This is a genomic window from Pelagivirga sediminicola (assembly GCF_003072125.1).
Taxonomy (GTDB): domain Bacteria; phylum Pseudomonadota; class Alphaproteobacteria; order Rhodobacterales; family Rhodobacteraceae; genus Roseovarius; species Roseovarius sediminicola.
In genome coordinates this window covers 1-57,671 of sequence record NZ_QCYH01000007.1, presented here as the reverse complement: position 1 = coordinate 57,671, position 57,671 = coordinate 1, and the positions used below count along the sequence as shown (strand labels likewise).

Here is a 57,671-nt window from a genome sequence, read left to right as displayed (position 1 = left end):
GGCCTGGCGGCCGCCGGCGGCACGTCAGCCAATCCCGGCGTGCGCCGCCTGGCCACTGTTGGCGGCAATATATGCGCAACAGGCTTCGCCGCCGCCGATGTCGTTCCTGCGCTGCTGGCGCAGGATGCAAAACTGGAGATCATCAGCGCCGAGGGGCGCAGCGCGATCGCGCTTGAGACCTATCTGAGCACCAGAACGGCGCGCCCCGACGGCGAGCTGGTGATAAAGGCCGTCCTTCCCAGAACGCAGGCCATCAGCGCCCATGCACGCCTGACGATGCGCGCCGCGGGCGATTATCCCGTCGCGATCGTCAGCGTTTGCGGGACGCTGGACGACCTCGGCAAGCTGGCGGCGCTTCGCATTGCCGTGGGATCGGTCGAGTCGGCGGCGCGGCGCTGGACCGCGTTGGAGCAGGCATTGACTGGGCAGGACCTGTCCCCCGATCTGGCCGAGACGACAGCCCGCGCCCATCTTGGAGAATTCACCGGCCGCGATGCTGTCGATGCGAAGGGCAGCTATCGCGTGCGGGTCTTGCCGCATCTTGTGCGGCTGGCCTTCGCCGACCTTCGGGCGCAGCGTGAAAGGAACGCGACATGACGATCCGGCTGACCATAAACGGACAGATTCGTACATATGACGGCGATCCGCGCGACAGCCTCCTTGATGCGCTGAGGCGGACTTATCGGCTGACCGGGGCCAAGGACGTCTGCCGCGAGGGGTTTTGCGGCGCCTGCACCGTCCATATCGACGGTCAGGCCGTTCCGTCCTGCCTGCGGCCGATGGGCTTGCTGGAAGGTGCGGACGTCACCACGATCGAAGGGATTTCCTCGCCCGAGGGGTTTTCGCCGGTGCAGGCCGCCTTTGTCGAACATGATGTCGTTCAGTGCGGGATGTGTTTTCCAGGGATGGTGATGAGCATGACCGATTTTCTGAAACGAAACCCCTCGCCCAGCCGGGCCGAGGTCAAGACGGCGATGGCCGGAAACCTGTGCCGTTGCACCGGATACGAGAAAATCGTCGATGCCGTGATGTCCGTTCAGGCAGATGAGAGGGCAAATCGATGACACAGAAGCTGGAGCCATCGGGCGCCGTGATGGACTACCCGCGCCGCGATGCGGGCGATAAGGTGCGCGGGCGCACGAAATACACCGTCGATCAGGCCGGGTCTGACACGTTGCACGCCGTTCTGGTCAGGTCGGACGTGGCGGCCGGCAGGATCGCCGCGCTGCAGGTGGACGCCGCGCTTGCGATGCCAGGGGTGCGCGCAATAGCCACCGGCGAGGATGCGCCGGACCGGCACGGCCTGGGCATAGCCGACCACCCGATCTTTGCCTCGACCGACATCCGCTATCATGGCGAGCCGATCCTCGCGATTGCGGCCGACACCCTCGATCAGGCCAAGGCGGCGGCCGCCAAGGTTGTGCTCCGGATTGACCCTGTCGAGCCGGTTCTCACGATGGCAGAGGCGCTGCAAGCGGGGGCGCGGCTGATCCACCCCGACTGGAAAGATTACGAGATATTGTTCAGCGGCGCCGCGCGGGGCGGCAATATCGCGTGGACGGCCACGGTGGAGCGCGGCGACACGGATGCCGCGTTCGCGCGCGACGACGTCACGATCGTCGAGGGGTGCTACCGCGTGGGCCGGCAGAACCATGTCTCGTTCGAGCCGCGCGCGGTCGTCGCCAGTTTTGAGGACGGCAGATACCACATCGTAACCTCGACGCAGGCCCCTTGGACGGTCAAGAACGTCACCGCGATGGCGCTGGGAATTTCGCCCTCGCAGGTGCGCGTGACCGTGCCCCCCGTCGGCGGCGGATTCGGCCTGAAGTTCGATTGCTCGCTGGAGCCATACGCCGCGATCCTCGCGCGCAAGACCGGGCAGAAGGTATCCCTGATCAACTCGCGCGAAGAGGAGATGCTGACGTGCCTGTCACGCGAGAATGCCGAAATACGACTGCGCTCGGCGGTCACGCCAGAGGGCGAGATTGCCGCGCGCGAAGGCACCGTGCTGATGGATTGCGGCGCCTATGGGGGCGAGCAGGTGTTCCTGACCACCATGACCGCGCATACCTTGGGCGGGAATTACCGGCTTGGGGCAACCAAGATCGCGTCGCATGCGGTTTACACCAACACGGCCCCGAACGGGGCGTTCCGGGCCTGCAATGGCGTCTATAATACCTTCGCGCTCGAACGGCATACGGATGAGATTTGCGCGGCCATCGGAATGGATCCGATGGAATTCCGCAAAAGGAATGTCGTGGGCGACGGATCGCTGGGGGCGACGGGGCAGGTGTTTCAGGGCGATGTCCTCAAACCCATGCTTGAGCGCATGGAGCGCCTGATCGGGGCTGATCCGCAGCCGGAAATCGATCCCGATCGCTATCTTTATGGTCAGGCGACGACGGTTGGCACATGGTTCATCTTCGTCGGCCCGTCCGCGGCGTCGGTCATCCTCAACGCAGATGGCAGCGCGACACTGGTCACCTCCGGGGTCGAGATCGGATCCGGCACGATGATGCAATCCCTGCCCCAGATGGTCGCGGCGGAACTTGGCATTCATCCCGACAAGGTGATCGTCAAGACGGCCGATACAGATGCATCAGGGCGCGATCTTGGCGTCGGCGGCGGGCGCACGACCGTCTCGATCGGCGCGGCGAGCACGGCCGCGTGCGCCGAGGTGCGCCAGAAGCTGTTGTCGGTGGCCAGCGAAATGCTGCAAACGCCGGTGTCAAAGCTGGTTCTGGGCAATGGGCGGATCGAAATCGCCGGCCGTGCGGGGTCAGGAATGACAATCCAGACCGTCATCGCCGAAGCGGAGGTGCGGCATGGTCCCATTTCCGGCAGCGGCGCGTTTACTGCTCCGGGAACACCGTCAATGCCCGGTTGCGCCGCCGGCCATTTCATCGATGCGATCGATATCCCGGTCTTCGCCGTCCACAACTGCGACATCGCGATCGAAAAGGCCACGGGACGCATCAGCGTGCTGAACTATCGCGTGGTGCAGGATGTCGGGCGTGCAATCAATCCACGGGCCATCAAAAGCCAGGTTCAGGGCGGTGTCGTGCAAGGGCTGGGATATGCCCTGCATGAAGAAATGACGATCAATGGCGACGGCTGCATCGATCAAAGCGGTTTTGAAACCTACAAGATCCCCGGTGTGGGGGACGCAATACCGATCACCCTGGAGATGTTCGAGGGCGCGCCATCCATCGGACCTTTGGGCACCAAGGGAGCGGGCGAGGTTCCCATTCTGAACGTCGGAGCGACGATCGCCTGCGCAGTGGCCAATGCCACCGGCAAGCAGGTGAACGAATTGCCGCTGGTGCCGCCAAGGGTGCTCGACATCATCGAGAATGAAACCAGCGGGCTTGATCTGGTGCATATCCACTCGGACTGGCGGAGAAATGTCTGAGCTGCGGGCTTGAGATTGCGGCCGAAGCTTCCATGCATCGCGTCTTTGGCGCGAAGATCGAGATTTTCCAGCAAGCCCTGAACGGGCTGCATGTCGTTTGACATATCCGGCGGGATGTCCCACCAAGACTTGGATTAAAGCGTCTCGCCTTTGACCTGCGCATCAACAAGAGGCGAAACGTGCGCCACGCTGATATGTCGCGGGCGTTTCGCGAAAATCTGTGTTCCAAGTTATTCGCGAAACGCCTTAACTGGCGAAACGCATTTTGCAGTGTCGCGGCTTGTCATGGGCGCGCGCGACTTTGACCGGGGAATTGGGAATGTCGAAATCGAATATCAGAAAATTTGCCCCTGTGATCGTTCTGGTCGCGCTGGTTGTCGGATATCTTGGATGGACGCAATTGCAGGCGCCCGATCTGCCGGAGGGCTTTGCCGCCGCGAATGGCCGGATCGAGGCGACCGAGATCGACATCGCCGCGCTGACCGGTGGCCGCATCGCCGAGATCACCGCAGCCGAGGGTGATTTCGTCAGCCAGGGCGATGTGCTGGTGCAGATGGATGTCGTTCAGCTCAATGCCCAGCGCCGTCAGGCAGAGGCGCAGCTGAGGCGCGCCAAGATCGGTGTCGAGACGGCGAACGCATTGGTCGCGCAGGCAGAAGCGCAGGAGCGCGCATCCGTCGCCGGTGTCGAACAGGCGCAGGCAGTGGCGGACGCCGCCGCGCAGCGCTATGCCCGCTCGGCCCAGCTGGCCGAGTCGAGCACCATCTCGCAGCAGGTGCTGGACGATGATCAGGCCCGCGACCGTCAGGCCAAGGCCGGAGTGGCCTCCGCCGAGGCCTCCAAAGCCGCCGCAGAGGCCGGCATCAGCAGCGCCAAGGCGCAGGTGGTCGATGCCGAGGCCGCGATCGAGGCGGCCAAGGCGTCCATCGACGTGATCAGCGCCACCATCGACGACGCCACGCTCACCGCGCCCCGCGACGGGCGCATCCAGTACCTGATCGCGCAGGAGGGTGAAATCGTCGGCTCCGGCGGGCGCATCCTCAGCCTTGTGGATCTGGGCGATGTCTACATGACGGTATTCCTGCCGACCTCGCAGGCGGGCCGGGTGCAGGCCGGCGCCGAGGTGCGTCTGGTGATGGACGCGGCGCAGGAATTCGTGATTCCCGCCACCGTGTCCTATGTCGCGGATGTGGCGCAATTCACCCCAAAGACGGTCGAGACCGCCGATGAGCGCGAAAAACTGATGTTCCGCGTCCGCGCCCGGATCGAACCGGAACTGCTGATGCGGTATATCGAGCACGTGAAGACGGGCCTGCCCGGCATGGCCTATATCCGGCTGGACGCGGATGCCGAATGGCCGGAATCGCTCGCCAATGTAGTGAAATGACCGGGGATCGCGCGCCGGTCGCCGGTGTTCGCAACCTCACCCTGCGTTATGGCAACGTCACGGCGCTTGATGATGTGACGCTGGACATTCCCGCCGGGCGCATGGTCGGGCTGATCGGTCCCGATGGTGTGGGCAAATCCAGCCTCTTGTCGCTGCTGGCCGGGGCGCGGGTGATCCAAGAGGGCGAGGTGCATGCGCTGGGCGGCGATATGCGCGACGCGGCGCATCGCCGCCATGTTGGCCCGCGCATCGCCTATATGCCGCAGGGTCTGGGCAAGAACCTCTATCCGACGCTGTCGGTGCAGGAGAACCTCGATTTCTTCGGCAGCCTGTTCGGCCATGACAAGGCCGAGCGCGCGCGGCGCAGCACGGACCTTCTGGGCGCGACCGGCATGCTGCCCTTCCGCGACCGCCCCGCCGCCAAGCTGTCGGGCGGCATGAAGCAGAAGCTGGGCCTCTGCTGCGCGCTGATCCATGACCCCGATTTCCTGATCCTGGACGAGCCGACAACCGGCGTCGACCCGCTGGCGCGGCGCCAGTTCTGGGATCTGATCGCACGCATCAGCGGCGAGCGCCCGCAGATGAGCGTGATCACCGCCACCGCCTATATGGAGGAGGCGGCGGATTTCGATTGGTTGGTGGCGATGAATGCGGGCCGCGTACTGGCCGCGGATACGCCGGGGGCGCTGCTGGCGCAGACCGGGGCAAAGACGCTGGACGATGCCTTCATCGCGCTGCTGCCCGAGGAGGATCGCGGCGAGGACGCGACCCTTGTGATCCCGCCCTATCAGGGCGGCAATGACGAGATCGCCATCGAGGCCGAGGGCCTGACCAGACGGTTCGGCGACTTCACCGCCGTTGACAACGTCTCCTTCCGCATCCGGCGCGGCGAGATTTTCGGGTTTCTCGGCTCGAACGGCTGCGGCAAGACCGTGACCATGAAGATGCTGACCGGCCTGCTGGAGCCCAGCGAAGGCCATGCCAAGCTGTTCGGCCACGAGGTTGACGCACGCAACCTTGCCGTGCGCCGGCGCGTGGGGTTCATGTCGCAGGCGTTCTCGCTCTATTCCGAGCTGACGGTTTTGCAGAACCTTGAGTTGCATGCGCGCCTCTTCTCGATGGAGGAGGCCGCGATCCCCGCCCGCGTGCAGGCGATGATCGACCGTTTTGGCCTTGGAGACGTGATCCACAGCATGCCCGAGGCGCTGCCTCTGGGCATTCGCCAGCGCCTGTCGCTGGCGGTTGCAATGATCCATGGGCCGGAAATCCTGATCCTGGACGAGCCGACATCGGGCGTCGATCCGGTGGCGCGCAACGGATTCTGGCGCAGTCTGGCGGAATTGTCGCGCAATGACGGGGTGACGATCTTCGTCTCGACCCATTTCATGAACGAGGCCGAATGGTGCGACCGGATCAGCCTGATGCATGCGGGACGTGTCATGGTTACCGGCACGGCCAGGGAGATCGCCGCATCCAAAGGGCATGATACGCTGGAAGCGGCCTTTATCGAATATCTGGAAGAGGCCATCAGCGAGGACGAGGCCGCCCCCGCGCCGGAGGCCGCTGCGCAGGCCCTGCCCGAGACCGTCGCAGATGCCACGCCCGGCGCGCCCTCGCGCTTCAGCCTGCGCCGCCTGCTCAGCTATTCGCAGCTGGAGGCGCTGCAACTGCGGCGCGATCCCATCCGGCTTGCAATGGCGCTGATCGGCAGCCTGCTGCTGATGATCGTGATCTGCTTCGGCATCAACATGGATGTCGAGGATCTGTCCTTTGCCGCGATTGACCGCGACCAGACCACCACCAGCCGCGATTATATCGAGAATATCGCCGGATCGCGCTATTTCACCGAACGGCCGCCGCTGACTGATTACGACGATCTGGACGCGCAGATGCGTGCGGGCAAGATCAGCCTCGCCATCGAGATCCCGCCCGGTTTTGCCGCCGATATCGCGCGGGGCCGCGATGTGGAGGTCGGCGCGTGGTATGACGGCGCCGCGCCGCAGCGCGCCACCACCGTTCAGGGATATGTCCAAGGGATGCATGCCGACTGGATCCGGCGCCACATCCGCGAGACCTTTGGCCCGGCCGCACTGATCGGCGATTTCGAACTGGTCACGCGCTATCGCTATAACCCCGACGTGCGCTCGATCATTGCCATCGTGCCGGCGGTGATCCCGATCCTGCTGCTGATCATTCCGGCGATGTTGACGACGCTTTCGGTCGCGCGGGAACGCGAACTGGGCTCGATCATCAATTTCTATGTCACGCCGGTGACGCGGTTCGAATTCCTGATCGGCAAGCAGCTGCCCTATATCGCCATCGGAATGCTGAACTTCTTTCTGATGATGGCCATGGCGCGGATATTGTTCGGCGTGCCCTTCAGTGGCAGTTTGGCGGCCTTTACCCTCGCCGCGCTGATCTATGTCATCGCCACGACCGCGCTCGGCTTTCTGGTGTCGGTGTTCATCGCCAGCCAGGTCGCGGCGCTTTTTGCCACCGCGCTGCTGACGCTGATCCCGGCGATCTCCTACGCCGGTTTGATTGACCCGGTGGCGTCGCTGGCCGGTTTCGGTCGGCTCATCGGGACGGTTTATCCGACGACATGGTTCATCACAGTGGCGCGCGGCGCCTTTTCCAAGGCTTTCGGTCTGGCCGAGATGATCCAGCCGATGCTGGCCATGGGCCTTGCGGTGCCGGTGATCCTGGGCGTCGCCATGCTCTTTCTCAAGAAACAGGCGAGGTAGCGCCCGTGAATTTCAAGAATATCTGGAATCTCGGCCTCAAGGAGTTGCGCGGCCTGCTGCGTGATCCGGTCATGCTGATCCTGATCGTCTATTCTTTCAGCCTGTCGATCTGGACCTCCTCCAACGCCGCGCCCGAGGCGCTGGCCAAGGCCACGATCTCGATCGTGGACGAGGACCAGTCGCACCTGTCCTCGCGCATCAAATCGGCCTTCTACCTGCCCTACTTCCTGCCGCCGAACATGATCACCACGGACGAGATGGACGCGCGCATGGATGCGGGGATTGATACATTCGCGCTGAACATTCCGCCCGATTTCGAACGTGACGTTCTGGCAGGCAAGGCACCCGCGATGCAGTTGAACGTCGATGCGACGCGGATGAGCCAGGCGTTCACCGGCAACGGCTATATCGAGCAGATCGTCAATGCCGAGGTGTCGGAATATGTCGCCGGGCGAAGGGCGCCTCCCGCGCTCCCCGTGGGGCTGGCCCTGCGGGCGCGCTATAACCCGTCGCTGGATCCGGTCTGGTTCGGCGCGATCACCAGTGTGATGCAGTCGATCACCATGCTGTCGCTGGTCCTGACCGGTGCCGCGCTGATCCGCGAAAAGGAGCATGGCACGGTCGAGCATCTTCTGGTCATGCCGGTGACGGCGGGTGAAATCATGCTGTCCAAGATCTGGTCGATGGGCGGGGTCGTGCTGCTGGCCTCGGCGTTTTCGCTGGCGGTGGTGGTGCAAGGGGTGATGGCGGTGCCGATCGCCGGATCGCTGCCGCTGTTTCTGGCCGGTTCGGTGCTGATGCTGTTCGCGATGACGGCGATGGGCGTCTATCTGGCAACCGTGGCGGGCACCATGCCGCAATTCGCGCTGCTGATGATGCTGGTCCTGCTGCCGCTGCAAGTGCTGTCCGGGGCGCTGACCCCGCGCGAATCCATGCCCGAGATCATCCAGACCCTGATGCTGGCCGCGCCGAACACGCATTTCGTGATGATGTCGCAAAGCATCCTGTTTCGCGGTGCCGGAATCGCAACGGTCTGGCCGCAATTCCTGGCGCTGGCGATCATCGGAACGGTGCTGTTCATGCTGGCGTTGCGACGCTTCCGGGGCTTCCTGCGGTAAGGCCGCGCGTGCCGTAGCGCATGGCATGTGGACCGCCGCGATGCGCCTCCGCTGCAGCGAGGTGGAGGCACGGCCGGGATGGCCGATGACGGCGCGGGCATGGATGACGCAATTGGTTACGAGTCCATAGCCTCGTCAAAACGCGCCGATACTCAGCCCTGCACCCATCGCCGCGCCAAGGTCGCGACAAAGGGCAAGCTGTTCTTCGGGGATCGTCTTCTCGGCCAGAATCTCGTCGGGTGTCTGCGCGTGGGTGCAAATGATCAATGGCGGCTGAACGTCCTTCAGCCGCCAACCCTGGGCGATGCGCGCGGTCTGGCGGGCCGCGCTCTCTCCGTCCGAGCCGGCACATACCATCTGTGCGTATGGGCGCCCCTCGATACGTCCAAGGGCCGGATAATAGCTCCGGTCATAGAAATCCTTCATCACGCCCGCAATCGCGGCGAGGTTCTCCGGTGCGCAAAAGATGTAACCGTCTGCCCCCAGCAAATCTTCGGGACCGGCCTCTTGCGCGGTCTTTAAGACTGTCGTCACTTCTTCGCATGCCGCCGAACAGGCCGCTTCGGCCATCTGACGACTGCCACCCGTCTTGGAATGATAAACGATCAAAAGCTGCACCATCGCGTAATAGTCTAGGCCATCGATCGGGATACGCCAAATGAGTTCTATCTCGCAGCTTTTGGCCAAAGCGCCGCTGGCGTGGTGCGGGCATCGAAGCGCTTTCCACTTCAAAAAAGTAAGATTCTTAAAGTCTTGAACAGCGGCAGCTAGCATTCCACACATGAATAACCGGCGCGAATATCAAACAGTGCACCATCTATTTACTTTTCGAGACCATACGTTAGCGTGGAATTTCCCGCTCTGTACAAATTACCGACAGGCTTGAACGTCGGTGAGCAGCCGGGATGGAAAAAGGATGAAGGCCAATATGAGTATTGTGCTCGAGGCGCGCGGGCTTACCAAAGAGTTCAAAGGGTTCGTCGCGGTCAATGACGTCGATCTCAAGGTCGAAAAAGGCACGATTCACGCTTTGATCGGCCCCAACGGCGCTGGCAAGACTACCTTTTTCAACCTGTTGACCAAGTTTCTGCAACCGACTCGTGGAACAATCCACTACGAGGGTCGCGATATCACCCGCCTGCCCCCTGCGCAGATTGCCCGGCTGGGCATGGTGCGTTCGTTCCAGATATCGGCGGTGTTCCCTGACTTGACCGTGCTTCAGAATGTGCGCGTCGCGCTTCAACGCAAACGCGGCGAGAGCTTTGATTTCTGGCGCTCTGAGAAATCGCTGACGCGCTTTGACGATGCGGCCCGCGAACGTATCGAGGAGGTCGGCCTGTCCGAATTCGTCCATCATCGCGCCGCCGAATTATCCTATGGCCGCAAGCGCGCGCTGGAAATCGCGGCGACGCTGGCGCTTGAGCCTGAAATGCTGCTGCTGGACGAGCCGATGGCCGGCATGGCGCAGGAAGATATTGAGCGTATTTCGGCGCTGATCAAGCGCGTGGCGAAAAACCGCACGATCCTGATGGTCGAGCATAACCTGTCGGTCGTCGCCAACCTGTCAGACCGGATCACTGTCCTCGCGCGCGGCGAGGTTCTGGCCGAGGGCGATTATGATGAGGTATCCAAATCGCCCGAGGTGATCGAGGCCTATATCGGAGCGGGCTATGACTGAAACCGCAACCAAATCCGCGCTTTTGCGCGTCGAGCGTCTGCATGGCTGGTACGGGGAAAGCCATGTGCTGCACGGTGTCGATTTCGAAGTGAACACCGGCGAGGTCGTCACGCTTCTGGGCCGAAACGGCGCGGGCAAGACATCGACCCTGCTGGCGATCATGGGGATGTTGCCGCGGCGCGAGGGGTCGGTCCGGTTTGGCGAGACCGAAACCATCGCGATGCAGTCGCGCCATATCGCAAGGCTCGGCATCGCGATCTGTCCCGAAGAACGCGGCATTTTCTCGTCCCTCAATGTCGATGAAAACCTGATGCTGCCGCCGCGCATCGCCGATGGCGGTCTGAGCGTCGAGCGGATTTTCGATCTTTTCCCCAACCTCAAGGAACGTCGGCGCAGCCAGGGAACAAAACTGTCGGGCGGCGAGCAGCAGATGCTGGCCATCGCGCGGATCCTGCGCACCGGCTCCAGGCTTTTGCTGCTGGACGAGCCGACAGAGGGTCTCGCCCCCGTCATCGTCCAGCATATCGGCCGCACCATCCAGAAACTCAAGAAAGAAGGGTTCACCATCGTGCTGGTCGAGCAGAATTTCCGCTTTGCCGCATCGGTGGCCGACCGGCACTATGTGGTCGAGCAGGGCCGCGTCATCGACATGATCCAGAATGCGGATCTGGACGCGAACACGGGCAAGTTGCAGGCTTATCTAGGTGTGTGAAGATCGACCAACCGGCGCAACATGCGTCACATCAAGGAGGAGAATGTCATGATGAAGAAGCTGGCACTGACAACGGCGCTCGGCGCGCTGGTCGCGGGGGCGGGATACGCCCAGGGGATCGACGTCAAGCTGGGCGTGCTGAACGACCGTTCGGGCGTCTACGCGGACCTTTCCGGCGAAGGCTCGGTCGTGGCCGCGCGTATGGCGGTCGAGGATTTCAAAGCCGCTGACAAGGGCCTGAATGTCGAGATCATCTCGGCCGACCACCAGAACAAGCCCGATATCGGGTCGAGCATCGCAAACCGGTGGTATGACGAAGAGGGCGTGAACGCGATCCTCGACGTGCCGACCTCGTCCGTGGCGCTGGCAGTGGCCGACATCACCGCCGAAAAGAACGGCGTCCTGATCGATTCCGGCGCCGGGTCGACCGCCCTCACCCGCGAGCAGTGCCGTCCGACGACGATCCACTGGACATATGACACCGCCGCGCTGGCCAACGGCACGGGCGCCGCGATGACAAATGCGGGCGGCAAGAAGTGGTTCTTTCTGACCGCTGACTATGCCTTTGGCCATTCGCTTCAGGAAAACACCGCGGCCGTCGTCGAAGAGAATGGCGGCGAAGTCCTGGGCACAGTCGACGTGCCCTTCCCGGCGAATGATTTCTCGTCCTTCCTGCTTCAGGCGCAGGGCAGCGGCGCGGATGTGATCGGGCTGGCCAATGCGGGCGGCGACACGGTCAACGCCATCAAGCAGGCGTCGGAATTCGGCATCACGCAGGCCGGGCAGAAGCTGGCGGCGCTCCTGTTCTTCGTCACCGACGTCCACGCGCTGGGGGCGCAGACGGCGCAGGGCCTGTCACTGACCGAGGCATTCTACTGGGACCAGAACGACACAACGCGCGCGTGGTCCAAGCGCTTCATGGACACGCATGGCGCGCAGCCGACGATGGTGCAGGCCGGGGTCTATTCCGGCACGATGGCCTATCTGGCTGCGGTCGAGGCCGTGGGCAGCACCGACGGCAAGGCCGTTGCGGCCAAGATGAAGGAGACCGAGATCGACGATCCGCTCTTTGGCAAGGTCACGGTGCGCGGTGACGGCCGCGCGATCCACGACATGTACCTGTTCGAAGTGAAGTCACCGGACCAGTCGACAGGCGAGTGGGATCTGTACAATCAGATCTCCACAATCAGTGGCGAGGATGCGTTCCTGCCGATGCTGGATGAGTGCGACTTTACCAAGCAGTAAAAACAAGACCTGCCGCCTGCCGGGACATCCCCGGTGGGCGGCGCATAACGACACACGACAACGCATCGGAACTTTGCCATGTTCGAGCTCTTGGGAATATCGCCGCAGGTTCTTCTGGGCCAGCTGTTGCTGGGGCTGATCAACGGGTCGTTCTATGCGGTTCTGTCGCTGGGGCTGGCGGTGATCTTCGGTCTGCTCAACATCATCAATTTCGCGCATGGCGCGCTTTATATGGCGGGTGCATTCGTCGCGTGGATGCTGCTGCATTATCTGGGCATCGGATACTGGCCGTCCCTGATCCTGGCGCCGCTGATTGTCGGCGCCTTCGGGATCGTGCTGGAACGCACGATGCTGTCGCGTCTCTATCACCTCGATCACCTTTACGGGCTGCTGCTGACCTTCGGGCTTGCGCTGATCATCCAGGGGCTGTTTCGCCATTACTACGGCGTGTCGGGCCTGCCCTACCGGATACCGGATATTTTGTCGGGCGGGCACAATCTGGGCTTTATGTTCTTGCCGAATTATCGCGCCTGGGTGGTCGTGGCATCGGTTCTGGTCTGCTTTGGCACTTGGTTCACGATTGAAAAAACGCGGCTTGGCGCCTATTTGCGCGCCGCCACGGAAAACCCTGCGCTGGTCAGCGCCTTCGGGATCAACGTCCCGCTTCTGATCATGCTGACATACGGATTTGGCGTCGCGCTGGCGGGCTTTGCCGGCGTGCTGGCGGCGCCAATCTATTCGGTGAACCCCAACATGGGCGCCGACCTGATCATCGTTGTCTTTGCGGTGGTCGTGATCGGCGGCATGGGCTCGATCCTGGGCGCGATCGTGACCGGCTACATGCTGGGCATCATCGAGGGGCTGACGCGGGTGTTCTACCCGGAAGGGTCGGCTGTGGTGATCTTTGTCATCATGGCGATCGTGCTATTGATAAAGCCCGAAGGGCTGTTCGGGAGGACCGCATGATGGCTGCGCAAGATACCGATACCGACACCATTGCCGCAGCGCCCGTTCCGCAGGCCGCAGGGATGCCCATGCTGCACAAGGTGATCTTTATCGTACTTCTGATCTTCTTGGCCGGGCTGCCTTTCATGGTCTATCCGATCTTCGCGATGAAGGTGATGTGTTTTGCCCTCTTCGCTGCGGCGTTCAACCTGCTGCTTGGCTTCGGCGGGCTGCTGTCATTCGGGCATGCCGCCTATTTCGGCGGGGCCAGCTATGTTGCCGCCCATGCCGCCAAGGTCTGGGGCCTGACGCCCGAACTGTCAGTGCTGTGCGGCACGGCGGCGGCGGCCTTTCTGGGGCTGGTGATCGGCGGGCTGTCGATCCGCAGGCAGGGTATCTACTTTGCCATGGTGACGCTGGCCTTTGCGCAGATGGTCTATTTCTTTGCCCTGCAAGTCCCCTTTACGGGCGGCGAGGACGGTATCCAGTCGGTGCCGCGCGGCGATCTGTTTGGGCTTATTTCGCTGGAAAACAACATTGCACTCTATTTCTTCGTGCTTGCCGTGACCTTTGGGGGCATCCTCTTTCTCTATCGCATCGTCCATTCGCCCTTTGGCCAGGTACTGAAGGCGATCCGCGAGAACGAGCCGCGCGCGATTTCGCTGGGCTACAACGTCAATCGTTACAAGCTGATGGTGTTCGTGCTATCGGCCACCTTCGCCGGGCTGGCCGGGGCCACGAAAAGCCAGGTATTCCAGCTGGCCTCGCTGACGGACGTGCACTGGATGATGTCGGGCGAGGTGGTGCTGATGACGCTGCTGGGCGGAATGGGCACGATCTTTGGCCCGCTGGTGGGCGGCGCGCTGATCGTGACGATGCAGAACTACCTTGCGACGTTCGGCGCATGGGTGACAGTGATCCAAGGGGTGATTTTTGTGATCGGCGTCCTGCTATTCCGTGAAGGTATTGTCGGCGTCATTTCGCGTTGGCTCAAGCGTCCGCTTTGAATTCGGAATGGAGAATCGATGGTGCAGGGTGATTTTCTCATCCAACCGTTTCGTGAGTGTCGAATCACGTAATTTGGTCACCCCCAAGGGGCCTGTGAGTGCTGGGCTACCACCCTGTAGACACCGTTTTTGCATGAGGCTTTGCGCTTTGGGAGCAGGCCCGCCCGCCATTTTCACTTTTCTCTAGGTATCGCGACCTCCATACCGCTGCCGAAGGGTGGCGAGCAGGCGCGGCAAGATCAGCGGCGTGAGATACATGGGCACCTGATAACATCCCACGAAAAGCAGCAGCTGCGTCACCATCTCGGGCGGCAACGCGGCCAGAAAGATCGCGAGGTTGCGATTGCCGGCGGCGATTGCCAGGGCACTCGCCTCCGGCGCAGGAAGCGCGAGGCGTGAGCTGTGCCAGACTGCAATGGCCGGGCCGAGGTTGAGCGCGAAAGCCAGCGCCACGAGTGTCGGCAGCGCCATGTCCAGCGCCAGGATGGCCGGCCCCACTGCCGCCATCAGGCCGATCACGACAAGCGCCATGGATAGCGCCAGCGCGCCGTCGATCGCGGTGACCGCGGCCTGTCGGCGAAGCTGCGGCATTGCTGCATGCAGCGCAAACGCCGATCCGCCCGCCAGCGCAATCACGACCAGCAGGCGCGCGGCGCCGAGGGCGACGGCCCCCATGTCGGGGAAAATCGGCAGAAGCGCAAACACCGGGACGGCCGTCAGTGGCAGCAGCGCGGTGCCGAGGACCAGTTGCCGCAATGCCGCTGCGGGATCTGCGCCGCTCATCAGCGCGAGGCCGGGCGCTCCGGTGATCGGCGCGCCCGCCAGCACCAGCACGGTGCCGAGCCCGCCCGCCGTGTGCAGCAGGCCCGCCCAGGTCAGCAGACCTGCGGCGACCAACGGGGCGACCAGTTGCAAGATCAGCGTCAGCCCCAGCGCGCGAGGCAGCGCAGCGCGGCGCGGAATGGCCGCGCGGGGACCGATCCGCAGCGCTGCAAAGAACAGCAAAAGCGCGATCAACGGCACGATCGCGCCCGCCATGGCGCGGGCCAGTCCGGGCAATGCGATGCCGATGACCAGACCGGCGATCAGCAGCCAGCGACCGTGGCGCGCGCACCAGCGCAGCGCGCGGATCACAGCGCCGCGGCTGCTCGTGCCGCCTGATCGTAGCTGCCCGAAAGCGTGCGCAGCAGCGCCGAGAGCCTTGAGATCTCGACCGGGTCGATCCCGGCGGCCTTGGCGCCGCGCACCAGCAGCGCCTCGCGTATTTCCGCGTAGCGGGCACATAGTCCGGCGCCTTCGTCGGTGATGGCGACGGTCTTTTCCTTGGCCTTGCGCCCTGTTTCGACCAATCCGCGTTCGGCTAGCTTGCGCAGCGCATAATTGACCAGATGCGTGTCTTCGATGTTCAGCATCAGGCAGATATCGGCCAGGGTTTTTGGGCGGCCCCGATGACGGACCAGATGCAGGATGAGCACCTCAAGCGGTGACATGCCCGAGGCGCCTGCCGCGGTCATGCAGCGGGTGATCCAGCGTTGAAAGGCGTGGTTCGCCATGGTCACGGCGAATTCCAGTTCGGACAGCTCCGGCAGGCCCGATGCAGCCAGATGCGCCGAACTGACGACGGGGCCGATGGGCGAAATATCGCGGCGTTCTTCGCTCATCGGTTCAGCATCGTTCCCGGCAGCCAAAGGGCGATCTGCGGGAAGACCGACAGGATCGCCAGGGCCAGAACCAGAAGGCCGAAGAAGGGCGCCGCATAGCGCGCGATGGTAAAGATATCGCGCCCCGTGATCGTTTGCAGCACGAAGAGGTTGAAGCCGACGGGCGGGGTGATCTGGCTCATCTCGACCACGAGCACGAGGAAGATGCCGAACCATATCGGATCGATCCCCGCCGCCATGACCATCGGCAGGATGATCGACACGGTCAGCACCACGATCGAGATCCCGTCCAGGAACATGCCCATGATGATGAAAAACACCGTCAGCGCCGCCAGCAGCGCATAGGGCGACAGATCCATCGCGCCGATCCACGCCGCCAACTGCCGCGGGATGCCGGTATAGCCCATGGCCACGGTCAGAAATGCCGCCCCGGCAAGGATGAAGGAGATCATGCAGGTCGTGATCGTGGCCGCACGCAGCGAATCCCAGACGCCGCGCAGGCTCAGCGCGCGCGTCGTCCATGCCAGCAGCAGCGCGCCCGCCACGCCGATGACCGCCGCCTCGGTCGGGCTGGCGATGCCGGCATAGATCGAGCCGATGACCGCCACGATCAGCACCAGCACCGGCAGAAGCTTCGTGGCCGCGCGGAAGGCTGCGCCAAGCGACGTGGCCGGTTCCGGTGCGGGCATCCGGCCGCGGTTCAGCAGCGCCCAGAGCATGATGTATCCCGAAAAGAGCGCCGCCAGCATCAGCCCCGGCACCACCCCGGCCAGAAAGAGGCGGGCGATGGATTGCTCGGTCGCGGCACCATAGACGATCAGGATGATCGACGGCGGGATGAGAAACCCGAAGGTGCCCGACCCGGCCAGCGTGCCGATGATCATGCGGTCGTCATAGCCGCGCGCGCCCAGTTCGGGGACGGACATGCGCCCCACCGTCGCGGTCGTCGCCGCCGACGATCCCGAGACGGCGGCGAAAAGCGCACAGGCCATCACGTTGACATGCAAAAGCCCCCCCGGAAGCCGCGTCGTAAAGGGCGACAGCCCCGAGAACATGTCGGATGACAGCCGCGAGCGGACAAGGATCTCGCCCATCCAGATGAACATCGGCAGCGCGGTCAGATCCCAGACGGTCAGCCCGCCCCAGACCTTGGTGGCAAAGACCAGCGACGCGGGCGCCGGCGCCGACGTCACCATGGCCAGAAGCCCGACCGCGATCAGCGCGAACCCGACCCAGAGTCCGGCGGCGAGGGTCGCGAACAAGGCAAGGACAAGCAGCGGGGCGAGGATGGCAATCTCCATCAGCGGGGCTCCTCGCGCCCGGTCTCGGCCATCTCGGTCTCGGCGAGATCGAAATCGGGTTGGTGCCCCATGATCAGCTGCCACGTGGCCTGCACGAGCGCCAGCGCCAGCAGGCCCAGCCCCAGCGTCATTGCCCCCTGCGGCCACCAGAGCGGCACCTTGACCATGCCGAAGCTGACAGTGCCGAAGGCGTAGCTGTCCCATGTCTGAAGCAAACTGGACCACGTGGCGAAGGCGGCAAGCGCGGTCCCCCCGGCAGCCACCAGCGCGCCCAGCCAGCGCGCGGGGCCGGGCGGCATGGCGCCGATCAGCAACGTGACGCGCACATGCCCGCCTGCGCGCAAGGTGCCCGCCATGCCCAGAAACACGGCGGAGATAAAGAGGAATCCGCCGATCTCGGCGAGCGAGGGGATGGTCAGTCCCGGCGGCGCCATGTCCAGCGCCCGCGCGGCCCGGTCGATAAGCCGCCCGGCGATCTGCACCAGCACCAGAACGGCAATGGCGGCGAAGAAGGCGGCGGCCAGCGCCAGCGCGCCATCATGCACGCGGTTTATGAAACGGCGCATCACGCTTCCCCTCAGGATATGCTACATGCCTCGGGCGGGCGCAGGGCGGAGTGCCGCCCGGCGCCGCCGCGGATCACTTCAGCGACGCGCGATAATCCTCGACGACCTGCGCCCCCTCGTCGCCGGCCTCGGCGAGCCATTCATCGGTCATGGTCTGGCCGATATCGGACAATTGCTGCGCGAGTTCGTCACTGGGTTCGGAAACGGTCATGCCGTTTTCCTTGAGCGTCGCGATCTTCTCGTCGGTCTCGGCACGGCTCATTTCCCAGCCGCGCGTCTCGGCGGCCTTGGCGGCCTCCATCAGCGCGCTCTGCTGCTCTTCGGGCAGCCCTTCGAGGGCGGCGGTGTTCACGATGACCATGTTCTTGGGCAACCACGCCTGCGTGTCGGTGTAATGATTGGTGAAATCCCAAGCCTGGCTCGATACGCCGGTCGAGGGGGAGGTGATCATCGCGGCGACGCGCCCCGTCGAAAAGGCGGTCGGAATATCGCCGGTCTCCAGCTGGGTCGGGACCGCGCCCATCAGCTGCGCCAGACGTTCGGTGGCCGTATTGTAGGCCCGGAAATTCGCGCCCTCCAGATCGGCGGTCGAGCTGATCGGATCCTTGGTATAGATGCTCTGCCCCGGCCACGGCACGGCATAGAGCAGCGTCAGACCCTGATCGGCCAGCTTCTGCGTGACGACCTCGCGCGACGCCTGCCAGAGCGCGCGGGATTCGTCGTAGTTGCTGGCAAGGAACGGCACGGAATCGATGCCAAAGATCGGATCCTCGTTGGCCAGCCGGGACATCAGCACCTCGCCGATAGGCGCAAGGCCGCGGCGCACCGAATCCTTGATTTCAGGATGGCCGAAAAGCGATCCGGCCGAATGAACCGTGATGGTCAGCCCGCCATCGGTGGCGGCCGACACGTCCTCGGCTAATTGCTGGATGTTCTGGGTGTGGAACACGCTGTCGCCATAGGGCGTTGGCATGTCCCAGTCCGCTGCGAGGGCCGGCAGCGCGAAGGCGGCGGCAGCGACCGCGCCGGTCAGCGCAGTGGCAAAAGGTCGTGCAAGGTGAAAGTTCATCGCGGGGTTCCCTGTCATTTGCGGGCAGACATCAGGCAGCGACCGGCCCCCGTCCACCCTTGGGCACCGATCATGTCAGGTTGACGAGACAATGTTAATTTGTCAACAATTTGTCATCGTGTCGCACCACAGGGTGCGCATCAGGGGGCTGCATCACATGGAAGGAAACGGGATGGCGATGAACGCCGACGCAGGACGCTGGGATTTCTGGATCGACCGTGGCGGCACCTTTACCGATCTGATCGGGCGGGCGCCGGATGGCACCCTGTCGGCGAAAAAGCTGCTGTCGATGAACCCCGAATCCTACGAGGATGCAGCCATCGAGGGAATCCGGCGGCTGTTGGACGTGCCGGGCGCCATCCCGCCCGAGCGTGTCGGAACCGTGCGCATGGGCACGACGGTCGCGACCAACGCGCTGCTCGAACGCAAGGGCGACCGAACATTGCTGCTGATTACCAAGGGCTTCCGCGACGCGCTGCGCATCGCCTATCAGGACCGGCCCGACATCTTTGCCAAGGAAATCCTGCTGCCCGAAATGCTCTATGACCGGGTGATCGAGGTCGACGAACGTGTGCGCACCGATGGCACGGTGGAACGCGCGCTTGACGTCGAAACGGTCGCCGACGCGCTGGCCGAGGCGAAGGCCGCCGGCATCGACGCAGTCGCCATCGTGCTGATGCATTCCTGGACAGCCCCCGCGCATGAGCTGGCGCTGGAGCAGGCCGCGCGCGAGGCGGGCTTCGGGCAGGTGTCGGTCAGCCACGAGGTGTCGCCGCTGATCAAGCTGGTGGGGCGCGGCGATACCACGGTGGTGGATGCCTATCTGACGCCGATCCTGTCGCGCTATGTCCAGCGTGTCGCCGATGCGCTGGGCGCCACCCCGCCGGACGAGGAGGGGCCAACGCTTCAGTTCATGATGTCCTCTGGCGGGCTGACCGCCGCGGACCGTTTCAAGGGGCGCGATGCGATCCTTTCCGGCCCGGCGGGCGGCGTGGTGGGCATGGCGCGCACCGGGCAGATCGTCGGCCACGACCGGGTGATCGGCTTTGACATGGGCGGCACCTCGACGGATGTGGCGCATTTTCACGGCGCGTTCGAGCGCACGTTTGAAACGCAGGTCGCCGGCGTGCGGATGCGCGCGCCGATGCTTCAGCTGCACACCGTCGCCGCCGGGGGCGGCTCGATCCTGCATGCCGATCCGGGGCGGTTCCGCGTCGGACCCGACAGCGCGGGCGCCGATCCGGGCCCGGCCTGCTACCGGCGCGGCGGGCCGCTGACCGTGACGGATGTGAACGTGATGCTGGGCAAGCTGAGCCCCGACTGGTTCCCCGCCATCTTCGGCGAGGGGCAGGACCAGCCGCTGGACCGCGATACCGTTGCGGCGCAATTCGGCGAGATCGCCGCGCGCGAGGGCAAGGCCCCCGAGGCCGTTGCCGAAGGCTTCCTGCGCATCGCGGTCGAGAACATGGCCAACGCCATCAAGAAGATCAGCGTGCAGCGCGGCTATGACGTGACGCGCTACCTGCTCAACGCGTTCGGCGGCGCGGGCGGACAGCATGCCTGCCTTGTTGCCGACGCGCTGGGGATGGAGCGTGTGCTGATCCATCCGCTTTCGGGCCTCCTGTCGGCCTATGGCATCGGCCTTGCCCGCGTGACGGAGGCGCGCCAGAGGGGGCTTGAGGTGGCTCTGGACCCGGACGGAACCCAGCCGGTCGATGAGGCGCTGGACCAACTGGCGGGCGACGTGCGCGCAGCCCTACGCGCGCAGGGCGTGAGCGATGACGACATGAGTTTCGAGCGGCGGCTTCACCTGCGCTACGCCGGCACCGACACGGCGCTGCCGATCGCATGGGATGGCGACGCAGCCAAGGCGCGTAAGGCTTTCGAGACAGCGCATGAGGCCGAGTTCGGCTTTGCCGACCCGGATGCAAGGATCGTCATCGAGTCGGCCGAGATCGAGGGCCAGGCCGCCGATCCGGCCGCCGATCCCGAACCGCAGGCCGCGCCGGAGCGCGCCGAGGCCGAGACAGCCGCAACCGTGCCGGTCTTTTCGGGCGGCCAATGGCATGACGCCGCCGTGGTGCGCCGCGAGGCGCTGACGCCGGGCCGCTACATCGCTGGCCCCGCGCTGGTGATCGAGGCGAACCAGACCGTCGTTGTCGAACCCGGCTGGACCGCCGAGGTCAGCGCGCATGACCACATCGTCATGACCCGCAGCGAGGCCGCGCGGCGTGACAATGCGGTTGGGACCGAGGCCGATCCGGTATTGCTGGAAGTCTTCAACAACCTCTTCATGAACATCGCCGAGCAGATGGGCGTCGCGCTTCAGAAAACCGCGCGCTCGGTCAACATCAAGGAACGGCTGGATTTTTCTTGCGCGGTGTTTGATGCAGACGGCGCGCTGGTTGCCAACGCGCCGCATATGCCGGTGCATCTGGGGTCCATGGATCGCAGCGTGGAAACGGTGATCCGCCTCAACAAGGGGCAAATTCGCCCCGGCGATGTCTATGCGCTGAACGCGCCTTATAATGGCGGCACGCACCTGCCCGACATCACCGTTGTCACGCCGGTCTTCGACGACAAGGAGACGCAGATCCTGTTCTGGGCCGCCTCGCGCGGGCATCATGCGGATGTGGGCGGCATCGCCCCCGGCTCGATGACGCCGCGCGCCACAAAGGTGGACGAAGAGGGCGTTCTGATCGACAATTTCAAGCTGGTCGAGAACGGGCGGTTCCGCGACGGGCCGCTGCGCGAGCTGCTGACCGACCACCCCTATCCCTGCCGCAACCCGGACGAGAATACCGCCGACCTCAAGGCACAGGTCGCCGCCAACGCGCGCGGCGTGGCCGAGCTGCGCCGCATGATCGCGGATTTCGGGCTGGAGGTCGTGCAGGCCTATATGGGCCATGTGCAGGACAACGCCGCCGCCGAGGTTGCCCGCGTGATCGGGCGGCTCAAGGATGGCGAATATGTCTATCCCACCGATACCGGGCAGGAAATCCGCGTCAAGCTGACCGTGGACCGCGAGGCGGGCGAGGCGACGGTCGATTTCACCGGAACGTCCGACGTGCAGGGCAACAACTTCAACGCGCCCGAGCCTGTGACGCGGGCTGCCGTTCTCTATGTCTTTCGCGTGATGGTCGAGGCGGACATTCCGATGAACGCCGGCTGCCTGCGCCCCGTGAAGATCATCGTGCCCAAGGGCTGCATGCTGTCGCCGGAATACCCTGCCGCCGTTGTCGCAGGCAATGTCGAGACCAGCCAGCATGTGACCAACGCGCTGTTCGGGGCGCTGGGCGCGATGGCCAATTCGCAAGGGACCATGAACAACCTGACCTTCGGCAACGCCCGGCACCAGTATTACGAGACAATCTGCTCGGGCAGCCCGGCGGGGCAGATGAATGACGGATCCGGCTTTGCGGGGACAAGCGGCGTGCATGTCCACATGACCAACTCGCGCCTGACCGATCCCGAGATACTGGAGCTGCGCTATCCGGTGGTGCTGGAATCCTTCGGGATCGACGCCGGATCGGGGGGCAAGGGCAAATGGCGTGCGGGCGATGGCACGACGCGGCGCATCCGGTTCCTTGAGGATATGGATCTGGCGATCCTGTCGTCGCACCGCGGCCGCCCTCCGCAGGGCGTTGCGGGGGGCGAGGAAGGGCGCTGCGGGCGCACCGAAATTCATCGCGCGGATGGCACGGTGGACCGGCTGCAAGCCGCCGACCAGACCGAGATCCGCGCCGGCGATGCGGTGGTGGTGGTCACACCAACGGCCGGCGGCTTTGGCGAGGTCGAGCGTTAAAGCGTTTCGCGAAAAACCTGGATCACAGATTTTCGCGAAACGCCCGCGACATGTAAGCGTGGCGCGCGTTTCGCCTTTATCTGATGGCTCAGGTTAAAGGCGAAACGCCTTGGAGGGAGGGCGCAAGGAGGCATCGGGGCGCGGGCGGACACATCCGTATTTCATCGGGCGCGCAGGTCAGGCGCTCACATCCGCAGGCAAGGTGAGGTGCTTCTTCTCGCAATAGGAGCTCAATCCGGCGCGGCCCAGTTCGCGGCCGATTCCGCTGGCGCGAAACCCGCCCCACAGGCTGTCGGGAAGGATGATCTGAGGCGCGTTGACCCAGACATGTCCGGCATCGATACGCTCGCCCAAGCCGATTGCACGGTCGCGATCCCCGCTGACGACAGTCCCGACGAGGCCGAATGCCGTATCGTTGGCAAGCTTGATCGCTTCGCCGTCGTCCTTGAATCGGCGCACTGACAGGATCGGCCCGAACAGTTCATCGCGCCACAGAAAGCTGCTGCGATCCACATCATCGAAGATCGTGGGTTGCACGAAATACCCCGGTCGATCCGCAAGCAATTCACCGCCGGTCAGGCAGCGCACATTCTGCGATCGGGCGCGCTCCAGATGCCCGGCGATCTGGTCATATTGTGCCCCTGTCGTAATCGGCCCCATCTCGGCGCTTTCGGGATCGCCGATTTCCAGCGCTTCTGCCGCTGAGACCAGCGCGTCGAGAAGGTGGCCCGCGATAGCGTCTTCGACGATGAGGCGCGATGTCGCCGAACACATCTGCCCGCAATTGAAAAAGATGCCGCCGACAACCAGCTCGACGGCTTTTTCAAGATCCGCGTCAGCCGTCACGATGATCGGGGATTTGCCGCCAAGTTCGAGGGAGACGGGAACGGTGCGTTCTGCCGCCGCCGCCATCACCATCGCGCCGACCGCGTTTGATCCGGTGAATGACAATTTGCGGAAATGCGGGTCGGATGTCATCGCCTGCCCGGCCCCCGCAAGCCCGGTGACGATGTTCAGCACGCCGGGCGGCAGGCCGATATCCGCTGCAATATCGCCATAGACCAGTTCGGCCAGCGGTGTCATTTCGGACACTTTCAACACCGCAGTGCAACCTGCGGCCAGTGCGGGCGCCAGTTTCCATGCGCTGGTCACCAGCGGAAAATTCCACGGAACGATCATCCCGACCGGCCCTATGGGCACGTTGCGGCGTAATCCCGACCACTCCGGATCGCTCATGGATACCGGGCCCGAAACATCGTCCTGTTCGCGCGCCAGTTCCGCATAATACCGAAAGCAGGCCTCGGCATCCGACAGATCCATTTCGGCTTCGATCCGAGGCTTTCCGTTGTTGAGCATCTGCAGCGCCGTCAGATCCGCGCGCCGGGACGCGAGGCCATCGGCGATACCCGTCAGCAGCGCGCCCCGTTCTTCGCCGCTGCTGTGACGCCAGCCGTGGAAGGCGCGGTCCGCGGCCTTGGCCGCGGTTGCGATCTGCGCCGCCGAAGCGGTGCCGAGTGTGGCAAACCTCTTTTTGCGGCACGGATCGACAACTTCTATCGTTTCGTCGCCCTGTCCGACGTGCCACGCACCGTCGATGAACAGTGGACGGTCGCGGTCAGTGAGCTGTTCGGGGGCGCTCACCATGTCCGGGCTTTGGCATCGTCCAATTCGATCACCGTAGGACCGTCAGCGGCAAAGGCCGTTTTCAACGCCATGATCAGGGCATCCAGACTGTCAGCCTTCACGGCATTCGCACCAAACCCCTTGGTGATGGCCTGAAAATCAGGGGTGTAGATGTCGACACCGATCTGGGGGATCTGGCGCTCGGCCATGTAGGTCTTGATCTCGCCGTAACCCTGGTTGTTCCACAGCAGGATCGGCAGGGGCAGGCCCAGCTCGACCGCGGTGGCCAGCTCGGGCAGGGTGAACTGGAATGCGCCGTCGCCGATCAGCGACACCACCGGGCGATCCGGGCAGGCCAGCTTGGCCCCCGATGCGGCGGGCAAGCCATATCCCAAAGTGCCGAAGCCGGTGGAGGAGTTGAAATAAGATCGCGGCTGCGGCGCGTCATAGGTCATGTTGGCGCCATAGACAGGCTGCGTGGAATCGCCCGCGACGATCAGGCCGGGGAATTCCCCGGCCAGACGGGTCAGGATGCGGCCATGGGCGGCATAGGCAGGATCAACATCTTCCAGCGCGGCGCGGCGCAGCCTATCGGCGCGGCTGGCGCCGTCATGCAATGCCGGCCCCTTCAGCGCCTCGGCGAGGGCGGTGGCCGCGGCGCCCGCGTCCGACACGATCCCAAGCGTTGGCGCGGCGTTGCGCGTCAGTTGTTCGGCCTCGATGTCTATGCGGATCAGGGCGCCGTCGATCTGCGGGTAGCCCCCCATGAGCAGCGTGTCTGTCTCGCCCAGCTCGGTCCCGATGGCGAGCACGACATCGGCCGCGGCAAGTTCGTCAAGGACAGGAGGCTGCGGCAGCAGGCTGCCGATCAGCAGCGGATGATCCGGTGGCAGAATGCCCTTGGCGTTGATGGTCGGCACCACGGGCGCGCCCAGAATATCGGCCAGCCGCCGGATCGCCTCGGGCGCGCCGGATGCGCCGCCGCCCACGATCATCAGCGGGCGCTTGGCGCCGCGCAGCATGTCGGCGGCCCGGCCGATGGCCGCCGCATCGGGCGCAGGGCGGCAAGGCACGGAAGGCCCAAGTTGCAGATCGCCAGCTTCGGCCACGATCACGTCGAGGGGCAGCTCGATATGAACCGGGCGGGGCCGCGCGCTGTTGAAGGTGGCCGCCGCGCGGTTCAGCACCGCGGGCAGATCGGCGGGCGACATCACCGTATGGCTCCACGCGGCGACGCCCTCGGCGGTGGCCGACTGATCCTTCAGCTCGTGCAGGCGGCCCTCGCCGCGGCCGATCTCGTCCCGGTTGAGGACCGACGAGATGACCAGCATCGGGATGCTGTCGGCATAGGCCTGTCCCATCGCGGTGGTGATATTGGTCATGCCGGGCCCGGAGATGATGAAACAGGCCGCCGGGCGCCCCGAGACGCGGGCATAGCCATCGGCCATGAACCCCGCCCCCTGTTCGTGGCGCGGCGTGATGTGGCGCAGCTTGGTCGCGGGCAATCCGCGATAAAGCTCCACAGTGTGGACGCCGGGAATACCGAACACCGTGTCGATCCCCATATCCTGCAGCAATCGCGGCAACACTTCACCTAATGTCGGCATATTTTCAGGCCCTCACAACATGAACGGAACAGCGGGCGTGGTTGGCCACCCGCGACGCGACAGAGCCAAGAAGATAGGCGGTTCTATCTCTTGAACGCGCGTTGATTACGATAAGTGTCGCGCCGGTCTCGGCGGCGACGTCGATGATGCCCGGTGCAACCGGACCGTAGCGGACGATCTGGTCGGCCACCTCGAAGGGCGCTGCCGTCGCCACGTCGCCCAGCCGAATGGCGGCATGATCCATCATCGCCTTGATCATGCCCTTGGCGTCAACGGTGGTCGCCAGATAGATTTCGGGCACCACCGTCATCAGCACGACCTGCGCCCCGCGGCCGGCATGCTCGGCGACCTCGTCAAACATCCGGCTGCGATCATGATCAGAACTGACATCGACCGGGACAAGTACCGTTTCCTTGGACATATTGCTAATCCCTCAAAACACGACGTATTTGGCAAGAATGATCGCCAGCGGCGTCGCGATGATCGTGCGGATGACGAATATCATCGCCAGATGCCCGATATTCAGTCCCAGATTTGACCGCAGCAGGATCGCGCCGACCTCGGACATGTAGATCAACTGCGATACCGACAGAATGGCAACGAGGAAACGTGTCTCCTGGCTTTCGATGCTTTTGCCGATCAGGGCGGGCAGATACATGTCGGCAAAACCGACCACCAGCGACGGCGCTGCCGCCTTTGCCTCGGCCACGCCGGCCCATTCGAGGATGGGTACGAAAGGCAGGGACAGCCATTGAAAAACGGGTGTGTATTCCACCATGATCAGCGCAATCATGGCGATGGCGACCGTGGCGGGCACCAGCGAGAACCACATGAAGACGAGGTTCTCAAAGCCGTTCTTGATGAATTCCACGAAATTGGGAGCGGTGCGCGCGCGCTCAAGGCCCAGCCGCGTGCCTGCCTGAATCAGGGTCTCGCCCTCGTGCACCGTGTCATCGACATGGTTCGACGTGCCGGGTTTATGACTGCTCGGCATCCATGACAGTGGCGGGATGCGCGGCAGGATCAGCGCACAGACAAAGCCGATGGCGAACACGCAGCCATAGAAGGCAAAGAACACATCCGACAGGCCGACCAATTTGGCGATGACATAGCAAAACGGGATCGACACGATGGAAAACGTCGTGGCGACGGTCGCCGCTTCGCGGGTGGTATAGACCCCCTTGTCATATTGCTGGACCGTCAGCATCACGCCCAGCGGCGCCGCGCCCAGCCACGAGGCCAACCCGTCAATGGCCGAACGCCCCGGCAACCGAAAGAGGAACCGGAACGCCCGCGACAGCAAGGCACCGACAAACTCCATGAAACCATAATCGGACAGCAGCGGCAGGCCGAATGACGCCAGCGCGAACAGCGCCAGCAGATTGACCATCAGCGATCCGACCACCGTCCCGCCGGTTGCGCCCGACGTGATCCATTCCGGCCCCATCCCGGTGGTATAAAGCACCGTAAACACCGCCCCCAGGCAGCGCAGCAGAACCCAGACCGCGCTGGTGCGGAAATACTGGACCATGAGGGGCGTCTTGGGGGTGCCGGGGCCATAACTATACCACAGCGTCAGAAGGCCCGATGTGACAGTCACCGCAACCAGCGTCCATTTCAGAAGAGCGGCGAAATTCGCGTTCAACCAGTCAATCGCCACGCCAAAGGGGATGGTCCACGTCTCGGGGCCCGGGACCGGCATCAGGAACAGTGCCGCACCAAGGACGGACGGGATGATGAACTTCAGCCAGTTGGCCCTGGTGGGATCCCCGGAATCGGAAGGCGTATCCCTGGGATCCACATCGCTCATGAACCGTCTCCTTTGCCCTGCGCCTTGGGCAGCACGCACAGCATTTCATACAGCAGGTTCGCCGCGATCAGCGCAGTCGTTCCGGCCTGATCGTAGGGCGGCGACACCTCGACCAGATCGCCGCCGACCAGATTGAGCCCCGCGGCCCCGCGGATGATCTCAAGCGCTTGATGAGTGGTCAGCCCGCCCACCTCCAGCGTGCCGGTGCCGGGCGCGATGCCCGGATCCAGGCTGTCGATGTCATAGCTCAGATAGACGGGGCCGTCGCCCATCTGCTCGCGCACTTCCTTCATCAGCGGGCTCAGCGATTTGTGCCAGCATTCCTCGGCCTGAACCACGCGGAACCCCTGCTCGCGCGGCCAGTCAAAATCATCGTCGGAATAGCCGGTGCCGCGCAGGCCGATTTGAATGACGCGGCTGCAATCAAGCAGCCCCTCCTCAACGGCGCGGCGGAAGGGCGTGCCATGCGCGATATCACGGCCGAACATCTGCGGGTTCACATCTGCATGGGCATCGACATGGATCAGGCCCACCGGCCCGTGTTTCTTGGCCATCGCCCGCAAAACCGGCAGGGCAAGCGTGTGATCCCCGCCCAGCCCCAGCGGCACGGCGCCATGCGACAGGATGTCGTCATACGCGGCCTCGATGATCGCGACGCTGTCCAGCAGATCGAAAGGATTCGTGGCAATGTCGCCGATATCGGCCACCTGCATCCAGTCGAAGGGGGAGACCTTGGTCCACATGTTATAGGGGCGCAACATGGTCGATTCCGCCCGGATCTGACGCGGACCGAACCGCGTGCCGGAACGATGAGACGTCCCGATATCCATCGGAATACCCACGAAACAGGCGTCCAGCCCTTCGGCGCTGGTAGCGGACGGAAGACGCATCATGGTGCCCGGCCCGGCGAAGCGGGGCATGTCGTTTCCGGACATTGGTTGATTGAACATCATAAGTCTCCGGCTTTTTCACGGGATAGTTGATAGCCTGCAGAAGAAAACACCCGCAGTCAATCAAACCTGACGGGATCCTTGTGAAACGCAACGATGTATGGCCAGACGCCCGAAGCGCAGGCAAGGCTGACCCGGGAACCCGAAGGATCGCAGGCGGGGTGACATACTGAGATATGTTTCGCATCGTTAAATCCATTCCCAAACCTACGGGACGCGGCAAAGGCGATGCAAAACGACTTTGGTCGAGCCGGTGAGTGGGTCGGCTGTGTAGTCCAGTTCGGGCCAAATGGCGGAAAAGATTTTCACATCGTCCATCGCGTCCATAAGGGTCGCGCGGGTGCAATCGCGGCCGCACAATGAGAGCGCCGAAACAACGATATCCGCTGCAATCATGGCGTAGCGGTCGAGCGGGCTTGACGTGCTGTCCTGTGCGTCCCGAGGATTTGCCATCACAACGCAGCCCGCAGGCGCCGGTCTGTCTGCAAGATCGTCGGCGAGCATCATCACCGGGGCCCAGCGCGGATCGACCGTCGCAACGGCGGAGCCCAGCACGATTACCGGTGTGCCCGGTTCCGCGCTATCCGCGATCCGCCATCCCGGCGGAGCGGACGGCAAAGTATCATCGGGATCGATCACCACGCCCGGCCCTGAAACCCCGGCAAGACGAGCCACCTGATCAGAGACACTCGCAAATCCGCCCCGCACCCGGCGCGGATTCTCGTCTCCGCGCAGCGGATAAAGCGGAAAGAGGTGTGGCGCATCCGCCAACCCCGGAGGCTCTGTCGCGGCGAGCATGATGAAAGCCGAATCCTCAGTGCGTGCGAGGCGGCGACCAAACACGCCGTTTGGGGCAATCATCTGAACGCGCTGAAAAAACACATCGGAAAATCGCCGGGCTGCCTCACCTTCGCCGAAGGATATCTTCAAGGTGTCGGTCAGGCGGCCAGTGGTCTGGACGGACGCGATAGCTGCCAGATAGGCGGCGAGGGCCTTCCCGTCGTCCGGGTTGGCGAAGACAAAGCGCGGCATGGTCGACGCAAGTTGCCGTCCGTCCTTTCCCACGCCTTCCTTCACCGCCCTGAGCAGGGCCGCCGGGTTGTCGGCGTCAATGGGTGGCCCCGATCCGGCCTCGCGCCCTCCCCGCGCGTCGTAGCCGTGGCACCCGGCGCAGGAGAGCCCTATCGCCGGAAGCACAGTGTTGCCGATACGGACCGACAGCGGCGCCATCCCTTCGAACAGGGCCTGCCCGCGATCATCGGCGGACGCGGACCCGGCCACGAGCGCGCAGACAAGCGCCAGCAGCCGCATCACGACCCGGGCGACAAAAGCCTGACGATGCGCTCCAGATCGAAAGATCTATCGTTGACCCTCGTCGCATTGTCATTGCCGCCGGCGCTGACAATCATAACCAGCCGGTGCTCATCGATCGGCCCGCCATCCCAGGCACCATTCCGCGACAGAAGCGGTATCACATCGGACGGCGCTCCGGTGAGGCGGATCCAGTTGTCCGGCGCGCCGAACGCCTCGTGCCTTTCCAGCAACTCTTTCGGGCGATCGTTCGCGGGGTCCAGGGTCAGGGTAATGATCCGCAGATCGGCCGGTCTGTCGGGACGCGCAAGAAGGCCACCCAGCACCATATCGGCCAGACCGCAAAGCGACTCGCAATCGGTATAGGTAAAGCTCAGAACGAAAGGGCCGTGGCCGACAGCCTCGGCCAGTGTCGTGACATTCCCGAACTGATCCAGCAGCGGCGCATCGGACACCGCGACGCTTGCCTCTTCGAAGACGGTGTCGAGTCCGGCGCCCTCAGGCGCGGTGTGAACCTTTCCATCATGGGCAAGCGCCGGTGTGGCGCAGATCGCAAGGCAGAGCAGAAACCGTTTCATTGCGGAACCTCCAAGGTTGCGGGCGTGATCTCCAGCCCTTCGGGCAGCACGATGTCGAGGGCGATACTGATTTGACCCGGTGGCAGACCGGCGGCTTTGATCATGTGGCGCTCGGCGCTGATCGGATGCGTGACGGCGTATGAGCGCCAGCTGCTTTCCAATGCCTGCATGGCGACAGGCAAGGCCGCCGGCCATTTCTGCCGCGTTCCATCCCCGGCCAGAAGCAACAGCTCCACCCTGTCGCCTTTGGCTTCGGCCAAGAGCCTCAGGTCAAGCCGCTCTGCCGTCTGTCCCTCCACGTCGAATTGCGCACAGGAGGTGAAACTGCCCGGCCCGCCCGAGACGATCAATTCGTATCGCCCCCCCTGCTCCAGCACGGTCGCCGCGGCGTACCGGCCCGGCGCAACCTCATCCAGCGCGACATTGAGTTCGGCAAAGCCCAAGGGGCGCGCGCCGCGGATGCGAAAGCCGTTCATCGGGGCCGTGGCATTGCCGCTGTCCTGACTTACCGGAAAGGCGGTGGACAGATCGGGATGCAGGGCCAGCACGGCACCGGCATCGTGGCCACGGCGCGATTCCAGAAGGAACGGCCCGGCCCCGTCCGGCAGGTCCGTGACGGGAGGGCCGAGCCGAACCGCGCGCACCGCCGCCGGTTGCCCCCTGCGCGCCCGATCGAGGCTGACGACCATCACGAAATCAAGCTTCTCCAGTAACAGAAACGCCGCTGTGCCCGCGAAGGCGACCTCGCGCACCGGCTGATTCATTGGTGCGCGATTGAGGTCGACCCCCTGCACGACCGCGGCGGTGGCGATATCGACCACGGAAACGGCGCGCGAGGCGGGTGACCATGTAATGGCAAGCCGCCCGTCGGGCGCAACTGAAACGCGGTCTGCGGGCGCCGCGAGCGGAACCTTGAACGGGGGGCTTGCACCGTAGGACATCCACAGGCTGTCGCTGCCATCGACAAAGAACGCGGCCTCTGCAAGCTGCGAATGCCCGACGTCGCGCGCGCCCTCGGGCGCGGCGAAGCTCTGCGGAGCGGCGCCCAGGCGGAACAGATCTGCCCGCTCCGCGCCCAGAACGATCACACCCTGATGGCGCGCATCCTCGTCGGGCAGTGCGGGTCGCACCTGCACCGCAGGCTTTGACACAAGCCAGCTCTCGCCAGAAGGGGCGACAATCCTGCCGTCGCGGTGCAGGAGCCAGCCATTCGCGGTAATCTGCGCAATTGAGGCGGCCAGCGGCATGGGCTGGGCGTTCTCTGACGCAGGCACCTGCCATGCGCCATTTTCTGCCGTCAGACCGAAGGCGAAAGCCTCGGGTAGCGCGCTGATACGCGTCACCCCCCTGGGCACCGGCAGCATGGCGCGGATATTGGCCGAGGCGAGCGCGTGTTCCCAGTCGACCACCGACAGGTTCCCGTCCTCGTGCAGAACGCCATAGAGCGACCGGCCAAGGTCGGTCTCGCCACGTGGCAATGCGCCCTGATTGACGAAATAGCCGCGCGCCGCCTCGCTGCAGCCTGAATTGCTGGCCGTTACCGGACGGATCCAACCAGACAGATGGGCATCCTCGACCGGCTGCCCGGTCTCCGGATCACCCAGTCGCGCCGTCACGCGGAACGGCTGGCCCGCTGTCACACGGCCGTTTTCCGCGCCGACCGCAAGTGCGACATCCAGTGCGCCGCCGAAATCCTGCGCCCCGGCACCTGCCGCCACGACAGACAGGCCCGCGATCAGTCGGAAAAGCCACATGAGGTGCTCCCGTCCCGACCCAGAACATCCATCAACCCCCAGACGCCGGCGGCGAATACCTGGCGCGGCCCGTCGGCCCACATGCTGCATCCGGGCTGGACCGGGGCCGAAAGGGCCGCCGAGATGGCTTTTCCGGGTGCCAGAAGCGCCGAATGCGGGAAGCCGAAGCCGGGAAACAGATCGTCGTAATCGTGTCCGGAGATGACAAAGGCGCGCTGACGCGCCCGTCCGCCGGGATGAAGGACACGGATCACCACCTCCTCGTCGGGCAGGGCCCAAAGACGCATCGCATTCGACCAGAGGCTGTCCTTGAACTTGAAGAAGTCCGTGGCGAATGGCCTGGAATTCAGGTTGGAATGCGCCTCGACACCCGGATTTCCGCCTTGCCGCGTCCGCAGGTGGAAGGCGGCGGAGCGATAGCTCGCGGCCTTTTCGCCCAGATCGTAGCTGTCGTCGCAGATCGGGCAATCATCCACAATCGGCGCGACTTCCCCGGTCAGGGTCAGCCATTCGTTCGTCGTCTCGTCGTCCCACAGGTTCAGGCCATCCTGATAGAACAGCACGAACTCGCGGAAGCTGCGGGTTGCGGCGGCATCTTTCGCAAACGGATCGGGGATTGTAACAACCGTGTTCGCTGCGCGCCCCCGGTGGGCCATCCCGCCCTGAATCAGCGGCGATGCCGGCTCGTAGCCACCCTGATCCCCTGCGGTCATCTGTCGTCCCGCATATTCCGCACCGATCGGCTCGACCACCAGCGCCCCGAACAACCCGTGGGGAAGCTGGTTGAACATGTCCGACACCGGCTTCAGCGGCACCGCACCGAAGGCGTAGGGCTGGGCGTGCAATGGCGTGGCCTCCGGAAAAATCGACAACACATCGCCGGGCACATCATTGCCCAGCCCTTTGACTGCCAGAAGATCGCGAAAGCACGCGCGGCTGCGCAGCGCCAGAAGCTGCAACGCCTCGGGAGAGATCCGCGCGTTGGCCGGTGCGTCCAGAACGTCGCTCAGCCGCGCGTGGTAGGTTCTGCCGAGGACGTTGATGGTGAAGCTGCCGAACTCGGACGACATTGGCGTATTTCTGGTAATGACGGTAAAGGCCGGATCCTCGCCGGCAAGCAGTGCATCGACCCTCGCCTGCGCGCCATTGGTAAATGCGCCATCGACCGCGCCAAGCCCGCGCTGGCTGCATTGGAGAAAACCAAGGGAATGCTGCTCGAGATTGTCCCCGATCTCGACGTCCGTGACCCCCATCAGCCCGTCGATCAGCGGCCAGTCGACGCGCAGGAAGCCCAGATAATACTCGGCATGGTGCACCTCGCCTGCCTTCACGGCGACCGTGGTGTTGATACCGAAAGGCAGATGCGCATCCTTGGCCCGCGTCAGCATCGACATTGGCGCGGTGAGGGCAAGCTGGTCCGAGGGACGCACGTTGATGTCATTCTTCTGCATCAGCCGACTCGGCCCCGGTGCGGCGTGTTCGTCCCCGCCGGTCCAATCAGGCTCCACATTCAGCGAAACGATGCGCGGCATCGGCGCGTCGCCAAGGCAGTCGCGCGGCCCTGCGTCAGACGATGCGCAGCCCTGTGGCGCCGGTCCGTCCAACCGTCCCAGCGCATTGATCACCGTCAGCGACAGGCAATCTCCGGCATTGCCGCGTATCACCATCGGTTCGTCCCGGAAATAGGGCCGCGCTGCTGCGCGCACCGCCGCAAGCGCGTCATCGGACACGCCGTTCAACCACGGCAGCGCAAGCGACTTTGGCACATGGACCAGCGCCAGACCGTCCGGGTCGAACTGCTTGCGATCCCAGGATGCATAGGACATCCCGCCTTCGAGCGGCATCGCAACAGCATAGGCTTCGATCCGCGGCGCCTGGGCGGGGCAGGCCGCTGCCTGTGCCTCTGGCAGCGGCACCTGGCCGCGCGCGGCATCGGCATCCTCCGGCACCGTCTCTGGCACGGGCCTGAGAACGTCGGAGATGTTGCAAAGCCCTTCGCCGTCCATCGCGTCAGCGGCGCAGGCGCCGTCACTTTGCTCCAGCTCCTGGGTCACGTCCTTTGCCGCGTCAAGCTTTTCAAAAACCCGCATCAGCCCCCAGGCCCCGTTCCAGACGGCATCCTGCGAGCCGAAATGGTATAGGTAATCCAGCGCCGGATCGTCGTGCCCCGCTTCATTCTCGCCCTCGCCGGACACGGTGCCAAAGCGGTTGCTGACGGCATATTTGCTGGGCGCAGACGGGATCTCGAAATGCTCCGAAATGCCGACTTCCTGCGCGGCGGTGAAACCCTCCAGATTATCACAGGCGGCCACAAGCTCGGAATGCGCGTCCCAATAAGCGGTGTCGTCGGTCGGCGCGAGAAGGCCGTTTCTCCAGCGGTCATGTTGGCGGGCAATGCCCGTTCGACCAGCCTCGCGGCAGGCCTGCCACCAGGTCTGGCCGGGCAGAACCGAATCCAGCGGTGCGGCGCCCGAAGGGTATTTCTGATCGATGTGGCGTCGCCAGAGCATGCCTTCCATATTGAAGGTGTGCTGAACCTCTTGCGCGCCCTGAATCAGCCGGATCTGGACGCGCTCGTCAGAATAGGTCTCCAGAAGCGGCGTCGCCGGATCCCCGTGCGGGCGCTGGGCAAGATCGTCATCGTCAGTGCCGCCATCTGCGTCGGTCAGCACCGAACGATAGACATTCGCCAGATCGCCCCGCGCGCCCCCGGACTGACCGTCTATCGAGCAGTCCTTGATTGAGGTCGCATCGGCGATCTGCTGGCCCAGGGCGTCGCCCGGATTTTCGAACGCTCCGGGGGCAGGCAGGTCGGGTAGTGCGCTGCCAGGAGCGGCCGGGTTGCGGCGCTTGAACTGTGACAAAAGATCCGACGCGACATCGCGGTCTGCGAAACAGTCGAACGCCGTATTGGCTGCCTCGGCAGGCTTGGCCTCGGAATCCTCTTCCGGCTCCAGCGTGACTGCGGCAGGCCAGATATGCGCATCGGTCGCGCCCGGCAGAGGTGCAGCACCCGCGTCATCCACTTCGCCATCCTCCTCCGCGCCCCCGTCTTGCTCGGCGCCGTCTTCGGATTTGCCGGAGGTATCGCCGATGCGCAGCGGAACAGGCTCGCCGCGGTAATTCACAAGATAGGGGTCATGGTGAGAGACAGAGATGGATTCAGGCCGTTCCGGCGCATTGACCGGCCGGGCAAACCCTTCGCCGAAGCCCGCGCGCAGCCGCACCAGCCCGAGATGCCGACGCAGGTCCTGAACCTCGCCATCCTCGATCAGCGCCGCAGCAACCAGCGCCGGCGAGATACCCTCCGCTTCCAGAGGATCGCTGGCTGTGCCCCACTCGAAGCCTGCGTCGCAAAAGGTCTGCAATGGTCCCGGGCTGGCCTCATTGCCCAATGCCGTCCTGAACTGCGCCTCGCAGACCAGCTTTGCCAGCCCTTTCGGGCCGAAGACGGGGTTTTCGCCCCCTTCCTGCCAGACGGGCAGTGCCCCGAGTGTCAGACCATCTCCGATGGGACCGCCCGCCGCGGCGATGTCGCCGGGCTGGCCGTCGCTGGGATCATAGAGCAGCGCGAAATCGGCCACAGCCAGAGCGAACTCGCGGTAATTCGGATGAAGCTCGTCACCGTCCTTCACGATCTTGTGGACGCCGGTGCCGGTCTCGTCACCCTCCTCCAAATCGAGGCCCTGCGGCGTCATGCAGGTGCTGTCGTCATCGGGGTTTCCGGCGCCATAGCCCGGACAGATCGTCGTGCCGCGCGGTTCGATCACCAAGGCCGAATAGAACCCATGCTGCTGGATCGAGGAGGGGCCGAAATGGTCATGCGAAAATACCGTGCGCATGGTCCGGTCCGCTTCCTCGTCACTTCCGCTTGCCTCGATCGACAGGATCGGGTCGGCAAACCAGCGCTGGACCGTCGTCTGGAACCGCTCTGGATTTTCGCCGCGTTTTGCGGCCCAGTGCGCCTTGTCCTTGGGCACCCAGTGATCGGTATCCTTCTTGCACAGGCCTGACCAATCCGCCTCTGACATCGCGGCGACCTTGCTACCGGCCACCTGCGATCCGGCGGCGAGCGACGGCGTGTCCGCCGCCCCGTCAAGCATGGCGCAAAGGCGCAGCGCGATCTCGTCGGCGGCGAACGTGCCGTCCTCGTAGTTGAATCCGTTGCCCGACCCGTCCGCCGAGGTCACGTCGAACTTCACCAGATGGATGTGCTGGCCGATGGTGTCCGTGGGCGTCTGCACCTGAAAATCGTCAAGCTCCAACTCCTTCGGCAATTCGTTGGTATGGCGAAACTCGACGCAATCGCCCGAATAGGCGCGGAAAAAGAACGGCTCCTCGCGCGCACTGGGGCCGCGGTCCTTGTAGGCGTCCGACCGTTCGGTGAGGACGTTGATGCGCCCCTGAGGATCGTGCCAGCCAGCCTTGTTCGTGACGATGTCGACCTGCACGGCCGAAACCTCGTAGCGCCTGAAACCGGTAAGGGCGGGGTCCGGGACGAAATCGGCATAGTCCGCGCCGTTTGCCGGGCGGAACGGGTCGGCGATCAACGCCAAGGGCTGGGTTGGATGTTCGCTGTCGGGGTCCTCCGGATCGATCATCGTGTAACCTGACGGGGCCCCACAGGGGTCCGCGAAGGGCGCGCCGGGTTTCGGGGGTGCGCCATTGACCGCGAAATAGCCGGTCGCGGCGCCATCCGAGGCCAGCGCGCTGCGATAGCCGCCGCGATCCGCCGCATAGGTGCTGGGCGCGCCCTGCGCATCAAGAAGGGCAAGGCCCGCGCCATCATGGTGGAACGTCATTGCGCCGCGTTCCATCACGTCGCCGTCATTGGGCAGGACCTTGATACTGGCTTCTGTCAGATGACCGGTGAAATCGCCGAGCGCCAGCATCTTGGCTGTCAGCCGATAGAGCGCGTCTTCCAGCGGCGACATCTCGGATCCGGAGGCCGATGCAGTGTCGGCGTCGAGTGTGCCATCCGGGATCCCGATCCCAAGGGCGCGGTTCGACCCGCCCAGAACCACGTGACGCGGCAGACCGCCATCCAGCCAGTCGCTGCCGTCATCGGTCCGCGCGATATCGAGCGGCGCCTGAGGCGCGCGGTGGCCGGGCTCTCCGGCGACAAAGAACGGATAGCCGCTGACCGCTTCTTCGGCAGAGACGACCTCGCCGTCCACAACGTCCCCGGCATAGGTCGGCAGCAGCGGGGCAGGCAGATCCGGCAGCGGGATCAGCCCCGGAATGGGCGTCCCCGCCGCGTCCTGCACAAAGCTGCCATCGGCGGCAACGCTGCCGATGCGGGCGGGCGGCAGGCCACCGTCCGGATCACGCTCCAGCAGGCCAACCGACAGGCCCGGTGCGGGCTGCCCGTCGGGAAGCCGGCGCGAGCCGTCCTCGAGCACGTCATGCACACGCCACAGCGACCACATGCCTTGGGCGAAATGCGGATAGAGGTGACAGTGAAAGATCGAATCGCCAACCGTGCGGTTGCGGTTCCCGGACCCCCGCGAATTCCACCATCCGCTGGTGTCGGGTGGGTCCGAATCCGGCCGGTAATCGTCCAGCCCGCCATCAAGATAAGCAATGGCGGGATCAACTTCTTGAAGGCGCCACGGGTGTTTTCGGAGCTGCGGTAAAACCGGATGCAGAACCGGCAATCGATGTGAAGACCCTGCATGCGAAGATCGCGGAACTGGCGCTGGAGAACGGTTTTTTTGTCGGGCGCGCTCGGCAGCGCGGGCCTGTTTCCGAGCGCAAAAAGATGATCGATCAACCCGCGAAGCTGAGCGTCAGCCGCCAAGGCATCGTCCTAGGGTCACCCGGCGCAGCGTCTATTACCGGCCACGTCCGACGTCGGACGCTGATCTGAAGCTGATGCATCGGATGGACAAGCTGCACATGGAGTTCCCGTTCGCGGGTAGCCGAATGTTGCAGGGCCTGCTGGTCGTAGAAGAGTTCAAGGTGGGGCGGCTGCATATCGCCACGCAATGTTGACCACAAGCGCATCTTTGCCGTCGCATCTGTCAGGTGATACAGTATGAAAATCACGCAAAGATGACCAGTTTTTCAGGCGATAGCGCAATCGTCAGCGTTGCGCCTTCGCAAATCGAGTGTCCACCCTGGCCCTGATGGCGCAACTCAATCTCAAGGTTTTGGGATATCGCCGGGCAGAATACTGAAAGCTGGTGAAAATTGCCGCGAAACGACATGGATTCGACCTTTGCATCCATCCGATTTGGTGTCTCATCGCCAAATTTGCCGACCATGATATCGGCCGGACGAATGCAGAGATTCACCCGGTCGCCGCGGTCATGCCCGGTCGTATCTGGCACCTTGACGGCGATCTGGCCGACCGAAACGCTGTTTTCTGATGCTACCGTGCCGGGAATGAAATTCATGTCGCCCAGAAACCCGGCGACGAAAGCTGTGGCTGGGTGTCTGAACACTTCTTCCGGCGTTCCGATTTGTTCAATTTCTCCCTGTCGCATGACCACGATCCGGTCCGCGATCGACAGCGCCTCGTCCTGATCATGGGTGACCATGATCGTCGTTACCCCAAGGTCACGCTGCAATTGCCGCAGCTGGTCGCGCAGATGCAGGCGCACCTGTGCATCCAGCGCGCTCAGCGGCTCGTCCAGCAGCAGCAGACCGGGCGAGGGCGCCAGCGCGCGCGCCAGCGCCACGCGCTGCTGTTGGCCGCCCGACAGTTGCGCCGGGTATTTCTCGGCCTGCCCGTCCAGCCCGACCATGCTCAGCAATTCGGCCACACGCGCCTTGCGCTGCGCGCGCGTCAGGTCCGAGCCGCGCAGGCCAAAGCCTACATTGCGCGCGACCGACAGGTTGGGAAACAGCGCGTAGGACTGGAACACGATGCCGAAATCGCGGCCATGCACCGGCAGGCCGGAAATATCCCGGCCGTTTTGCAGGATCGTGCCGTAATCCTGCACATCCAGCCCGGCAATCGCGCGCAGCAGCGTTGTCTTGCCGCAGCCCGACGGCCCCAGAAAGCAGACGAATTCGCCCTTCTCGATGGCCAGATCAATCCCCTTGAGCGCGGTGAAGGTGCCAAAGGATTTGGACAGGCCGGAGATTTGCAACGCGGGCATCGGCGCGGTCTGTGCGGTGTCGCTCAGGTCCTGCATGGCATCACCCCTCCGCGTCATTTTGCGCCAGAAGCGCCAGCGCCTCGGGCAAGCGCGCGGCATCGCCGACCGCAACGATGCGGTCGCCCGAATGCAGGTTCAGCCGGCTGCCGTCCCAGGCGCGCACCGCGCCGCCCGCGCCCTCGATCACCGGCACGGCGGCGAGGTAATCGACGATACCATAGCGCGCCGCGATCATGATGTCGGCATGGCCGCTGGCAACCAGCCCATAGCCTTGGGTGCCCGCGTCATAGATGTTGAACCGCGATTCGCCCGCGATGCGCGCGAAGGGCTGGGCGGCATCCTCGCCCAGATATTCGGGCGAGGTCGCCAGCAGGATCGCGTCGGACATCGCGGCGCATTGGCGCGTGCGCGCGACCTCGCCGTTCAGCCGCGTCGAATGCCCCGTGGCCCCGACCCAGCGTTCCTGCGTGATCGGAATATCCACCACGCCCAGAACCGGCACCTCGCCAATCGCCAGCGCGATCAGCGTGCCGAACACCGGGCGCCCGGCGATGAAGGACCGCGTGCCGTCGATCGGGTCGATCACCCAGACACATTCGGCCCCGGCGGCGCTGTCGGGATGCTCCTCTCCGATGACGCCGTGGGTGGGGTAGCGGTCTGCGATCATGTCGCGGATCAGCGTTTCCACCTCCAGATCGGTGGGCGTCACGGGGGTGTCGTCGGGCTTCATCTCCACGTCGATCTGCTTGCGGAACCGGCTGCGGATCAGCGCCCGGCTGGCATCGGCCAGTTCGTGCGAGAAATCGACAAATTCCTGGGCTGTCTGCGCACCTGTCGAAACGGTCATTTGTATATTCCTTGTCCTTGAAGTCCTGCCGCGCATGGCGGGGGTATGTGTCGGGATCTGCGTCACGCTTCCTTGCCGCGCCATGCATTGGTGCGGCGCAAAAGGCCCTGCATCAGCAGCCATTGCAGGCTGACCACGGCCGCCGAGGTGGCCACGATCAGCACGCTCATCGCCGCCGCCGGGCCAAGCATGGCGTTGTCGTTCAGCAGCAGCACGCTGATCGTGGCGACCTTGGTATTGGCCGAATAAAGGAACACCAGCGCCGAGATCGTCGTCATCGAGTTCATGAACAGATAGCTGGCGATGCGCAGGATCGTCGGCAGGCTGACCGGCAGGATGACGCGGCCAAAGGTGACAAAACGCGACACTTTCAGCGATGACCCCACCGCCTCCAGCCCCGGATCGAGCTGTTTGAGCGATGTCAGCGCCGTCAGGTGCGGCACCGTATACAGATGTACAACGGTGCTGAGGATCAGGATCGTCATCGTGCCATAGATGCCGCCCAGCGGATTGGACGGGTTGTTGAAGAAAAAGATGTAGGACAGGCCCAGCACCATGCCCGGCATTGCCAGCGGCACCATGCACAGGAAGCCGATCACGGCCCGCATCCACGCCGCGCCCGGCATCCGCTCCAGCAGGTAGGCCCCGAAGAAGATCAGCGCGGTGCCGAACACGGCGGTGCCGCCGGCCAGTTTCAGGCTGTTGCCATAGGCGCTCCAGCCGCTGGATTCATGCGCGGTGAAATTGTAGCTGGCCAGCGACAGGCTCAGGTTATAGGGCCACAGCTTGAACAGCGATCCCAGCACCGCCATCAGCAGGATGCCCAGGATCGCCGCCGCGACGGCGGCACAGAAGACAAAACAGGCGATGTCGCGCCCGCGGCTTTTCTCGGGGATGTAGATCACCGCGCTGCCGTCGATGCCCGCGCTGTGCCCGCGTTGCAACAGATGCCCGATCAGAAACGCAATCGCGGCGGGAATGAACAGCAAGATGCCGACCACGGCGCCCATCTGGAAATCAAACCCGCCGATCACCTTTTGATAGAGGTCCGTGGCCAGCACCGGGTAGGACCCTCCGACGGTGATGGGCACGCCGAAATCGGTGAAAACCTTGGTAAAGACGGCGAAGAAGGCCGCGCTCAGGCCGAACCGCATCGCGGGAAGCGTTACCGTGAAAAACGTGCGCACCTTTCCTGCGCGCAAGGTCTTGGCCGCCTCGTACAGCCTGCGGTCGATCGTCAGCAATGAGGTCAGCACGATCATCAGCGCGATGGGAAAGGTAAAGAAGACCTCACCCATGACGATCCCGATCGGGCCATAGAGGCTGTATCCAAGCAGCGCCTCGCGAAAGAAGCCCTGAGTGCCGAACAGATAGATCAGCGCAATCCCCGGCAGCAGCGACGGCGTCAGCAGCGGCATCAGCGCGACCGCGCGGAAAAACCCGCGCCCCGGCATCCGCGAATGGGTCAGCGCAAAGGCATACCCCCCCGCGATCAACAGCGTGATCGCCGTCGAGATCACCGAAATGCGCAGGCTGTTGAAGAAGACGACCGACACGCGCGGTTCGTTGAAATAGGTGATGAAATTCTGCAGGCCGACGAAATTGCCATCCGCATCCTGCACCCCTTTGGATAGAAGCGTGTAGATCGGGAGCAACAACCCGACCACCAGAAACACCCCCAGCGCGATCAGGCAGAGGCGCAGCAGAACATCCTCGCCACTGGTGGAGACGCGGATTTTCCGCCGCTCTGAGGGTATCGCCGGAACCGGGTTGACCATGTTCAGTCAGCCTTTCACGTGGTCTGGGTGAACCGGCCCGGCAAGGGCCGGACCGAGTGTTTTCATGTGGTGCCGCCGCTGCGCCCTATTTGGGTTCGTCCTTGCGGCCGTAACGCTCCTGCCACTCGGCCAGGATGCGGTCGCGGTTCTCTGCGACCCAGTAGAAATCCACATCGACAAGCGCCGCTTCCTCGCCCTCGGGATAGTTCGGAACGGGGTTTGATACGCCTTTGCGTCCGACCAGCGCATAGTATTTGTTGTGGATCTCGTGGCCTTCCTGGCTGGCGGCGAAATCGGCGAGCCTGCGGGCAGCATCGGGGTTGCGCGCGCCCTTGACGATGGCCACGCCCTCGACTTCCGAACCGACGCCCTCTTCGGGGATGATCACGCTCAGCGGCACCCCGTCATTGATCGCCTTCACGCCGGGCGCGGGGTAAGAAATGCCGATCACCGCCTCACCGGCCGCGGCCATGCGGCAGGGCTTGGAGCCGGAATGGACATATTGCGACACGTTTTCGTGCAGTGCGTCCATATACTCCCACGCGCCCTCCTCACCGAAGATTTCGGCCCAGCCGACGATGGCCAGCAGGCCGGTCGCGGAGGAGTTGGGGTTGGGCATGGTGATCATGCCCTTGTATTCGGGCTTGGTCAGGTCCTGCCAGCTTTGCGGCGCGGCAACGCCCAGCCTTTCGCCCTCCGCGGTGTTGAAGCACACGGCCGAGGCCCAGGCATCGGTGCCGACCCAATTCGGCGGATCGCTGCGCCGGTCGCGAAAGCGGTCCTTGATCTGGTCCAGACCTTCGGGCGCGTAAGGCTCCAGCATGCCGCGCTCTTCCAGCATCACCAGACCGGGCACGGCGGCGCCCAGGATGATGTCGGCGCGGGGGTTGGCCTCCTCGGCCAATAGCCGGGCGATGATCGGGCCGTTGGAATCCAGCAACTGATTGATCTTGAGATCCGGCTCCTTGGCCTGAAAGACCGCGATCAGTTCGGCGAAATGGTCCTTGGCCATGGCGCCGTAGACGGTCAGTTCCTCAGCTTGCACCGGGGCAGTCCAGGCAAATGCGGTGCCCGACATCATCAGGCTGGCGCAGAACAGGCGCAGGCGCGTCCTTAACTTTGGCGTCATCATGGATGGTTCCTCCCATTATTGATGAGTCTTCGGCCTTCAGTATCGGAACGGCAGCCCATATAGTCAAAGAGCATTATTTGCGTTACCCATTCACAAATGCTATAGGCTATGGATCATGCACAGACCCTCAAGCAGTGAAACGATCAGTCCGCGCCAGATCGAAGCCTTCAAGGCGGTGGTCGAGGCGGCCTCGGTCACGCGGGCAGCGACTGCCATGAATATCTCGCAGCCAAGCGTCAGCCGACTGATCAGCAGCTTGGAGCAGACCATCGGATTTGCCCTGTTCGAGCGCCAGAAAGGCCGGTTGCTGGCCACGCCGGAAGCGATGCTGTTCTATGATGAGATCCAGAAATATTTCTACACCATGCAGCGGCTGGCGCATACCGCAGCCGACATCCGGACGCTGGCGGTGGGGCAATTGCGTCTGGGAGCGTTCATCGCGCTCGCCATCGCCATCACGCCGGTCGTCATCCGGCGATTCAACCAGGCGCATCCGCAAATGCATGTCTCCAGCATTTCAACGCAATCGCGTCAGATCGTCGATCTGATCACCTCCCGGTTCGCCGATCTGGGCATCGTTGACCCTGTCTCGGTGACCAGTGCCGTTCGGATTGAACGGCAACGGCAATTTCGCTGTGTCTGCGCGTTGCCCGAAGGGCACGCCTTGACGAAACAGACGGTCATTTCCACCGCTCAACTCATGAACGAGAACGTGATCGGCCTGCAGAGGGAATTCATGTCGCGCCACCCATCAGGCGCCGCCCTCTACGACGAACTGGAGCCGAATATGCGGATACGTGTGCATCAATCCATTGCCGCCTGCGCAATTGTCAGCGAAGGCTGCGGCGTTGCGATCGTCGACCCATTCACCGCGCGCCACTATGCCTCGCACGGCATCATCGTGCGACCGCTGGAAGCCACGGTTCCATTCGGGATTAGTATCATTTCGTCCCCTGAAACACCGCTGTCGGTCGCCGCGCGCACCTTTCTTGCGTTCTTTGACGAGGAAATCGAAACCGCCATGCAGTCGGATTCCACCATCGTGCCCTGTGGGTAGCGTCTTGTGCCCATCGACTTGAATCACGGGCACCTTCAGCGGCATCCCCTCAGCAGATGGCTATCGCGCAGCGTTCGTGAATGACCTTGCCGATCTGTTGCTGAGCATGAAGATGGGCCGCTGAGCCATCGGCCTTTGCATTTCGTGGCGCAGAACCCGGCAGAGGTTCAGTAGCCATAAGGCTTTGACGGTGTGTACCTCGCGAGGAAAGCAGAATGCGCCACTCGGCCAGCTCGGCGCGCAGTGCATCAGTAAAGAGTGACATAGTCGCCTTAGTCGCGCCGTAGACTTTAGCTCCAGGATGCGGAAAATCGTAGCCACTTCGGCTCTAGAAGGAGCCGACCGAAAAACCCAAGCCTGGTGGGGCGAAAGATAAGGATATCGCAGGTTCCTGATGGGTAGCGCGACTTGCCCATTCGTCACGGGGCGGATTTTCGGCTGCGGGAAACGGGGGCCAAATGCCCGGGAAGATTGCCGTACCAGTCGAGAGCGAGGTCCACGAATTCCTCTCCCAGGCCCTCGGGCTCCTCGCTGTCCGGCCCAGACGATGCCCGTTCCGAAGTGTTGGAAGCCGGAATTTCAGCTTCCGGAGCTGCAAGTTGCCCGAAGTATTCCGACCTCGAGTGCGCCGCCTCCATTTCCCAAGAAGCAATTTCTGCGCGAGCGAGATCTATCGCCGAAAAGTGGAGGAGTTGTCCGAGACTTTGGCCGATCCGGAGATCCGGCCAATGGCGCTGTAGACCATTCGCGGTCTGATCGAAGCTGTGACCGTACACGAGTTGGACGACGGCATTCGGATCGACCTTGACGGGGCGATCGCAGCCCTAGTCGGACTGGCTCAGCCAGAGGGTGAGGCATTTCTCGGTGGTGGTTCAGTAAAAGTGGTTGCGGGAGCAGGTTTTGGACACTGTTTCACAGGCCTGAGTGAGGCCCGGATTGAACGATAACTTCACAGCCGCTTCTCACAGAGCCAAGATCGATCCATAGTGGCCCTTCATGCAACATGTTGCGAACGGCACTTACCGGCCATTCATCTTCTCGAGCGCCGCTGCTGCGTATTTCGCATTGCGGCCATTCGAGCAGAGCGCAGCATTTTCACCCCGGCAATGACCGGGCCGCGGACTTACGGTCGTTCGCCGCAAGTGCGTGATCTTCAACTTCGCCTACGCAGCATCTGGTAAGGAGGACTTATTTTGTTGAAAAACTCCTCCTTGATTGCGGCCTGAACTACTGATTCAAATCCTGCAATGGGTTGGAGGATCGGTGATGATGGGACCAAGGCAGGAGGCGCAGCCGTCGCTGTTCTACGAGTTCTCGCTGGAAGATCATGTCCCTCAGGATCACCTTCTTCGGTCCATCGACCGCTTCGTCGATTTGACTGACGTCCGCGCCTATCTGGCGGATTTCTACAGCCACACGGGCCGTCCATCCGTCGATCCCGAGTTGCTGATCCGCATGCTCCTGGTCGGCTATTGCTTCGGCATCCGGTCGGAACGGCGGCTTTGCGAAGAGGTGCATCTGAACCTCGCCTATCGGTGGTTTTGTCGGCTCGATCTGAGCGACCGGGTTTCGGATCACTCAACCTTTTCCAAGAACCGTCACGGGCGCTTCCGTGACAACGAACTGCTGCGGCATCTGTTCGGGACGACTGTCGCCCGGTGTATCCAAGAAGGTCTGGTGAACGGACAGCGCATGGCCGTAGATGCCAGCCTGATCGAGGCGGATGCCAACAAGCAGAACTCGACGCCGAAGGAAGACTGGGATGCAACGCACATCGATCCGGCTGATGCGCCGCGCGCCGTGCGCGAGTATCTCGACACGCTGGACGAGGCCGCCTTTGGTGCCGCCAGCGAGGTCCAGCCCAAGTTCACCTCGCATTCGGACCCGTCCAGCCAGGGGACAGCGGCGCGGAAAGGGCCTGCATTCTTCAGCTATTCTGACAATTATCTCATCGACACGGATCATGGTGTCATCTTGGATGTGGAACCGGCCATTCATGCATCACGCAGCATTTTCGAAGTGCGAAGGTCAGCAGCGCGGACATTGTGGCCGCTCGCGTGGGCGATGAAATTGACTTTTCACGCCTCAAGGTCGATACCGCTCGCATAGTTGAAGAGGGACATCCACATTGTCGCCCGGACGGCCGGTATCCCCCTCGCGGGACGACGATTACGTGAACCGACTACGCCGATTGCCAGCCTCGGCTTGGCCTTTTCCGACGAGGTCTTTTGGCGTGGAAAACGTGCGCCGCTCTCCCTTTTCTCTGGAGATGAACATGACACAGAATATCTACGACAACCCGGATTTCTTTACCGGCTACAGCCAGTTGCCCCGGCAGGTGCAGGGGCTGGATGGTGCGCCGGAATGGCCCGTTATCCGTGCGCTGCTTCCCGAACTGGAAAGTAAGCGCGTGGCCGATCTGGGCTGCGGTTTTGGTTGGGCATCCCGCTGGTTCCGTGAAAACGGCGCGGCCTCGGTCCTGGGGCTTGATCTGTCGCGGAACATGATCGACCGGGCGCGGGCCGACACTGACGATGACGCCATCGACTACCGCATTGCCGGTCTCGACACGCTCGAACTACCGGAAGCCGCGTTCGATCTGGTCTATAGCGCGTTGACTTTCCACTACGTAAAGGATTTTGGGCGGCTGATCCGCATGATCCATGCAGAACTGGCGCACGGCGGCGAGCTGGTCTTTACCATTGAGCATCCGATCTTCATGGCCGCCGCCAATCCGCACTGGATTAGGGATGAAAGCGGGCGCAAGACCTGGCCGGTCAACGGCTATTCCATGGAGGGCGAACGCCGCACCGACTGGTTCGTCAAGGGGGTGCTGAAGCACCACCGGACGCTGGCTACCACGATAAACACCCTGATCGGCGCGGGCTTCACGCTGCGCCGGGTCGAAGAATTTGCACCGACGCCGGACCAGATCGCGGTAATGCCGGAAATGGCCGAAGAGGCGGAACGGCCAATGATGTTGATCGTTTCGGCAAAAAAGAACTGATCTCTTCGCCGCCCAAGCTTAACGGGCGGGCAGCGAGCCGCCGATTGTCGCTCAGGGCTCGGAAACGCCCAGGCCATAAATATTCTGATCCGACCATCAAGGGATCATGCATCCATTTGTCCAATGACGCCCGCGCGCCATCCGAGATTTCGAACCGCACTGGCTTCTGCATCTTGCTTTGCAAGACCGAGGCACGTTCCTTGATCAGGCCGGAAGCCATGATATCGACGACCTTCAGTTTGACCAGATCGCACCCGCGCAGCTTGCTGTCGATCGTCAAATTGAAAAGCGCCAAGTCGCGATGGTTCTCGGCCAGTTCAAGCCGAACCCTGATTGCCCAATCATGCTTGGGTTTCAGAGGCCGCTTCTGACCCACGATGCGCCCCTTGTTCCAAGCAGGGCGAAGCGCGCGAATGGCAGGTAAATTCGGTGTTTGCATGACAGATCCACGCCCTCCACATCGACAACCCGACGTTGACAGATCAACGTATCACGAAATGCCGCGGCGCACCCGGGGTCGGCAAGGAGCCTTCTCTACTGATTTTCTGCAACGCAGCTACCGTCTGCTACCACTTTGGGGGTCAAAAACATTCAATAATTTCTTGGGTTTTGAGCGTTTTAGATGCCCCTAATTCCAAAAAAGCGCTTGACCTACTTTTTTATATCAATAATTCTGGATATATGGATAAGAATCATGCTCTCGGCGCTTTAGCGGCTCTCAGCCAACTTACTCGGCTCGATGTCTTCCGCCTGCTCATTAAGGCCGGAGAGGCAGGCATGACGGCGGGTGATATAGGCGACACCCTCGGGGCTCGTCAGAATACGATGTCAGCCCACCTAAGCATCCTGTCCCGCGCTAACCTTATCCGGAACAAGCGGGAAGGCCGCACCATCCGGTATTTTGCCGACATGGACGGGATGCGCGGTCTCTTGGCTTTCCTCATGGAAGATTGCTGCGGTGGACGTCCTGAACTGTGCCAACCAGTCATAAATGAGCTCGCTTGTGACTGCTAATGCGCGGAACTTTTAGAATGGAGACTTGCCCAACATGACCGATACATCGCTCCCCGCTGCGGCGGATCTGGGAACCTTTGAACGCTGGCTGTCCGTTTGGGTGGCACTTGCCATTGGCGGCGGGCTGCTGCTGGGTAACATCTTTCCAGGTCTCTTTTCTTTTCTGGCCGCATTGGAGGTCGCCTCGCTCAATCTGGCCGTGGCGGTTCTGATCTGGGCGATGGTCTATCCGATGATGGTCGGCGTGGATTTTGGCGCCCTACGCCAGGTCGGTGACAAGCCCAAAGGGCTGGTCGTGACCTTGGTGGTCAACTGGCTGATCAAACCCTTCACGATGGCGGCCCTCGGTGTGTTGTTCTTCGAGTACGTCTTTGCGGGCCTGATCCCGCCGGACGACGCGCAGGCTTTCCTCGCGGGTGTTATCCTGCTGGGTGCCGCGCCTTGCACCGCGATGGTCTTCGTTTGGTCAAACCTCACGCGTGGCGATGCGACCTATACGCTGGTGCAGGTAAGTGTAAACGATGTGATCATGGTCTTCGCCTTTGCACCTATCGTCGCCTTTCTGCTGGGCGTCACGGACATCGTTGTGCCGTGGGACACGCTTCTGTTATCGGTGGGCCTCTACGTCCTGCTGCCCCTGCTGGCGGGGTATGTGACGCGCCGGAATCTGGTCGCGAAGGGCGGCGAGGCGGCGGTCGATGCCTTCAAATCCCGTGTGCAACCTTTCTCGATCATCGGGCTGCTGGTGACGGTGGTGTTGCTGTTCGGGTTTCAGGGCGAGGTTATTCTGGACCGCCCGCTCGTTATCGTGCTGATCGCCGTGCCGCTGCTGATCCAGTCTTACGGGATCTTCTTTGTGGCCTACCTTGCAGCGCGGGCATGGCGCATTCCGTTTAGCGTCGCCGCGCCCTGCGCTATGATCGGCACGTCCAACTTCTTCGAGCTTGCCGTCGCCGTCGCGATCAGCCTGTTCGGGCTGGGGTCGGGGGCCGCCTTGGCAACCGTCGTCGGCGTCCTCGTCGAGGTGCCCGTGATGCTGTCGCTTGTCGCCTTCGCCAACCGGACGCAGCACTGGTTTCCCAAAGGGGGGGATGCATCATGAGCATTGTCATCCACCATAACCCCGACTGCGGCACCTCGCGCAACGTGCTGGCGATTATCAAGGCGTCAGGCGAGACGCCTGTGGTGATCGAATATCTTCAAACGGGCTGGACCCGCGCGCAGCTTCTGGCGTTGTTCGCCGCAACTGGATTGACGCCCCGCACCGCCCTGCGGACGACAAAATCCCCGGCGGAGGAACTCGGACTGCTCGATCTCGCCGTGGACGACGAGACGCTGCTCGCAGCCATGCTGAGGCACCCTATTCTGGTCAACCGTCCTATCGTTTGCTCGCCCAGGGGCGTGCGGCTGTGCCGCCCGAGCGAGACCGTGCTGGATCTTCTGGACCGCCTGCCACCCGGTCCGATGTGGAAAGAAGACGGCACGCTGCTGATTGACACGGAAGGAGGCCCGCTTGACTGATACACCGAACCTCGAAGAAGATCATTTCCAAGCCATCGACACTGATCGCCTATTGGCACCTGCGCGCGCAGCGCATGCCCCGCGTATTGCACTGCTTTACGGGTCGCTGCGAGAACGCTCCTTCAGTCGACTGATGACCGAGGAGGCCGCACGCACCCTGGCGCGTCTGGGGGCGACGTCGGATACAGCGCAGCATTCCAATGCTACTATGCCTGGTCAACGTCGGGTTGTCGTTATGGGAGGGCGTGGCGGATCGGAGGACCAGCCATGCAGACACCAGACTTACCTGCCATTCGCGCGCCTCGCCCCGCCCGGAACAAAGAGCGCATCGTCGGTCAGGAGCGACCGCTCAGCACCGTCAGATTCCTCGGCGTTGAACTTGAGGATGCTCTTGCGATTGCAGAGGCCATTGAAATCTAATGTTTTGGGCCGCCTTCACGGGCGGCCCAAAGCCAACCTCCACGAAATGGTCAATATGTTGCAACGCCCCCATGATTGCGGACTTTCGCTGCGACTCCATCATCGCGAGTAGCTCGAACTCACAGTTTGCGGGACGAACTTGCCACCCCAGCAATATAGGGGCGCGTCAGCACGATGCTTTTTCGCGGACAGTCGTCCATGTTTGCTTTAGGTTTCACGATATGCGCTCGATACTGCTTGGATCGCAGCTCGGAGTTATCGCCTTTTCAATTTACGCACACCGAATGGATGGCGCTGCGTATAGCCACGCGGAAATCTTCCCAAGAACTTCCGCTAGGTCGCCAGCCTGCGACGCAGCGATCGCGAAAGTTCGAGCTGCACCCCTTCACCTGAGCGACTCCGGTTGCAGATGTTGGTTTCATAAACGCCAAACAACGCCTTGTGGAGTTCTGCTCCGAAGCAAGCGTTGCGCAGCGCAGCACCAATAGAGACGCGTAAATAGGTTGAGCGGCCGCCTAGCCATACCTTGTCACTTCCGTCGTCCTTTCGGCCGTGGATCGCGACTGCAGTAGAAGGCCTGCCGACAAGGTTGAGAGCATTGGGCTCGTCGAAGCGGTGAGAGGTAATGTGGAGGTCGCCATGTCCCCCAACGAACAAGATAATTCCGCCTTCGTCACAACCCCACAATGACTTTATCCAACGTCGCCGGATAGTTCCGCACGCGCACGCCGGTGGCATTGTAGATCGCATTGGTAATTGCCGCGGCCGCGCCGCAGATGCCAAGCTCGCCAATACCTTTGGCCTGCAGGGGGCTCGCCCAATCATCGCGCTCTTCCAGAAGTTCAACCGTCAGCTGCGGCACGTCGGCGTTCACAGGAATATGGTATTCGGCAAGGTTGTGGTTCACCACATGGCCATCGCGCGGATCAAAAGTCAACTCTTCTGTCAACGCCATGCCGATGCCGAAGGTCATCCCGCCAAGGCATTGCGAACGCGCCGTTTTGGCGTTCAGAATCCGCCCGGCTGCGAAGCTGCCATGCATGCGCCTTACGCGGGTTTCCCCAGAGGCTGCATGGACGGCAACTTCGGCGAAGTAGGCGCCAAACGTAGCCTGACGCACGGCGTCCGAAGTTTCACCGGGTAGCACATGGCCGAGCTTTGCAATTTCGTCACCTTGCAAAACATCCGTCAGGGCCTTGGTCTGATTGGCATAGGTCGCGCGAGCGTCTTTTAGCATCAGGTCATGCTCATTCACGTCTAACCGGTCGGCCAGTTGGCGACGGATCGCTTCGCAAGCAATATATACCGATGTCCCGCTGGAGGACGCTCCCCAAGACCCGCCCGAGCCGGCAGCCGGGGGCAAGTTGGTGTCGCCGAGGATCACATCGACCTTGTCGCGGGGCAAGCCGAGCATGTCGCCAGCGATCTGGCCGAGGATCGCATAGGTCCCGGTGCCAATGTCGGTCATATCAGTCTCGACCCGCGCCGTGCCGTCCGGCAGCAGCGTCACCCGGGCCTGGCTTTCCATCAAGGCGTTGATACGCGCGGCCGAAGCCATGCCATAACCAATCAGCCATTCGCCGTCGCGCCGTTCCTTAACGCCGGGACGCTTGGCCCAACCGAAAATCTCAGCGCCGCTTTGCAGTGCTTCGCGAAACCGGCGGGATGAATAGTCTTTAACGCTTTCGGGGTCTTTCTCGGGAATGTTACGCAGGCGGAGCTCGACGGGGTCGATGCCTACCTCATGCGCCAATTCGTCCATCGCGTTTTCCACCACGGTGACGCCTACGGCTTCTCCCGGCGCACGGACGGAGCCTGCGCAGAGCCGGTGCAGACGCGCCAATTCAAGCGACATCTTGCGGTTGGCCCCAGCATAGAGAAAGTGCGAGGCTTGCAGCACCGGCTCGGCAAAGGTCTCTCCGGGCAGGTTGGACACACGTGCATCATGGCCGAAACCACTCAACCGCCCGTCAGAATCGGCGGCAAGGCGCAGCCGCTGGCGGGTTTCCGAACGGCGCATCGTGGCCTCATAGACTTGCTGGCGGTGCAGGGCGACGGAAACCGGACGCCCCAGCTCTTTCGCCGCGATAGCGGCGGCCACCGCTTCCGGCGCCAGCCCCAGCTTGGAGCCGAAGCCGCCGCCCACGTAAGGGGAGATTATGCGGACCCTGTCAGGGTGGATGCGCAGCGAATCCGCCAATTCATTACGGTTGTATTTCAGCATCTGATAGCTGGCGCGCAGGGTCAGGTCTTCGCCCTCCCATGACGCGATGGAAGCATGCGGCTCCATCGGCGAGCTGGAATGCGACGGGGTGGTATAGACCACATCAACACTGTGCTTGGCTTCGCTCATGGCACCATCAAGGTTGCCTTGATCCAGCGTCTGGTCTTCCTGAGGCTCAACTGCGGCGGTTGCCGGATCGACGGGCACCATTTCCCCATTCTCAAGCGTGACTTTCAAGGCCTGCGCCGCGTGTCGGGCCTGTTCGAAGCTTTCGGCAACGACAATGGCGATCAATTGACCAAGGTAGGTCGCGTGCTGCGCTCCTTGCACCGGCGCCTTGTTGGCCGTGCCCTGGGCGGGGTTGCGCAGCAGACGGTCGTCCTGGATCACCGACAGGACGCCGGGCATCTTCGCCACTGCCTCCCTGTTGGACAGCACGACCCGGCCGCTGTTGCCCGGCGCGCGGACCATGACGCCATGCACCATACCCTCGATCTGCCACTCATTGGCATAGGTCGCGGTGCCGGTGACCTTCAATGCGCCCTCGGGCCGGTCGAGCGGCGCTCCGACGAGGCCCTGCGCCATGTCATCCAGCCGCCGTTCCGTCGCCGGGGCGTCCATCTTGAATTGCTCGGTCATGTCCGTGTCTCCGTCAATTCCGTGAGCACCGACACAAGCGTGCGGCGGGCGAGAAGGAGCTTGAAATCATTATCGCCGAAGCCCCGCGCCTGGGCGAGCAACTGATCTGCGGCTTTGTTAAAAAGCGCCTCCGACGGCGTTTCGCCGACAAGAAGAGCTTCGACCTGAGCGTCACGCCAGGGTTTTGGTGCCAAGCCGCCAAAGGCCAGGTCCGCTCGGGCAATGCGACCATCCTCCATGGCTACGATTCCCGCGACGGAAACCAAGGCAAATGCATAAGACGCACGGTCGCGCACCTTGCGATAGGTCTGACGCCCATCAACGCGCGCGGGCAGAACGACGCCTGTGATCAGTTCGCCGACTTCCAGCACCGTTTCGCGGTCCGGCCGATCGCCGGGGAGAAGGTAAAGCTCATCAAGCGTCAATTGACGGGTCTCGCCGTCTTCCTTCAGTGTCTCCACCTTGGCTCCGAGCGCGCGCATCGCCACGGCCATGTCGCTGGGGTGCGTGGCGATGCAATGCTCTGACGTTCCCAACACGGCGAGAATACGGTTAAATCCCTCGCGCGCCGCACAGCCGCTGCCCGGCTCGCGCTTGTTGCAAGCCATTGCGCGATCATAGAAATACAAGCATCGCGTGCGTTGGAGCAGATTGCCCCCGGTGGTCGCCTTGTTGCGCAACTGAGCGCTTGCACCGGCAAGCAGGGCGCGGCTCAACACCGGCCAATCGCGGCGCACGCGGGTGTCATTGGCAAGGTCACTGTTTGTCACCAAGGCACCAATCCGCAACCCGCCGTCTTCGGTTTCTTCGATCTGGTTCAGCTCCAGCCGGTTGATGTCAATCAAGGCCTCGGGTGCCATGACCTCCAGCTTCATCAGGTCGAGCAGATTGGTGCCGCCCGCGATAAAAATGCCGCCGTCCGCCACTTGGCGCGTCGCGGCCTCCGCGCTATCGGCACGGATATAATCGAAAGGTCTCATGCGCCTTTCCCTGCCGCTTTCCGGATCGCCTCGACAATGTTGGGATAGGCTGAACACCGGCAGAGATTTCCGCTCATGCGCTCCGAGATCTCCTCATTCGTGAGCTCCGCCCCACCCACAAGATCGTCCGTCACATGGCTCGGCCATTCATTTCTTATCTCTTCCAGCATCGCCGTCGCCGAGCAGATCTGCCCAGGCGTGCAATACCCGCACTGGAACCCGTCTTCGCTGACGAAAGCTTCTTGAAGCGCGCTGAGGTTGCCCGGCTGGCCGATCCCTTCGATCGTGGTCACCTCATCGCCGTCATGCATACACGCAAGCGTCAGGCAGGCATTGATGCGCCGACCGTTAACCATAACCGTGCAGGCCCCGCATTGTCCGTGATCGCAGCCCTTCTTGCTACCCGACAGTCCGAGGTGATGGCGGAGGGCATCCAGCAGGGTCGTTCTTGGATCAAGCTCCAGTCGCCGCTGCGTGCCATTGATTATCACGTTTGTTTGCACGGGAAATTTCTCTGAATTGGTTCAAGGATGGTAGACCAACCCGCACGCTATCGCTTGGTTCCGAGCTTTCGGACCAGTAACCGAAGGGTCTTCGTTGAAGCGTGCGGTGAACTCTCTTGGCTGAGTGGTCATGTCAAACAACAAGCGGTCAGCGCTCAGACTCCGAAACCTGCGTGATCCGCCAAGCGGAGCTTGAAGTGAATTGCAGCTAAAGTCCGGACACCGCCCAATTTACATGTGCTCCCTCTGCTGGAGGGTAACATGACATAGGTCCGCTTCGGGCTTGCGCGGCCGGGTGGGCAGCACGGTCGTGTCGTAATGCGTGTCGGAGAAGGTCTTGGTCAGCGACGGCTCGAACCAGAGCGGTTTGGCCACGGCGGCCTTCAGATTGTCGCAGACGATCGTCTTGGGGACCCCGCCGAAGAATTTAAGCGCCCGGACCTGAGCATCAATCCAGTCGGGCAGCTTCTGGCTGAGGCTCGCCCAGGCGAAGGTGTAGTTCGAAGCACCCAGAACGGCGACGAAGATTTGCGCGCGATGCTCAGCACCGGTGCCCGGGTCGATTACCGGGACCGTGTGCCCGGCGTAATCGGTCTGCATCACCGCGCCGGCCTCATGGCGATTACGATACCGGGGGCTGATGCGGTTCTCGAACGCGCGGTAGCGTTCGCAAAACCAGGTGTAGCCATAGTCGTCCACTGCCCGACAGGCGATGCTTTGCGTCGCCGAGAGGGGGGGATGGGAGGCTCGGTATTCCTCCCAGAGCAGCACCAGCGTCACGCCCTTGCGCTTCATCTCCGCGATCATCTTCGGCCAGTCGGGTTCGCTCAGGTCTCGGGCCGGGCGGCCGACACGCTGGAAAAGGACCTGCTTCAGCGTCGCATCGTCATCGCGACCGGATGGCAATGGCCAGCAGTTCAGACCTGCCTCCCGGGCGCGAAGCAGGTAAGTCGCCACGGTCGTCTTGCTGAGCTTCAGGCGCAGGCCAACCTCGCGCACCGAAAGCCCCTGTTCATGCGTCAGACGCAATATGGTTCGTATGTCTTGCACAGTCATGCGCCTCGGTTGCTTGCGTCTTGGCATGTCCCCTCCCGGTCTCGATCAAGATCGGCAGAATGCCGTGACGACGCAGGCGATGACCAACCGTGACCACGGCCCCCGGTGCTGTCCGGGAATTACCGAAATCCCTGTCCGGGAATTACCGAAACGCGTGTCCGGGAATTACTGAAATCCGTGTCCGGGAATTTGCGAAACCCGCATGTGGCGCACCTGACCTGCCCCCCGGTCGTCCCTCAGTCACAACGAGAGTCCTTGGGTTTGATAGTCGTCGTATTCGGGTGTGGCAAGCGCGCCGGGCGCGATGCCATCAAGTAGTCAAGCGTTCGGCGCGCTTCTGCGGGGGTCTTGTTGCCGAGCGATGAATGCAGCCTGACGTTGTTGTAATCGTAGCGCCAGAGGGCCAGCGTTCGCCGGGCGTCGGCCAGGCTGTCGAAGATCTCTTCGTTGAGGCATTCATCGCGGAGGCTGCCGTTGAATGACTCGATGTAACCGTTCTGTTGCGGCTTGCCGGGGTCGATGTAATGCCACTCGACCTTGTTGTCGTTGGCCCACTTCAGAATAGCCTTGCTGGTGAACTCCGTGCCATTGTCAGAAACTATGCAGGCGGGTTTCCCATAGATCCGTATCAGAGCATCCAACTCCCGTGCAACCCTGGCCCCAGAGATGCTGGTATCAGGCACCACGCATAGGTTTTCACGGCAGCAATCGTCATTGACAGCCAAGATGCGGAATTTGCGACAGGCTCCGAAAGTGTCGGACAGGAAGTCCAAGGACCAGCGCTGGTTCGGACGCAATGGCACTGGCATTGGTGTGCGGCTGCCTCGCGCCCGTTTCCGGCCTCTACGGCGGCGCACTGACAGGCCCTCTTCCCGGTAAATCCGGTAAAGCTTCTTTTCGTTCATAATAATCATGCCCACGCGCTCCAGCACGACGCCAATGCGCCCCTCTCATCGATACTGCGTATCGACTGCCGGGCAGTGGGTAACCGAACCGGCGCCGCTTCTCAGCAATCTTGTTCATTTCCAGACGGATCTCCGGGTTATCGGGCGGTCTCTTGCGCCGCACGGTCTTCGGATCGACCCCGATCAGGACGCAGACCCGGCGTTGAGAGATCGGATGATCCCGCATCGCCCGCAGCACTGCGTCCCGCCGTTGCATCGGCGTCGTCAGGGCTTTCCCAGGAGATCCTTCAACACAACATTGTCCAGCATGATATCTGCCACCAGGCGCTTCAGCTTCGCGTTCTCATCCTCGAGTTGCTTGAGGCGTTTGGCGTCGGAAACATCCATCCTGCCATATTTGGCCTTCAGCTTGCAGAACGTCGCAAGGCTCAGCCCATGCTTACGGCACAGCTCGGCCGTCGGCAAACCAGCCTCCTGCTCTTTGATCATCCAGATAATCTGCGCTTCGGTGAAACGGCTTTTCCGCATGTCGTCTGCTCCTTCAGGTTGGGCAGACTCTACATCAGACTGAGGGAACTTCCGCGGGGCAGGTCACCTGAAATACGAGTGTGTTTACCTGCACGCTTGGGAGACCGGATCTCAGGCCCGGGCCGGTGTCCGGAAATGGATGGAATTCTACAATCATCGCCGCCCACACAAAGCACTTGGCGAACAACCACCGGCGGTGGTCTACTCGCTGAAAGTCGAAGCAACGCAACCCGATCAGCAGGAGCAGATTAGAGCTTAAAAAGCGCCAGATCCTGTCCAAAGAATGGGGAGCACCTCAAGCCCCAGCAGAACGCCCTCATCGAGAGCTTCAAGGGAGCCTGCGCGACGAGATGTTAAACGAGGAAATATTCGACACCTTGGGAGATGCACGGCGCAAGCTGGCCCTATGGCGCCACGACTGCAACACCGTCAGGCCACACTCGTCGCTCGGCAACCAGACACCGCAGCAAGCGCGCCGAGCGCTTGAGCAATTTGAGAACTCCGCGGCCGACGCGCTTGCACCAGACGGGGAACCGGAATACCCAAATCCAACCTGCAGTCTCTACATCATGGTGAGGGACCAGCGGGAGCAGGGTAAACCTCCGCCGAGGGCCGTCTGGCTGCTGGGCTGTGAGATCGTTTATCGAGTGTCCTTATGGACGCACACGAAG

The 57,671-nt window shown here is 62.9% G+C and carries 41 protein-coding genes and 7 pseudogenes (1 of these 48 running past the window's edge); 22 read left to right on the top strand and 26 right to left on the bottom strand.

Annotation, left to right across the window (positions count from 1 at the left end; all coding sequences use genetic code 11):
* The 6 genes from DC366_RS12790 to DC366_RS12765 form a co-directional block, all read left to right on the top strand.
* Positions 1–597, top strand: partial view of an FAD binding domain-containing protein gene (locus DC366_RS12790; RefSeq protein ID WP_108692611.1) — the 3' portion only. Its footprint begins 276 nt before the window's first position; 597 of the gene's 873 nt are visible here — the last part of the coding sequence; its start codon lies off the left edge, out of view; it ends in the stop codon at positions 595–597.
* The gene (locus DC366_RS12785; RefSeq protein WP_108692610.1) at positions 594–1,064 is read left to right on the top strand and encodes a (2Fe-2S)-binding protein; all 471 of its coding nucleotides are present in this window, start codon (positions 594–596) and stop codon (positions 1,062–1,064) included. The genes DC366_RS12790 and DC366_RS12785 overlap by 4 nt, the downstream gene beginning before the upstream one ends.
* Positions 1,061–3,412, top strand: coding sequence for a xanthine dehydrogenase family protein molybdopterin-binding subunit (locus tag DC366_RS12780; RefSeq protein ID WP_108692609.1), 2,352 nt, complete (start codon positions 1,061–1,063; stop codon positions 3,410–3,412). Before DC366_RS12785 ends, DC366_RS12780 begins: the two co-directional genes overlap by 4 nt.
* A gap of 319 nt (positions 3,413–3,731) precedes the next feature.
* Positions 3,732–4,799 carry an HlyD family secretion protein gene (locus DC366_RS12775; protein ID WP_108692608.1) on the top strand — a complete coding sequence of 356 codons (1,068 nt, stop codon included), beginning with the start codon at positions 3,732–3,734 and terminating at the stop codon, positions 4,797–4,799.
* Entirely contained in the window at positions 4,796–7,543 is a 2,748-nt protein-coding gene (rbbA, locus tag DC366_RS12770; protein ID WP_207768711.1) for a ribosome-associated ATPase/putative transporter RbbA, read from the top strand. Before DC366_RS12775 ends, rbbA begins: the two co-directional genes overlap by 4 nt.
* Positions 7,544–7,548: 5 nt before the next feature.
* The gene (locus DC366_RS12765) at positions 7,549–8,661 is read left to right on the top strand and encodes an ABC transporter permease (protein WP_108692606.1); all 1,113 of its coding nucleotides are present in this window, start codon (positions 7,549–7,551) and stop codon (positions 8,659–8,661) included.
* Positions 8,662–8,796: 135 nt separating this feature from the next.
* On the opposite strand, the gene DC366_RS12760 is transcribed toward DC366_RS12765, so the two are convergent.
* Positions 8,797–9,282: a flavodoxin family protein gene (locus DC366_RS12760; RefSeq protein ID WP_108692722.1), complete on the bottom strand. Its 486-nt coding sequence runs from the start codon at positions 9,280–9,282 to the stop codon at positions 8,797–8,799.
* Positions 9,283–9,589: 307 nt separating this feature from the next.
* Between DC366_RS12760 and DC366_RS12755 the strand changes: the two genes are divergently transcribed.
* The 5 genes from DC366_RS12755 (at position 9,590) to DC366_RS12735 (ending at position 14,248) form a co-directional block, all read left to right on the top strand.
* A complete protein-coding gene (locus DC366_RS12755) occupies positions 9,590–10,339 on the top strand; it encodes an ABC transporter ATP-binding protein (protein ID WP_108692721.1) in 750 nt (249 codons plus the stop codon).
* The gene (locus tag DC366_RS12750; protein ID WP_108692605.1) at positions 10,332–11,051 is read left to right on the top strand and encodes an ABC transporter ATP-binding protein; all 720 of its coding nucleotides are present in this window, start codon (positions 10,332–10,334) and stop codon (positions 11,049–11,051) included. Before DC366_RS12755 ends, DC366_RS12750 begins: the two co-directional genes overlap by 8 nt.
* 48 nt (positions 11,052–11,099) lie before the next feature.
* Positions 11,100–12,296: an ABC transporter substrate-binding protein gene (locus DC366_RS12745; RefSeq protein WP_108692720.1), complete on the top strand. Its 1,197-nt coding sequence runs from the start codon at positions 11,100–11,102 to the stop codon at positions 12,294–12,296.
* 78 nt (positions 12,297–12,374) lie between these two features.
* Positions 12,375–13,262 carry a branched-chain amino acid ABC transporter permease gene (locus DC366_RS12740; RefSeq protein ID WP_108692604.1) on the top strand — a complete coding sequence of 296 codons (888 nt, stop codon included), beginning with the start codon at positions 12,375–12,377 and terminating at the stop codon, positions 13,260–13,262.
* Positions 13,262–14,248 carry a branched-chain amino acid ABC transporter permease gene (locus DC366_RS12735; RefSeq protein WP_108692719.1) on the top strand — a complete coding sequence of 329 codons (987 nt, stop codon included), beginning with the start codon at positions 13,262–13,264 and terminating at the stop codon, positions 14,246–14,248. The genes DC366_RS12740 and DC366_RS12735 overlap by 1 nt, the downstream gene beginning before the upstream one ends.
* Before the next feature lie 183 nt (positions 14,249–14,431).
* Here the strand turns inward: DC366_RS12735 and DC366_RS12730 are convergent, their stop codons facing one another.
* The 5 genes from DC366_RS12730 to DC366_RS12710 form a co-directional block, all read right to left on the bottom strand.
* Positions 14,432–15,382 carry a GumC domain-containing protein gene (locus DC366_RS12730; protein WP_243405123.1) on the bottom strand — a complete coding sequence of 317 codons (951 nt, stop codon included), beginning with the start codon at positions 15,380–15,382 and terminating at the stop codon, positions 14,432–14,434.
* Complete coding sequence (locus DC366_RS12725) at positions 15,379–15,909, bottom strand: winged helix DNA-binding protein (protein ID WP_207768710.1); 531 nt, start codon at positions 15,907–15,909, stop codon at positions 15,379–15,381. Before DC366_RS12725 ends, DC366_RS12730 begins: the two co-directional genes overlap by 4 nt.
* Complete coding sequence (locus tag DC366_RS12720; protein WP_108692603.1) at positions 15,906–17,210, bottom strand: TRAP transporter large permease; 1,305 nt, start codon at positions 17,208–17,210, stop codon at positions 15,906–15,908. Before DC366_RS12720 ends, DC366_RS12725 begins: the two co-directional genes overlap by 4 nt.
* Entirely contained in the window at positions 17,210–17,776 is a 567-nt protein-coding gene (locus DC366_RS12715) for a TRAP transporter small permease (protein WP_108692602.1), read from the bottom strand. The genes DC366_RS12720 and DC366_RS12715 overlap by 1 nt, the downstream gene beginning before the upstream one ends.
* Positions 17,777–17,849: 73 nt before the next feature.
* Positions 17,850–18,845 carry a TRAP transporter substrate-binding protein gene (locus DC366_RS12710; RefSeq protein WP_243405122.1) on the bottom strand — a complete coding sequence of 332 codons (996 nt, stop codon included), beginning with the start codon at positions 18,843–18,845 and terminating at the stop codon, positions 17,850–17,852.
* A 172-nt stretch (positions 18,846–19,017) separates the two neighbouring features.
* On the opposite strand from DC366_RS12710, the gene DC366_RS12705 reads away from it, so the two are divergent.
* Positions 19,018–22,650, top strand: coding sequence for a hydantoinase B/oxoprolinase family protein (locus DC366_RS12705; RefSeq protein ID WP_243405121.1), 3,633 nt, complete (start codon positions 19,018–19,020; stop codon positions 22,648–22,650).
* A gap of 177 nt (positions 22,651–22,827) precedes the next feature.
* On the opposite strand, the gene DC366_RS12700 is transcribed toward DC366_RS12705, so the two are convergent.
* The 9 genes from DC366_RS12700 to DC366_RS12660 form a co-directional block, all read right to left on the bottom strand.
* Positions 22,828–24,294 (bottom strand): aldehyde dehydrogenase family protein, encoded by a 1,467-nt coding sequence (locus DC366_RS12700; protein ID WP_108692600.1) that lies wholly within the window; start codon positions 24,292–24,294, stop codon positions 22,828–22,830.
* Positions 24,288–25,880, bottom strand: coding sequence for a 5-guanidino-2-oxopentanoate decarboxylase (locus DC366_RS12695; protein WP_108692599.1), 1,593 nt, complete (start codon positions 25,878–25,880; stop codon positions 24,288–24,290). The genes DC366_RS12700 and DC366_RS12695 overlap by 7 nt, the downstream gene beginning before the upstream one ends.
* A gap of 4 nt (positions 25,881–25,884) precedes the next feature.
* Positions 25,885–26,301 (bottom strand): universal stress protein, encoded by a 417-nt coding sequence (locus tag DC366_RS12690; protein WP_108692598.1) that lies wholly within the window; start codon positions 26,299–26,301, stop codon positions 25,885–25,887.
* 12 nt (positions 26,302–26,313) lie between these two features.
* The gene (locus tag DC366_RS12685; RefSeq protein ID WP_108692597.1) at positions 26,314–27,690 is read right to left on the bottom strand and encodes a YjiH family protein; all 1,377 of its coding nucleotides are present in this window, start codon (positions 27,688–27,690) and stop codon (positions 26,314–26,316) included.
* Positions 27,687–28,610, bottom strand: coding sequence for an agmatinase (gene speB / locus DC366_RS12680; protein WP_243405120.1), 924 nt, complete (start codon positions 28,608–28,610; stop codon positions 27,687–27,689). The genes DC366_RS12685 and speB overlap by 4 nt, the downstream gene beginning before the upstream one ends.
* Positions 28,611–28,847: 237 nt before the next feature.
* Positions 28,848–29,951, bottom strand: a complete 1,104-nt coding sequence (locus tag DC366_RS12675) for a c-type cytochrome (RefSeq protein WP_108692596.1) — start codon at positions 29,949–29,951, stop codon at positions 28,848–28,850.
* The gene (locus DC366_RS12670; protein WP_108692595.1) at positions 29,951–30,529 is read right to left on the bottom strand and encodes an SCO family protein; all 579 of its coding nucleotides are present in this window, start codon (positions 30,527–30,529) and stop codon (positions 29,951–29,953) included. Before DC366_RS12670 ends, DC366_RS12675 begins: the two co-directional genes overlap by 1 nt.
* Positions 30,526–32,283, bottom strand: coding sequence for a hypothetical protein (locus DC366_RS12665; protein ID WP_108692594.1), 1,758 nt, complete (start codon positions 32,281–32,283; stop codon positions 30,526–30,528). Before DC366_RS12665 ends, DC366_RS12670 begins: the two co-directional genes overlap by 4 nt.
* A complete protein-coding gene (locus DC366_RS12660; protein WP_165802904.1) occupies positions 32,265–37,712 on the bottom strand; it encodes a hypothetical protein in 5,448 nt (1,815 codons plus the stop codon). The genes DC366_RS12665 and DC366_RS12660 overlap by 19 nt, the downstream gene beginning before the upstream one ends.
* Positions 37,713–37,852: 140 nt before the next feature.
* Here DC366_RS12660 and DC366_RS19910 point away from each other — a divergent pair.
* Positions 37,853–38,268 (top strand): annotated as a pseudogene (locus DC366_RS19910) (IS3 family transposase); the annotation flags it as partial.
* A 59-nt stretch (positions 38,269–38,327) separates the two neighbouring features.
* Here DC366_RS19910 and DC366_RS12650 read toward each other — a convergent pair.
* The 4 genes from DC366_RS12650 to DC366_RS12635 all read right to left on the bottom strand — a co-directional run bounded on the left by DC366_RS12650 (position 38,328) and on the right by DC366_RS12635 (position 43,146).
* Positions 38,328–39,425 (bottom strand): putative 2-aminoethylphosphonate ABC transporter ATP-binding protein, encoded by a 1,098-nt coding sequence (locus DC366_RS12650; protein ID WP_108692591.1) that lies wholly within the window; start codon positions 39,423–39,425, stop codon positions 38,328–38,330.
* Between the two features lie 4 nt (positions 39,426–39,429).
* Complete coding sequence (locus tag DC366_RS12645; protein ID WP_165802905.1) at positions 39,430–40,236, bottom strand: inositol monophosphatase family protein; 807 nt, start codon at positions 40,234–40,236, stop codon at positions 39,430–39,432.
* A gap of 62 nt (positions 40,237–40,298) precedes the next feature.
* Positions 40,299–42,014 (bottom strand): putative 2-aminoethylphosphonate ABC transporter permease subunit, encoded by a 1,716-nt coding sequence (locus DC366_RS12640; protein WP_108692589.1) that lies wholly within the window; start codon positions 42,012–42,014, stop codon positions 40,299–40,301.
* A gap of 85 nt (positions 42,015–42,099) precedes the next feature.
* Positions 42,100–43,146: an extracellular solute-binding protein gene (locus DC366_RS12635; protein ID WP_108692588.1), complete on the bottom strand. Its 1,047-nt coding sequence runs from the start codon at positions 43,144–43,146 to the stop codon at positions 42,100–42,102.
* Positions 43,147–43,261: 115 nt separating this feature from the next.
* Here DC366_RS12635 and DC366_RS12630 point away from each other — a divergent pair, with 115 nt between their 5' ends.
* From DC366_RS12630 to DC366_RS12615, 3 genes and pseudogenes are all read left to right on the top strand, one after another.
* Positions 43,262–44,203, top strand: coding sequence for a LysR substrate-binding domain-containing protein (locus tag DC366_RS12630; protein WP_108692587.1), 942 nt, complete (start codon positions 43,262–43,264; stop codon positions 44,201–44,203).
* A gap of 1,266 nt (positions 44,204–45,469) precedes the next feature.
* Positions 45,470–46,353: pseudogene (locus tag DC366_RS12620) on the top strand (transposase); the annotation flags it as partial.
* A 125-nt stretch (positions 46,354–46,478) separates the two neighbouring features.
* Positions 46,479–47,210, top strand: a complete 732-nt coding sequence (locus DC366_RS12615) for a class I SAM-dependent methyltransferase (RefSeq protein WP_108692714.1) — start codon at positions 46,479–46,481, stop codon at positions 47,208–47,210.
* Between the two features lie 61 nt (positions 47,211–47,271).
* Here the strand turns inward: DC366_RS12615 and DC366_RS20300 are convergent.
* Positions 47,272–47,649 (bottom strand): annotated as a pseudogene (locus DC366_RS20300) (site-specific integrase); the annotation flags it as partial.
* A 242-nt stretch (positions 47,650–47,891) separates the two neighbouring features.
* Between DC366_RS20300 and DC366_RS12605 the strand changes: the two are divergent.
* The 4 genes from DC366_RS12605 (at position 47,892) to DC366_RS12585 (ending at position 50,165) form a co-directional block, all read left to right on the top strand.
* On the top strand, positions 47,892–48,224 hold the full coding sequence (locus DC366_RS12605) for an ArsR/SmtB family transcription factor (RefSeq protein WP_108692585.1): 333 nt from the start codon (positions 47,892–47,894) through the stop codon (positions 48,222–48,224).
* Between the two features lie 34 nt (positions 48,225–48,258).
* Positions 48,259–49,326, top strand: coding sequence for an ACR3 family arsenite efflux transporter (arsB, locus tag DC366_RS12600; RefSeq protein ID WP_108692584.1), 1,068 nt, complete (start codon positions 48,259–48,261; stop codon positions 49,324–49,326).
* Positions 49,323–49,745 carry an arsenate reductase (glutaredoxin) gene (arsC, locus tag DC366_RS12595; protein ID WP_108692583.1) on the top strand — a complete coding sequence of 141 codons (423 nt, stop codon included), beginning with the start codon at positions 49,323–49,325 and terminating at the stop codon, positions 49,743–49,745. Before arsB ends, arsC begins: the two co-directional genes overlap by 4 nt.
* Before the next feature lie 267 nt (positions 49,746–50,012).
* On the top strand, positions 50,013–50,165 hold the full coding sequence (locus DC366_RS12585) for an integrase (protein WP_108692582.1): 153 nt from the start codon (positions 50,013–50,015) through the stop codon (positions 50,163–50,165).
* A 333-nt stretch (positions 50,166–50,498) separates the two neighbouring features.
* On the opposite strand, the gene DC366_RS12580 is transcribed toward DC366_RS12585, so the two are convergent.
* From DC366_RS12580 to DC366_RS12555, 6 genes and pseudogenes are all read right to left on the bottom strand, one after another.
* Positions 50,499–50,903, bottom strand: a complete 405-nt coding sequence (locus tag DC366_RS12580; RefSeq protein WP_243405119.1) for a poly-gamma-glutamate hydrolase family protein — start codon at positions 50,901–50,903, stop codon at positions 50,499–50,501.
* Positions 50,839–53,028 carry a xanthine dehydrogenase family protein molybdopterin-binding subunit gene (locus tag DC366_RS12575; RefSeq protein WP_108692581.1) on the bottom strand — a complete coding sequence of 730 codons (2,190 nt, stop codon included), beginning with the start codon at positions 53,026–53,028 and terminating at the stop codon, positions 50,839–50,841. The genes DC366_RS12580 and DC366_RS12575 overlap by 65 nt, the downstream gene beginning before the upstream one ends.
* Positions 53,025–54,008, bottom strand: a complete 984-nt coding sequence (locus DC366_RS12570) for an FAD binding domain-containing protein (RefSeq protein WP_108692580.1) — start codon at positions 54,006–54,008, stop codon at positions 53,025–53,027. The genes DC366_RS12575 and DC366_RS12570 overlap by 4 nt, the downstream gene beginning before the upstream one ends.
* Positions 54,005–54,511 carry a 2Fe-2S iron-sulfur cluster-binding protein gene (locus tag DC366_RS12565; protein WP_108692579.1) on the bottom strand — a complete coding sequence of 169 codons (507 nt, stop codon included), beginning with the start codon at positions 54,509–54,511 and terminating at the stop codon, positions 54,005–54,007. Before DC366_RS12565 ends, DC366_RS12570 begins: the two co-directional genes overlap by 4 nt.
* 279 nt (positions 54,512–54,790) lie before the next feature.
* A pseudogene (istA, locus tag DC366_RS12560) lies at positions 54,791–55,594 on the bottom strand (IS21 family transposase); the annotation flags it as partial.
* 213 nt (positions 55,595–55,807) lie between these two features.
* A pseudogene (locus DC366_RS12555) lies at positions 55,808–57,000 on the bottom strand (IS3 family transposase).
* 67 nt (positions 57,001–57,067) lie between these two features.
* Between DC366_RS12555 and DC366_RS12550 the strand changes: the two are divergent.
* Both DC366_RS12550 and DC366_RS12545 read left to right on the top strand, forming a co-directional pair.
* A pseudogene (locus DC366_RS12550) lies at positions 57,068–57,259 on the top strand (integrase core domain-containing protein); the annotation flags it as partial.
* 38 nt (positions 57,260–57,297) lie between these two features.
* Positions 57,298–57,563: pseudogene (locus tag DC366_RS12545) on the top strand (integrase core domain-containing protein); the annotation flags it as partial.
* Positions 57,564–57,671: the final 108 nt, after the last annotated feature.

Excerpts from the sequence above, each read along its gene's own strand:
- DC366_RS12785 (WP_108692610.1), top strand. The coding sequence starts at position 594 with ATGACGATCCGGCTGACCATAAACGGACAGATTCGTACATATGACGGC.
- DC366_RS12780 (WP_108692609.1), top strand. The coding sequence starts at position 1,061 with ATGACACAGAAGCTGGAGCCATCGGGCGCCGTGATGGACTACCCGCGC.
- DC366_RS12775 (WP_108692608.1), top strand. The coding sequence starts at position 3,732 with ATGTCGAAATCGAATATCAGAAAATTTGCCCCTGTGATCGTTCTGGTC.
- rbbA (WP_207768711.1), top strand. The coding sequence starts at position 4,796 with ATGACCGGGGATCGCGCGCCGGTCGCCGGTGTTCGCAACCTCACCCTG.
- DC366_RS12760 (WP_108692722.1), bottom strand. The coding sequence starts at position 9,282 with ATGGTGCAGCTTTTGATCGTTTATCATTCCAAGACGGGTGGCAGTCGT.
- DC366_RS12755 (WP_108692721.1), top strand. The coding sequence starts at position 9,590 with ATGAGTATTGTGCTCGAGGCGCGCGGGCTTACCAAAGAGTTCAAAGGG.
- DC366_RS12750 (WP_108692605.1), top strand. The coding sequence starts at position 10,332 with ATGACTGAAACCGCAACCAAATCCGCGCTTTTGCGCGTCGAGCGTCTG.
- DC366_RS12745 (WP_108692720.1), top strand. The coding sequence starts at position 11,100 with ATGATGAAGAAGCTGGCACTGACAACGGCGCTCGGCGCGCTGGTCGCG.
- DC366_RS12740 (WP_108692604.1), top strand. The coding sequence starts at position 12,375 with ATGTTCGAGCTCTTGGGAATATCGCCGCAGGTTCTTCTGGGCCAGCTG.
- DC366_RS12735 (WP_108692719.1), top strand. The coding sequence starts at position 13,262 with ATGGCTGCGCAAGATACCGATACCGACACCATTGCCGCAGCGCCCGTT.
- DC366_RS12725 (WP_207768710.1), bottom strand. The coding sequence starts at position 15,909 with ATGAGCGAAGAACGCCGCGATATTTCGCCCATCGGCCCCGTCGTCAGT.
- DC366_RS12720 (WP_108692603.1), bottom strand. The coding sequence starts at position 17,210 with ATGGAGATTGCCATCCTCGCCCCGCTGCTTGTCCTTGCCTTGTTCGCG.
- DC366_RS12715 (WP_108692602.1), bottom strand. The coding sequence starts at position 17,776 with ATGCGCCGTTTCATAAACCGCGTGCATGATGGCGCGCTGGCGCTGGCC.
- DC366_RS12710 (WP_243405122.1), bottom strand. The coding sequence starts at position 18,845 with ATGAACTTTCACCTTGCACGACCTTTTGCCACTGCGCTGACCGGCGCG.
- DC366_RS12705 (WP_243405121.1), top strand. The coding sequence starts at position 19,018 with ATGGCGATGAACGCCGACGCAGGACGCTGGGATTTCTGGATCGACCGT.
- DC366_RS12700 (WP_108692600.1), bottom strand. The coding sequence starts at position 24,294 with ATGGTGAGCGCCCCCGAACAGCTCACTGACCGCGACCGTCCACTGTTC.
- DC366_RS12695 (WP_108692599.1), bottom strand. The coding sequence starts at position 25,880 with ATGCCGACATTAGGTGAAGTGTTGCCGCGATTGCTGCAGGATATGGGG.
- DC366_RS12690 (WP_108692598.1), bottom strand. The coding sequence starts at position 26,301 with ATGTCCAAGGAAACGGTACTTGTCCCGGTCGATGTCAGTTCTGATCAT.
- DC366_RS12685 (WP_108692597.1), bottom strand. The coding sequence starts at position 27,690 with ATGAGCGATGTGGATCCCAGGGATACGCCTTCCGATTCCGGGGATCCC.
- speB (WP_243405120.1), bottom strand. The coding sequence starts at position 28,610 with ATGCCCCGCTTCGCCGGGCCGGGCACCATGATGCGTCTTCCGTCCGCT.
- DC366_RS12675 (WP_108692596.1), bottom strand. The coding sequence starts at position 29,951 with ATGCGGCTGCTGGCGCTTGTCTGCGCGCTCGTGGCCGGGTCCGCGTCC.
- DC366_RS12670 (WP_108692595.1), bottom strand. The coding sequence starts at position 30,529 with ATGAAACGGTTTCTGCTCTGCCTTGCGATCTGCGCCACACCGGCGCTT.
- DC366_RS12665 (WP_108692594.1), bottom strand. The coding sequence starts at position 32,283 with ATGTGGCTTTTCCGACTGATCGCGGGCCTGTCTGTCGTGGCGGCAGGT.
- DC366_RS12660 (WP_165802904.1), bottom strand. The coding sequence starts at position 37,712 with ATGTGGTCGCTGTGGCGTGTGCATGACGTGCTCGAGGACGGCTCGCGC.
- DC366_RS12650 (WP_108692591.1), bottom strand. The coding sequence starts at position 39,425 with ATGCAGGACCTGAGCGACACCGCACAGACCGCGCCGATGCCCGCGTTG.
- DC366_RS12645 (WP_165802905.1), bottom strand. The coding sequence starts at position 40,236 with ATGACCGTTTCGACAGGTGCGCAGACAGCCCAGGAATTTGTCGATTTC.
- DC366_RS12640 (WP_108692589.1), bottom strand. The coding sequence starts at position 42,014 with ATGGTCAACCCGGTTCCGGCGATACCCTCAGAGCGGCGGAAAATCCGC.
- DC366_RS12635 (WP_108692588.1), bottom strand. The coding sequence starts at position 43,146 with ATGATGACGCCAAAGTTAAGGACGCGCCTGCGCCTGTTCTGCGCCAGC.
- DC366_RS12630 (WP_108692587.1), top strand. The coding sequence starts at position 43,262 with ATGCACAGACCCTCAAGCAGTGAAACGATCAGTCCGCGCCAGATCGAA.
- DC366_RS12615 (WP_108692714.1), top strand. The coding sequence starts at position 46,479 with ATGACACAGAATATCTACGACAACCCGGATTTCTTTACCGGCTACAGC.
- DC366_RS12605 (WP_108692585.1), top strand. The coding sequence starts at position 47,892 with ATGGATAAGAATCATGCTCTCGGCGCTTTAGCGGCTCTCAGCCAACTT.
- arsB (WP_108692584.1), top strand. The coding sequence starts at position 48,259 with ATGACCGATACATCGCTCCCCGCTGCGGCGGATCTGGGAACCTTTGAA.
- arsC (WP_108692583.1), top strand. The coding sequence starts at position 49,323 with ATGAGCATTGTCATCCACCATAACCCCGACTGCGGCACCTCGCGCAAC.
- DC366_RS12585 (WP_108692582.1), top strand. The coding sequence starts at position 50,013 with ATGCAGACACCAGACTTACCTGCCATTCGCGCGCCTCGCCCCGCCCGG.
- DC366_RS12580 (WP_243405119.1), bottom strand. The coding sequence starts at position 50,903 with ATGCCACCGGCGTGCGCGTGCGGAACTATCCGGCGACGTTGGATAAAG.
- DC366_RS12575 (WP_108692581.1), bottom strand. The coding sequence starts at position 53,028 with ATGACCGAGCAATTCAAGATGGACGCCCCGGCGACGGAACGGCGGCTG.
- DC366_RS12570 (WP_108692580.1), bottom strand. The coding sequence starts at position 54,008 with ATGAGACCTTTCGATTATATCCGTGCCGATAGCGCGGAGGCCGCGACG.